This is a genomic window from Spirosoma agri (genome assembly GCF_010747415.1).
Classification (GTDB): domain Bacteria; phylum Bacteroidota; class Bacteroidia; order Cytophagales; family Spirosomataceae; genus Spirosoma; species Spirosoma agri.
Genome location: NZ_JAAGNZ010000001.1, coordinates 288,357 through 346,027 on the forward strand (window position 1 = coordinate 288,357; position 57,671 = coordinate 346,027).

Annotated in this window: 42 protein-coding genes, 1 tRNA gene and 2 pseudogenes (2 of these 45 cut by a window edge); 27 read left to right on the top strand and 18 right to left on the bottom strand. The window is 50.4% G+C overall.

Annotated elements, in window-relative coordinates; genetic code table 11:
- Positions 1-551, top strand: partial view of a hypothetical protein gene (locus GK091_RS01260; RefSeq protein ID WP_164034823.1) — the 3' portion only. The gene continues 94 nt to the left of window position 1, outside the view; the window shows 551 of its 645 coding nt (coding positions 95-645); the start codon falls outside the window, past its left edge; the stop codon is at positions 549-551.
- A 416-nt stretch (positions 552-967) separates the two neighbouring features.
- On the opposite strand, the gene GK091_RS01265 is transcribed toward GK091_RS01260, so the two are convergent.
- Entirely contained in the window at positions 968-2,545 is a 1,578-nt protein-coding gene (locus GK091_RS01265) for a DHA2 family efflux MFS transporter permease subunit (RefSeq protein WP_164034824.1), read from the bottom strand.
- Positions 2,546-2,798: 253 nt separating this feature from the next.
- On the opposite strand from GK091_RS01265, the gene GK091_RS01270 reads away from it, so the two are divergent.
- The 3 genes and pseudogenes from GK091_RS01270 (at position 2,799) to malQ (ending at position 9,811) form a co-directional block, all read left to right on the top strand.
- Complete coding sequence (locus GK091_RS01270; RefSeq protein WP_164040473.1) at positions 2,799-3,278, top strand: ferritin-like domain-containing protein; 480 nt, start codon at positions 2,799-2,801, stop codon at positions 3,276-3,278.
- Positions 3,279-3,682: 404 nt separating this feature from the next.
- A pseudogene (treY, locus tag GK091_RS01280) lies at positions 3,683-8,287 on the top strand (malto-oligosyltrehalose synthase); the annotation flags it as partial.
- A gap of 60 nt (positions 8,288-8,347) precedes the next feature.
- Positions 8,348-9,811, top strand: a pseudogene (malQ, locus tag GK091_RS30005) (4-alpha-glucanotransferase).
- A gap of 399 nt (positions 9,812-10,210) precedes the next feature.
- Here malQ and GK091_RS01285 read toward each other — a convergent pair.
- The 3 genes from GK091_RS01285 to GK091_RS01295 all read right to left on the bottom strand — a co-directional run bounded on the left by GK091_RS01285 (position 10,211) and on the right by GK091_RS01295 (position 13,754).
- Positions 10,211-12,409 (bottom strand): bifunctional alpha,alpha-trehalose-phosphate synthase (UDP-forming)/trehalose-phosphatase, encoded by a 2,199-nt coding sequence (locus tag GK091_RS01285; protein ID WP_164034825.1) that lies wholly within the window; start codon positions 12,407-12,409, stop codon positions 10,211-10,213.
- A 525-nt stretch (positions 12,410-12,934) separates the two neighbouring features.
- Positions 12,935-13,174, bottom strand: coding sequence for a hypothetical protein (locus tag GK091_RS01290; RefSeq protein ID WP_164034826.1), 240 nt, complete (start codon positions 13,172-13,174; stop codon positions 12,935-12,937).
- A gap of 40 nt (positions 13,175-13,214) precedes the next feature.
- Entirely contained in the window at positions 13,215-13,754 is a 540-nt protein-coding gene (locus GK091_RS01295; RefSeq protein WP_164034827.1) for a carboxypeptidase-like regulatory domain-containing protein, read from the bottom strand.
- A 676-nt stretch (positions 13,755-14,430) separates the two neighbouring features.
- Between GK091_RS01295 and GK091_RS01300 the strand changes: the two genes are divergently transcribed.
- The 3 genes from GK091_RS01300 (at position 14,431) to GK091_RS01310 (ending at position 16,300) form a co-directional block, all read left to right on the top strand.
- Positions 14,431-14,829 carry a hypothetical protein gene (locus GK091_RS01300; protein ID WP_164034828.1) on the top strand — a complete coding sequence of 133 codons (399 nt, stop codon included), beginning with the start codon at positions 14,431-14,433 and terminating at the stop codon, positions 14,827-14,829.
- Between the two features lie 312 nt (positions 14,830-15,141).
- The gene (locus tag GK091_RS01305; protein ID WP_164034829.1) at positions 15,142-15,363 is read left to right on the top strand and encodes a hypothetical protein; all 222 of its coding nucleotides are present in this window, start codon (positions 15,142-15,144) and stop codon (positions 15,361-15,363) included.
- Between the two features lie 268 nt (positions 15,364-15,631).
- Positions 15,632-16,300 (top strand): TetR/AcrR family transcriptional regulator, encoded by a 669-nt coding sequence (locus tag GK091_RS01310; RefSeq protein WP_164034830.1) that lies wholly within the window; start codon positions 15,632-15,634, stop codon positions 16,298-16,300.
- Positions 16,301-16,383: 83 nt separating this feature from the next.
- Here GK091_RS01310 and GK091_RS01315 read toward each other — a convergent pair whose 3' ends face one another.
- Entirely contained in the window at positions 16,384-18,810 is a 2,427-nt protein-coding gene (locus GK091_RS01315; protein ID WP_164034831.1) for a PAS domain-containing sensor histidine kinase, read from the bottom strand.
- Between the two features lie 845 nt (positions 18,811-19,655).
- Between GK091_RS01315 and GK091_RS01320 the strand changes: the two genes are divergently transcribed.
- Positions 19,656-20,021, top strand: a complete 366-nt coding sequence (locus tag GK091_RS01320; protein WP_164034832.1) for a DUF4359 domain-containing protein — start codon at positions 19,656-19,658, stop codon at positions 20,019-20,021.
- Between the two features lie 69 nt (positions 20,022-20,090).
- Here GK091_RS01320 and GK091_RS01325 read toward each other — a convergent pair whose 3' ends face one another.
- Positions 20,091-20,378: a hypothetical protein gene (locus GK091_RS01325; protein ID WP_164034833.1), complete on the bottom strand. Its 288-nt coding sequence runs from the start codon at positions 20,376-20,378 to the stop codon at positions 20,091-20,093.
- Positions 20,379-20,587: 209 nt separating this feature from the next.
- Here GK091_RS01325 and GK091_RS01330 point away from each other — a divergent pair, with 209 nt between their 5' ends.
- A complete protein-coding gene (locus tag GK091_RS01330; protein ID WP_164034834.1) occupies positions 20,588-22,441 on the top strand; it encodes a glycoside hydrolase family 2 protein in 1,854 nt (617 codons plus the stop codon).
- 269 nt (positions 22,442-22,710) lie between these two features.
- Complete coding sequence (locus GK091_RS01335; protein WP_246202111.1) at positions 22,711-24,174, top strand: hypothetical protein; 1,464 nt, start codon at positions 22,711-22,713, stop codon at positions 24,172-24,174.
- A gap of 111 nt (positions 24,175-24,285) precedes the next feature.
- Here the strand turns inward: GK091_RS01335 and GK091_RS01340 are convergent, their stop codons facing one another.
- A complete protein-coding gene (locus GK091_RS01340; protein WP_164034835.1) occupies positions 24,286-24,543 on the bottom strand; it encodes a hypothetical protein in 258 nt (85 codons plus the stop codon).
- A 740-nt stretch (positions 24,544-25,283) separates the two neighbouring features.
- Between GK091_RS01340 and GK091_RS01345 the strand changes: the two genes are divergently transcribed.
- Both GK091_RS01345 and GK091_RS01350 read left to right on the top strand, forming a co-directional pair.
- Positions 25,284-25,832, top strand: a complete 549-nt coding sequence (locus GK091_RS01345) for a hypothetical protein (RefSeq protein WP_164034836.1) — start codon at positions 25,284-25,286, stop codon at positions 25,830-25,832.
- Positions 25,833-26,062: 230 nt separating this feature from the next.
- Positions 26,063-27,484 carry a hypothetical protein gene (locus GK091_RS01350; RefSeq protein WP_164034837.1) on the top strand — a complete coding sequence of 474 codons (1,422 nt, stop codon included), beginning with the start codon at positions 26,063-26,065 and terminating at the stop codon, positions 27,482-27,484.
- Positions 27,485-27,964: 480 nt separating this feature from the next.
- Here the strand turns inward: GK091_RS01350 and GK091_RS01355 are convergent.
- Positions 27,965-28,040: transfer RNA gene (locus GK091_RS01355), tRNA-Gly, on the bottom strand.
- 100 nt (positions 28,041-28,140) lie between these two features.
- On the opposite strand from GK091_RS01355, the gene GK091_RS01360 reads away from it, so the two are divergent.
- Positions 28,141-30,204, top strand: coding sequence for an OPT family oligopeptide transporter (locus tag GK091_RS01360; protein WP_164034838.1), 2,064 nt, complete (start codon positions 28,141-28,143; stop codon positions 30,202-30,204).
- A gap of 12 nt (positions 30,205-30,216) precedes the next feature.
- Here the strand turns inward: GK091_RS01360 and GK091_RS01365 are convergent, their stop codons facing one another.
- The 5 genes from GK091_RS01365 to GK091_RS01385 all read right to left on the bottom strand — a co-directional run bounded on the left by GK091_RS01365 (position 30,217) and on the right by GK091_RS01385 (position 34,061).
- Entirely contained in the window at positions 30,217-31,344 is a 1,128-nt protein-coding gene (locus GK091_RS01365; RefSeq protein WP_164034839.1) for a DmpA family aminopeptidase, read from the bottom strand.
- A 29-nt stretch (positions 31,345-31,373) separates the two neighbouring features.
- The gene (locus GK091_RS01370) at positions 31,374-32,111 is read right to left on the bottom strand and encodes a ferredoxin reductase (RefSeq protein ID WP_164034840.1); all 738 of its coding nucleotides are present in this window, start codon (positions 32,109-32,111) and stop codon (positions 31,374-31,376) included.
- A gap of 125 nt (positions 32,112-32,236) precedes the next feature.
- Positions 32,237-32,740 carry a molybdopterin-dependent oxidoreductase gene (locus GK091_RS01375; protein WP_246202112.1) on the bottom strand — a complete coding sequence of 168 codons (504 nt, stop codon included), beginning with the start codon at positions 32,738-32,740 and terminating at the stop codon, positions 32,237-32,239.
- A gap of 99 nt (positions 32,741-32,839) precedes the next feature.
- Entirely contained in the window at positions 32,840-33,142 is a 303-nt protein-coding gene (locus GK091_RS01380) for a chaperone modulator CbpM (protein ID WP_164034841.1), read from the bottom strand.
- A gap of 13 nt (positions 33,143-33,155) precedes the next feature.
- Positions 33,156-34,061 carry a DnaJ C-terminal domain-containing protein gene (locus GK091_RS01385; protein ID WP_164034842.1) on the bottom strand — a complete coding sequence of 302 codons (906 nt, stop codon included), beginning with the start codon at positions 34,059-34,061 and terminating at the stop codon, positions 33,156-33,158.
- Positions 34,062-34,231: 170 nt separating this feature from the next.
- On the opposite strand from GK091_RS01385, the gene GK091_RS01390 reads away from it, so the two are divergent.
- From GK091_RS01390 to GK091_RS01415, 6 genes are all read left to right on the top strand, one after another.
- Positions 34,232-34,666, top strand: a complete 435-nt coding sequence (locus tag GK091_RS01390; RefSeq protein ID WP_164034843.1) for a nucleoside deaminase — start codon at positions 34,232-34,234, stop codon at positions 34,664-34,666.
- A 125-nt stretch (positions 34,667-34,791) separates the two neighbouring features.
- Positions 34,792-35,619: a hypothetical protein gene (locus tag GK091_RS01395; RefSeq protein WP_246202113.1), complete on the top strand. Its 828-nt coding sequence runs from the start codon at positions 34,792-34,794 to the stop codon at positions 35,617-35,619.
- A 60-nt stretch (positions 35,620-35,679) separates the two neighbouring features.
- Positions 35,680-36,651 carry a polyprenyl synthetase family protein gene (locus GK091_RS01400; protein WP_164034844.1) on the top strand — a complete coding sequence of 324 codons (972 nt, stop codon included), beginning with the start codon at positions 35,680-35,682 and terminating at the stop codon, positions 36,649-36,651.
- 80 nt (positions 36,652-36,731) lie between these two features.
- Entirely contained in the window at positions 36,732-37,355 is a 624-nt protein-coding gene (locus tag GK091_RS01405) for a rhomboid family intramembrane serine protease (protein WP_164034845.1), read from the top strand.
- Positions 37,356-37,380: 25 nt separating this feature from the next.
- Positions 37,381-38,289 carry a LytTR family DNA-binding domain-containing protein gene (locus tag GK091_RS01410; RefSeq protein WP_164034846.1) on the top strand — a complete coding sequence of 303 codons (909 nt, stop codon included), beginning with the start codon at positions 37,381-37,383 and terminating at the stop codon, positions 38,287-38,289.
- Between the two features lie 135 nt (positions 38,290-38,424).
- Complete coding sequence (locus GK091_RS01415) at positions 38,425-39,120, top strand: DUF2306 domain-containing protein (protein WP_164034847.1); 696 nt, start codon at positions 38,425-38,427, stop codon at positions 39,118-39,120.
- A gap of 4 nt (positions 39,121-39,124) precedes the next feature.
- Here GK091_RS01415 and GK091_RS01420 read toward each other — a convergent pair whose 3' ends face one another.
- The gene (locus tag GK091_RS01420) at positions 39,125-39,757 is read right to left on the bottom strand and encodes an SGNH/GDSL hydrolase family protein (RefSeq protein ID WP_164034848.1); all 633 of its coding nucleotides are present in this window, start codon (positions 39,755-39,757) and stop codon (positions 39,125-39,127) included.
- A 218-nt stretch (positions 39,758-39,975) separates the two neighbouring features.
- Positions 39,976-41,053, bottom strand: a protein-coding gene (gene prfB / locus GK091_RS01425; protein WP_164034849.1) for a peptide chain release factor 2 whose coding sequence is annotated in 2 segments (ribosomal slippage) — positions 39,976-40,992 and positions 40,994-41,053 — 1,077 coding nt in all. Because the reading frame shifts where the segments join, the coding sequence is not laid out codon by codon here.
- Positions 41,054-41,466: 413 nt separating this feature from the next.
- Between prfB and lpdA the strand changes: the two genes are divergently transcribed.
- The 6 genes from lpdA (at position 41,467) to GK091_RS01455 (ending at position 50,234) form a co-directional block, all read left to right on the top strand.
- Positions 41,467-42,867 carry a dihydrolipoyl dehydrogenase gene (lpdA, locus tag GK091_RS01430; RefSeq protein ID WP_164034850.1) on the top strand — a complete coding sequence of 467 codons (1,401 nt, stop codon included), beginning with the start codon at positions 41,467-41,469 and terminating at the stop codon, positions 42,865-42,867.
- A 153-nt stretch (positions 42,868-43,020) separates the two neighbouring features.
- On the top strand, positions 43,021-45,003 hold the full coding sequence (gene mutL, locus GK091_RS01435; protein ID WP_164034851.1) for a DNA mismatch repair endonuclease MutL: 1,983 nt from the start codon (positions 43,021-43,023) through the stop codon (positions 45,001-45,003).
- A gap of 35 nt (positions 45,004-45,038) precedes the next feature.
- The gene (locus GK091_RS01440) at positions 45,039-45,818 is read left to right on the top strand and encodes a rhomboid family intramembrane serine protease (RefSeq protein WP_164034852.1); all 780 of its coding nucleotides are present in this window, start codon (positions 45,039-45,041) and stop codon (positions 45,816-45,818) included.
- Positions 45,819-45,820: 2 nt separating this feature from the next.
- Positions 45,821-46,744 (top strand): rhomboid family intramembrane serine protease, encoded by a 924-nt coding sequence (locus GK091_RS01445; RefSeq protein WP_164034853.1) that lies wholly within the window; start codon positions 45,821-45,823, stop codon positions 46,742-46,744.
- A 237-nt stretch (positions 46,745-46,981) separates the two neighbouring features.
- Positions 46,982-48,916: a 1-deoxy-D-xylulose-5-phosphate synthase gene (gene dxs, locus GK091_RS01450; protein WP_164034854.1), complete on the top strand. Its 1,935-nt coding sequence runs from the start codon at positions 46,982-46,984 to the stop codon at positions 48,914-48,916.
- Between the two features lie 76 nt (positions 48,917-48,992).
- Positions 48,993-50,234 carry an aspartate kinase gene (locus tag GK091_RS01455; protein ID WP_164034855.1) on the top strand — a complete coding sequence of 414 codons (1,242 nt, stop codon included), beginning with the start codon at positions 48,993-48,995 and terminating at the stop codon, positions 50,232-50,234.
- A gap of 59 nt (positions 50,235-50,293) precedes the next feature.
- On the opposite strand, the gene GK091_RS01460 is transcribed toward GK091_RS01455, so the two are convergent.
- Positions 50,294-51,325: a PorP/SprF family type IX secretion system membrane protein gene (locus GK091_RS01460; protein ID WP_164034856.1), complete on the bottom strand. Its 1,032-nt coding sequence runs from the start codon at positions 51,323-51,325 to the stop codon at positions 50,294-50,296.
- Between the two features lie 235 nt (positions 51,326-51,560).
- On the opposite strand from GK091_RS01460, the gene GK091_RS01465 reads away from it, so the two are divergent.
- On the top strand, positions 51,561-55,253 hold the full coding sequence (locus tag GK091_RS01465) for a T9SS type B sorting domain-containing protein (RefSeq protein WP_164034857.1): 3,693 nt from the start codon (positions 51,561-51,563) through the stop codon (positions 55,251-55,253).
- A 98-nt stretch (positions 55,254-55,351) separates the two neighbouring features.
- Entirely contained in the window at positions 55,352-56,380 is a 1,029-nt protein-coding gene (gene ruvB / locus GK091_RS01470) for a Holliday junction branch migration DNA helicase RuvB (RefSeq protein ID WP_164034858.1), read from the top strand.
- Between the two features lie 80 nt (positions 56,381-56,460).
- On the opposite strand, the gene GK091_RS01475 is transcribed toward ruvB, so the two are convergent.
- Together GK091_RS01475 and GK091_RS01480 are read right to left on the bottom strand one after the other, a co-directional pair.
- Positions 56,461-56,769 carry an ArsR/SmtB family transcription factor gene (locus GK091_RS01475; protein ID WP_164034859.1) on the bottom strand — a complete coding sequence of 103 codons (309 nt, stop codon included), beginning with the start codon at positions 56,767-56,769 and terminating at the stop codon, positions 56,461-56,463.
- Positions 56,770-56,979: 210 nt separating this feature from the next.
- Positions 56,980-57,671 carry the 3' portion of a DMT family transporter gene (locus GK091_RS01480; RefSeq protein WP_164034860.1) on the bottom strand. 244 nt of this gene lie beyond the right edge of the window, so the window shows 692 of its 936 coding nt (coding positions 245-936); its start codon lies off the right edge, out of view — the gene reads right to left on this strand; it ends in the stop codon at positions 56,980-56,982.

A 57,671-nucleotide genomic window follows, 5' to 3' on the forward strand; every position in this document is an offset into this window, starting at 1 on the left:
AACAGGGATCAACTTCAGGATTCGAGGCCAATTCCGAAGCTGATAATCTGCATAAATCCGTTATAAACCTGTTTCTCCAGGCCGAGTATGCGCCGACTTCTCCGCAATTTTGCCGGGTATCTGCGTTCAATAGTGTCCATAAACTCCAGAATAGATTGGTGGCGTTGGGAACGGGTACGATTCGCAAATGGCGGACCAGCCACAACGAGTGGATATACACCGCTGATTATCGTGAAATTGGGCCGCCTGGTCCCGAAGGGCTACCAACTAACCTGGTCCTCTTTCTGGAATCGCCTTCGCCGGATTACATTCAGGCACTTACCATTAAAGTGAACCTGAACAACCGGGCTGAAAAATGGCAAGCCTTACAGATGTATAGCGATGTCGCCGAGAAAGTTTTTGCGGTAATAGGGTTGCCAGTACCCCAAGGTCTGAAAGAGGCCATGCAGACAGGTAAACCGTTTGATGATACGAACCAGCAGCGGCTCATTAAAAATAGCTTCGATTCCGGCAATGTCGACGCCTGGACGCTGCGAATTGCTTCGCATTGATCAAGGGAGGTCCACCTACCAGTTTCAGTACAGCTTTTTTTGTAGTACCAACGTCGTTGTAGCCGAAGTGGGGGCAATGCTAGTGACTCTTGACTGGCAACAGCCGTAATTTGTGATTCAGAAATAAATACCGTAAATCGTTGATATGTAGTGATTAAAGCATAAATTGAACAGGCTGTCATGACTATAATCAACCAAGTTGAACCGCTTCCAGGTGATTATTACGGTGTACTTTATAAAGGTAGTCTGATCCTTCCCCTCGTGGGTATCGTGCTGGTAATAGGCATTTGGTGGTACGTACGGAAGCGTAGATGAAAGGGTAAGGCGCACTTATAGGAATAAGTGCGCCCCTGAATTCTCCAATCAATGGACCTTGTTTACCGAAGGTTTAGCGGCCAACGTTACTGCATGTCGGATCAATGGGCTTCCGACATGGCCTTTGCTGCGAGCGCAATTTCCTGAGCTGATTTCTTCTTGGTTCGCAGGAAGTAGACCAGCGGCAGAATGATCAGGAAGAAAATACCCACCAGCCGGAATGTGTCCAGATAAGCGAGCAGGTAAGCCTGTCTGTCCACGGCCAGATCAAGTATCTTGTACGCACGGGCCCCGGCTCCGCCGAGTTGATTGAGCCGTTCTGTAAGTAATGGATTTGACGGATCGAGATTGGAGACCAGATCATAACGGTGCTGGGCGTAGTCGCGGCTTACGAACGTGTTGGCCAGCGCAATGCCAAAGGCGCCCCCTAACTGCCGGATCATGTTATTGAGCGCAATAGCCGACGGAAAATCCTGGGGAGGTAAACCCGCCACCGCCTGATTGATGAGCGGTAATTGCAGCATTGTCACGCCAAATACGCGCATCATTTGCGGCCAGAAAAAATCCCACTGATCGGCCTGCCCATTCATCGTTCCGCTGTAAAAGCCGAAGACCACGAACGTACACATACCGACAATGATAAAAGGCAGGGGGGAGGCTCCGACCGACAACCGTTTCCCGATAATGGGAAACAACGGAATGCCAACCAGCGTAGGCCAGAGCAACGAAAGGCCCGTCATGGTGGGTGTAAACCCGTTTATCCGCTGGACCAGCACGGGGTAAACGAACACGGATGTAAAGAGTCCCAAACCCGCCACGAAACTAAAAATAGTTGTCACGCCGAGGGTCCCTTTGCCCAGTACGCGCAAATTGACGACCGGGTGTGCCGTTGTCAGCTGTCGCCAGATGAAGCCACCCAGTCCACCGATGGCCGTTACGGTAAGGATCAGAATAGTTTCGGATTCGAACCAGTCATCGGACTGCCCTTTTTCGAGCACGTATTGCAGCGAACCTACGCCCACAGCCAGCAGCAAAATACCCGCGTAGTCGATCTTGATCTGACTCTTACGCGTGCCTTCGCCCGGCTTCTTGGCGATGTAAAGCATGGTCAGTACGGTGGCCAGGATACCAATAGGCACGTTGACGTAAAAGATGTAAGACCAGTGGTAGTTTTCGACGATGACTCCGCCTAAAAATGGCCCCAGCGTCGGTCCGAGAATGATACCCATGCCGAAAATACCGGAGGCAACACCTCGTTTGGCAGGTGGAAACGCATCGAAAATGATCCCCTGCGAGGTCGAAAGCAGGGCTCCGCCCCCCATACCCTGGATGAACCGCCAGAACACCAATTCCCATAAACTGGTCGAACTGGCGCAGAAATAAGAGGCAATCGTGAATAAAATGATGGAGGCAACGTAGTAACGTTTACGACCGAAATAATCGGCCAGAAAGCCTGTCATCGGTATAATAATGACGTTGGCAATGGCGTAGGAGGTGACAACCCAGGCTACGTCTTCGATGGTTGCTCCTAACGCACCGGCAATTTCATTGAGCGCTACGTTGACAATGGTAACGTCGATGAGTTCCATCACAGCCGCCGAAATAGCCGTGACAACAATAATAATTCGGACTAAACCCGTTGGAACTGCGGGTGAATTTGTAGCAAGAGTGGACTGCATAAGCGAATGAGCAGTGGATGAATTTGAGCTAAGCTAGTGACTAAACGCATAGATAGTCAATTTGGTTTACTATATAGCTGAAAATAAAAAATGGCTCCGAAGAAGTGAGATTCTGCCGGTATACACGGCTCGCTGGCAGATGCCTGGCCGCTTCCTCACTTGACCCCGCCTACCCACACGGATATGGGTTAGAGGGGTAACCGACAAGCAATCCAGCTTGTCGCGCAGCTAGACAAAACACGTTATGGAAACGATGGATGACCTCATGGAGCACACGATCCAAGATCTGTACTCGGCCGAAAAGCAAGCGTTGGAAGCAATGCCGCAACTGGCCCAACGGGTACAAAGCGAACAGCTTCGGGAGGCTTTTCAAGTGCACCAGCGGGAAACCGAAGGTCAGGTAGTCCGACTGGAGCAGATTGCCCGTCAGTTAGGTATTGATCCTGACGGGGAGACCTGTATGGCGATGCAGGGGCTGGTTGAAGAATCTCAGGACCTACTGGCTCAACTTGAAGATGGACCCGTGGCCGATGCCGCAATTATCGGTGCTGCTCAGAAGATGGAACATTACGAAATTGCCAGCTACGGTACGGCCCGCACGCTGGCTCAGCAGGCGGGTCATACACAGATCGCCAATTTGCTGGAGACAACATTGAGGGAAGAGAAAGCAGCCGACGAGAAGCTAACGTACATTGCGACCGATTCGGTAAATCAGAAAGCGGTTCAATCGTAAGGTGAACGCAGGCTGGTTCTGCCTGATAAGGTATTGGTGTAAAAAGAACCCGGTGTTTGTCCGGTACGAAGCCTGAGGTTTGTCGTTGATTGCCTACGTATAGTACTCGTGGCATCCGAAACAAACATCAGGCTTCGTCTATTCCAAGCCGTTGCTCATTGGTCTGAGCCAAGCTCAATGGCTGGTCTGGTCCAGGGGTTACCGTTTTTGTCGTTCCCTGTTCGCTCATCCGCCAGTCAATCAGGCTCCCGACTGCGTTCCGGTAGCCATTCGCTCACTTCTAATTCGCTGAACGGGCATCGGCCAGCCATGGTGAGTTAAAAAATAGGTCGTATCTGTCGATCTAGCCACGAATTGTCGATTGGCCGGACGGATGGCTGATGCCTCAATAATAACTTACGTATATGAGTAACCGAACCTCCCCGAATCCACGCACACTTGGGGTGACTTTCTCAACAAGAAACAACACAAACGTCGTACTATGGGCTCCATCGATTGAACACGCGGCTATCAAGATTTACGGAAAACCGGCAGTCCTACCGCTTAACCGGGAAGAGCTGGGTTACTGGCGGCTATCGACCGACCAGATCCAACCAGGCGACCTGTACCAGTTTGTCATAAATGGTCAGGACGAGCGGTCCGATCCTATTTCGCTATCACAGCCACAGGGCGTGCATGGGCCATCGGAGGCTGTCGACACGACCCTGTTTCAATGGGAGGATCAGCACTGGCAGAGCCCCCAACTGGCAGACTACCTGATCTACGAACTGCATATCAGCACGTTTACACCTGGTGGCACATTTTCGGCGCTGGAAGAAAAACTGGATTACCTGATCGAATTGGGGATCAACGCGATCGAACTCATGCCCATCAGCCAGTTTCCGGATGGACGAAACTGGGGGTATGATGGCGTATTTCCGTTTGCCGCCGAAAATGCCTACGGGGGGCCGACCGCTCTGCAACACATGGTAAATGCCTGTCATCAAAAAGGTATAGCCGTCGTGCTGGACGTTGTCTATAACCATTTGGGGCCAGAAGGAAATTACATGAACGAATTTGGCCCTTTTCTGACGGATAAATACAGTACCCCCTGGGGAAATGCCATCAACGTCGATGATGTCTGGAGCGATGGGGTGCGGCAGTTCATCCTGGAAAATGCTCTGATGTGGCTGCGTGACTTTCACATCGATGCGCTTCGACTGGATGCCGTTCACGCCATTAAGGATTTCAGTCCGGTTCATATTCTGGCCGAACTACGGGAGCAGGTTGACCAGCTGAAGGAAGCAACGGGTCGTCGGCATTATCTGATAGTGGAAAACGACCTGAATGATCCCCGCTTCATCAACCCGCTGGCTGAACACGGCTACGGTATGGACGCACAGTGGATGGATGAGTTTCACCATGCCCTGCGGGTGAGCGCCGGTGAAAAACAGGAGGGGTACTACGCCGATTTCGACGGTATCGGTCATCTGGCCAAAGCCTATCGGGATGCTTATGTCTACGATGGTCAATTCTCGGCCGTCCGCAAGAAGTTGTTTGGCCGCAAAGCCCCAACCAGTCCGGGTCATCAGTTTATTGTTTTTTCCCAGAATCACGATCAGGTGGGGAACCGTAAACTGGGTGAGCGGTCGAGTCAACTCTATAGTTTTGAGCTACAGAAACTGCTGGCGGGCGCGGTGCTGATCAGCCCGTATGTTCCCCTGCTGTTCATGGGCGAGGAGTGGGGAGAGACGGCTCCTTTTCTGTACTTTGTGAGCCATACGGAGCCCGAGCTTGCCGAAGCCGTGCGTCAGGGTCGGCAGGAAGAATTTGCCGACTTCCATGACGGTGCCGATGTGCCGGACCCGCTGAGCGACGATACGTTTCAGCGCTCCCAGTTGCAGTGGTCGTTACTGGAGCAGGAGCCTCACCAGACCCTGTTTCGGTATTATCAGGTCTTGATCGCCCTGCGCCGGCAGCATCCGGTTCTGCGCCATCTGAACCGCCAGAACCTGAATGTGGTCGAAAACGAAGAGAAACAGACGCTGGTGGTACATCGCTGGCATGAGGATCAGCAGTTGCTCTGCCTGCTGAATTTTGCCAATCAGCCCCAGTCGCTTTCGGTATCAGAGGGTAGTAAAGGCTGGCAGAAATTTTCGACTCGTCCGAGTCCAAGTGGCTGGGATCGGGTGCCGCTGCTGACGTCATTGCCGATCCTCGTGCGCTGGTTGTCCCCCCCGAATCGCTGCTTATTTATTCCCCTTCTCATGACTAACCCGATTGCTACCTACCGAATCCAGTTCCATAAAGAGTTTACATTCAGTCACTTCGAGCAGATCATCCCGTATCTGGATAAACTTGGAATCAAAACGGTATATGCGTCGCCCATCTTTGAAGCCGTTGCCGGTAGTCAGCATGGCTACGACGTGGTCAACCCACAACTGATAAACCCTGAAATTGGCACCCAGGCTCAATTGACCCGGATCCATCAGCAATTGGCCGAACGGGGAATTGGCTGGTTGCAGGATATTGTGCCCAATCACATGGCCTTTGACCCGGCCAATACGTGGCTGATGGATGTGCTGGAAAAAGGACAACGATCGATCTATAGCTGTTTCTTCGACATCGACTGGACCAGTCCGGTTCACCACGGGCGACTGATGGTGCCGTTTTTGGGTAACTCGCTGGAAGCGGTTCTCCAGAAAGGCGAACTGGCCGTAGCCTGGCAGGATAACCGTCTGGTGTTGGCTTATTATGACAGTGCCTATCCGTTGCGGCTGAATTCATACGTCCGTGTCCTGCAAGCGACGGATAATAAATCTGGTAAGGCCATTCAGTTGTTGCTAAGTCAGTTACCTGATCTGGACCAGCTGACCGACGCAACCACCTACAGCCTGCGTAGCCGGGAATGGCAGCTGAAGCTGGCGCAATGGCTCAATGATACCGATCACCAAGCGTATTTTCGCGACTGTCTGGAAGTGGTAAATACCGATACAAATCGGCTTCAGCAACTAGTCGATGAGCAAGTGTATCGCCTATGCGTTCATGGGGAAACCGATTACCGAATCAATTATCGTCGTTTCTTCACCGTCAACAGCCTGATTTGCCTGAATAGTCAGGATCTGGTTGTTTTTGACCATGTGCACGAACATACAAAGAATATGCTGAAGGCAGGTGTGTTGCAGGGTCTACGCGTCGATCACATCGATGGCTTGCACGATCCGAGCCGCTATCTCGAACAGCTTCGGGAAATGGCCGGTGATGAAGCCTATATCGTAGTCGAAAAGATTCTGGAATCGGGCGAAGAGCTGCCCGTCAGCTGGCCCATTCAGGGCGCAACGGGCTACCAGTTTCTGGCCCTGGTCAATAACCTGTTCACCCGGACGGGTAGCCAGCAAAAATTCACGCAGTTTTACACAAAGCTGCTGGGGGAAAAGCAGGTCGTTCATCAGGAAGTACAGGCTAAAAAAGCATACATCCTCGATGAACACATGCGGGGTGAGCTGGACAATCTGTTCGTGTTGTTCCAGAGCCTGAATCTGGTTGACGAGGACCGGTTAGCGGCTTTACCAGCCGATACGCTGAAAGCCGCCATCGGCGAGTTTTTGGTTCAATGCCCGGTCTATCGCTACTACGGTAATTACCTGCCCCTGAAAATCGAAGAAGCTATGGCGATCCAGGCTATTCTGGAACGGGTTCGTCGTTTCAAACCGAATCTGAAACCAGCCGCCGATCTGCTGGAAGACGTACTGCTGATAAAGCCGCAAGCAGGTGATGACGATTACAACGAGCGGGCCTTACGATTTTACCAGCGCTGTATGCAATTTACCGGGCCGCTGATGGCCAAAGGGGTGGAGGACACGCTGATGTACACGTATAACCGCTTCATCGGGCACGACGAAGTGGGCGACTCGCCCGATTTTTTTGGCCTTACGACCGATGACTTTCACCAGAAAATGCTCGATCGGCAGGCACAATGGCCGCTTGCCCTGAACGCCACATCGACCCACGACACCAAGCGGGGCGAAGATGTTCGCAGCCGACTCAATGTACTGACCGATCTGGCCGATGAGTGGTTTGCCGAAGTGGAAGCCTGGCAGGAACTTAATCGCGACCTGAAGCAAGCAGATTCGCCCGGCGTGGATTCGCCCAGCGTGGATTCGCCGGATGCCAATGATGAATATTTCATTTATCAGACGCTACTAGGCGTTTATCCAATGCCCACGATCGAGTCTGCCAATGAACCGAAGCGGAGTACATCCTCACCCGGTCAGGACGAAAAAGACGTTGCGGAGCGGCTGGATGAGTATTTACAAAAAGCCCTGCGGGAAGCCAAGCGAAATTCAACCTACACCGAACCGAATGAAGTCTACGAAGAAGCGACCAAAGCCTTTGCTCGCCAGCTATTGGACCCGACAAAGCCATTCTGGAAGCGGTTTGAGCCGTTTTGCCGACGAATAACGGACCTGGGCATTATCAATTCGCTGGCGCAAGTGGTGCTCAAATGTACCTGCCCCGGTCTGCCCGACATCTATCAGGGCTGCGAAGGCTGGGACCTGAGCCTGGTCGATCCCGACAACCGGCGGCCAGTCGATTTTGACCAGCGGCAGCGGTGGCTGGATGAACTGACGACCCGCGAAAACGATGATCAGTGGGCCGAGTTATGGCAGCATCGCTACGATGCCCGCATCAAGCTCTGGCTGATTCATACGCTCCTGAACGAACGAAATCAGCACGTCGACCTGTTTGCCAACGGGCAGTACATTCCACTTCAGGTGGAGGGGCGCTACAAAGAGCATGTGATGGCTTTTGCCCGGCATTACGAGCGAAGCTGGTATGTCGTGGCGATTCCGTTGGGGGTGGCTCAACTGTGCCGTGAGCAGGACACTGACGCCGTGTCGCTGGATTGGGGAAATACCCGGATCATCTTACCCGCCGAAGCACCCCGTCAGTGGACACACCGGCTCACAAACGCTACCGGAAAGGCTGCAAACGGGATTGCCATAGCCGATCTGTTTACGTTTCTGCCCCTGGCAGTTATCCAGCTCGAACAGCCCTCATCTGACCGTAGCGCAGGTATCCTGCTGTCGATCACGTCGCTTCCATCTCCGTTCGGCGTCGGCGATTTTGGGGCTGAAGCCAGAACCTTTGCCGACTTTCTGAGCCGCAGCCACCAAACGTATTGGCAGGTATTGCCCCTCAATCCGGTTGACGCAGTAGCGGGGTTTTCGCCGTATAGCACCTCCTCCAGCATGGCAGGGAGCCCGCTTTTGCTGAGCCCTTCCTTGTTGAAGCAGGCGGGACTGTTAACCGATGCTGACCTTCAGGCTGCTCAGTTGACCCTGACCAATCGAATTGATTACCAGGCAGCCAGATAAATAAAAGAAGCCTTGTTCGATAAGGCGTATAAGACCTTTGAACAGACCTGTCCAACGGCACTACGGCAGGAGTTTCAGCAATTTTGTGCCGAAGAGGCCTACTGGCTGGATGACTTCGCGCTGTATACGGTGCTGAAACAGCATCATGAAAATAAACCCTGGCATGACTGGCCGACGGCACTCAGACTTCGCGAAGCCAATGCGCTACAGACGTTCCGCGACCAACAAACCGATGCGCTGGCAAAGATCAACTGGCTTCAGTTTGTCTTTGACCGGCAGTGGAATGACCTGAAGATGTACTGCAACCGGTTAGGCGTTCGTCTGTTTGGCGATCTGCCCTTTTACGTCAGCTACGACTCCGTGGATGTATGGGCTCATCCCGAGTTATTCAGTGTTGATGATGGCAGGATGATTGGCGTAGCCGGTGTACCGCCCGATGAGTTTAGTGCCGATGGTCAACTGTGGGGAATGCCCGTTTACCGATGGGATGTTCATAAAAAGCAACACTACGCCTGGTGGATCGAGCGATTACGCAAGAATATGGAACGCTATGATCTGCTCCGGCTGGACCATTTCCGGGCCTTTGCCGACTACTGGGAAGTGCCCGCCGATGAAGTAACCGCTGTTCATGGAAGTTGGCAACCGGGGCCTGGTGCTGACCTGTTTACGGTGCTGCAAAACGAACTGGGTGACCTGCTTTTTGTGGCCGAAGATCTGGGTAAGATCGATCAGCCAGTCTACGAACTGCGGGATGCGTTTGGTTTACCGGGTATGGCGGTGCTTCAGTTTGCCTTTGGCGAAGACATGCCTAAGTCGGTCAATAATGTGCACAATCATAAGCCAAATATCATTGCCTACACGGGTACGCACGATAACAACACTACATTGGGCTGGTACCGGCAGGGTAGGCCGCAGATTCGTCAGTTGGAACGATACATTGGTGTGCCCGTAACGGAAGAGAATGTGCACCTGATTTTAATTCGGCTGGCGTATGCGTCAGTTGCTCAAACCGCCATCCTGCCCATTCAGGATGTATTGGGCTTAGACGAAACGGCCCGGCTGAACAACCCGGCGGCATCGGCTAACAACTGGACCTGGCGGCTACTGCCCGACCAGCTTACACCCGTTCTGGAAGAGCAACTTCGGGGGTGGGCGGAGGTGTACAACCGGTATTGAATCGGAATCCTATTGACTTTATCAGCCCGTTATCGGGTCAAAACAGGGCTATCACGTACCCCCCGAGCCGTTCAAGCTCAGTCTTCACCACTATACAACGGGCGGAAAAAGCGAGCGTTTCGGTGGCTTCTTCGTGCGACTTTTATTATTGGAATAACCATCAGTGTAAGAGCGGCCTTGCCTGGTCGGCTGGGAATCAACTGAGGTTGGTCAGTACGTACCGACCGCCATACAGATAGCTAAATCAATTCGAGTTGATGGTGTGATTGGGTGTTCGATAGGCCGTGTCTCCGAGATACGGCCTATCGAACACCCAATCACACCATTTCGTTAGCCATTACTCATCGTGGTACGGCATGCGAAAACCGCTTGGAGGTGCAACTTGAGCAGATTATACATCTATGCAGGGTCTGTATAAGTGGCGAGTTCATCTAAAACGGATAGCGCCTGTGCCACGTCGTTAAGTCGATAGTGCGCCTGGGTAGGCTTCGGACCTATCTTGACGGTGTAGGGCGTTATAGTCGCCAGAGCGGAGAACATATCTTCGTCAGTTTGATCGTCGCCCATGACCAGCACGAACGAGTAAGGTTGAGCAGTAGCCCATTGACGGGCAATTTTTCCCTTGTTTGTCTCCTGACTTTTGACTTCAATAACTTTTTGTCCATCCAGTAATCGTAGGTCACTGGGTAGTATATGTTCCAGCAGATCGACCAGTTCACGCGATCGCTTGAACCCCATCTGTTGGTTCGCTCCCCGGTAATGCCAGGCTAGCGATGCTTCTTTTTCTTCGATAAAGGACCCCTTGCAACGGCTGGCAAAATCGGTCAGCAGCGGGCGTATCGTTTCTTTCCAACGCTCGTCTGAGGCTTCATTCCGAATCCAGACGCCGTCCTGTTTGCTGGTGGCTCCGTGTTCGGCAACGAGGCTAATGGGTAGATGTCCAAGCCATTTTTCCAGAGTTTTCTCTGGTCGGCCACTGATTACCAAGACCTTGTTGTCAGGATTAGCGGCTAACTTGCTCAACCGATCGATCACGGCAGGTGTTGGGCTGGCCAGCTCCGGTTCGGTCGTGAACTCAACCAGCGTTCCGTCATAGTCCAGTACGATCAATCGAGACTTGGCCTGGGCATACTGGTCGAGCATTGTTTGTTTTGCATCGCCTTCCAGTAAAATCACCCGGCTCGCTTGCTCATCCTGCTGCGTCGTTAGCAACGCGTCGATGAAGTCAGTTGCCCACTGTTTAACATCATAACTGGCTACCCGTTCCTGCATCGTGATCATGCGTTGCCGTTGCTCGTCGGGTGACATTGCCAGGGCATACAGCAACTGATCGGCGACCTCATATTCATCGAGTGGATTGACCAGCAGGGCCTCCCCCAGTTCATTGGCTGCACCCGTCAGTTCACTCAGGATCAGAACGCCCTGCTGGTCCTGCCGGGAAGCGACGAACTCCTTGGCAACCAGATTCATCCCGTCGCGAACGGGCGTGATCAGGGCAATATCGCAGGCCGTGTAGAGAGCGACTAGCTGCGAAAACGTTACGTCTGAGTAACGATATACAATGGGCAGCCATGTCAATGTACCGAACAAACCATTTATCCGCCCCACGGCCTGTTCAATCATTTGCTTGCGCTCGCCGTAGGTTTGAATCTGGTCGCGGGAAGGAACCACAACCAGAATGAAGACCAGCTTCCCCAACCACTCCGAATGCTGCCGGAGAAGCGCTTCCAGTGCGTCCAGCCGCTGCATAACCCCTTTCGTATAATCCAGGCGGTCGACTGAGAAAATAAGTTTATCGGGATACGAACGCTTCAGATCAAGCCGCTCCTGCACCACCGCCTGATCCGCAGCGGCATCATGGAATAAATTGTAGTTGATGCCAATCGGAAAGGCTCCCGTCTGAACCTTCGTCTGCCCATTTTCTATGGTTCCCAGCCGATGGGCCAACCCCAGGCTCAATTGGGCCGATCGCAGGAAATGAACCCGGTAGTCGGTCGTATGAAAACCCACGAGATTAGCGCCTAACAATCCGTTCAACAGGTAATTGCGGCATTTTTCCGGCAACAAACGGAGAATTTCGTAGGAGGGAAAAGGTATGTGCAGGAAGAAACCGATGGTAGCCGATGGCTTGTTCTGCCGGATTAGCATTGGCAGAGGCAGGAAGTGATAATCATGCACCCAAATCAGATCGTCGGGTTGCAGAAGTTCAACGACTTTGTCGCAAACCGCCTGATTGGCTGCCTGGTAAGCGTTCAGGTCTTCGTCGTGATAATCGACGTACGAAGGGAAGTAATGAAAAAGCGGCCAGAGAACCGAATTCGAGAACCCATTATAGAATCCCTTATTCGTCGTTTTATCTAAAAAGACCGGCACGTACTCAAAATCGTCGTTGACCAGATGCTTGTACTTTTCCCAAACGCGCGGGGAGAAATCCGCGCATCCGACCCAGACGGGTTTCGGTGCCGAAGCCGGGAGGTCCAGCGATTTCACAGCCGTGACCAGTCCGCCCGCCGATTGTTTGACGGATGTGACCCGATTTTCGGTCTTGAACGAAAACGGCAGTCGATAGGAAATAATAAGTAAACGATTATCATTCATAAAATAGGAGTCAACAAAAAAGGTACATCAGCCGAGCCTGCCAGTTGTTGTACTGGTAAACGACCGCCTGATCATCCTGTAGAAAGGCCCCGGCCATCTATGATCGGGAAGCCACCAGCGTTAATCTAGTGGCAAAGGCCTCACTGCTCAAGAAACTAGCGATTGGTCGATCCATAAGGTTGGGCTATAAAACGTGCGGGTTGATAGCCCTTCGACGGCTGCCACAGTATAACCGCCGTTTTAGGGAAAGGATAGAAGAGACGGTTTAAAAATGAGGATTTGCATTCTTACGGGCAGATAAGCCTGCATACGACGATAATCGGGTGCCCAGCCTGTGAATCGACCAAGAGCCGGTCGATTGCCTCCGTTGGTCTATTGCCAGCTGTGAGTGGATGAACTAAGGCCGAATTAACCGAATCAAGATCGTTACGGATGAAAGCCGAATTGAGATGCGAGGGCGAACGGAATCAGTGACAACAAAAATGGCGCCTTCCCGGGAAGGCGCCATTTTTGTTGTCAGCTCGTTTAGCTGTAAGATGGCTTGTCAATATCGACTTTCCCATCAGCATTCCGGTTCGGATGCGTTGTCGGTGTGTCATCATCCTCATCGGCGTCCGATGGTGTTGGGTCAATACCACTCAAGGGTGTATCGTCGGGTGAATCATTGCCGGGCAGGGTCGTTGCCTTGTCGGAGCGGTCACCCAGCCCTGCGGGCGAAATAGCCTGTTTAGCCCGTAGGATATCGTCTTTGTCTTCGTTTTCCATGTTAACTTGGGTTTAAAGATACGCGTTGAGTTGCCTTTACTTAACAACCGTCCAGAATGAAAGTTTGGTCATCGGTCGGGTAAGTGTACGCATTGATCATTTTTCGGGGCGCGACAAAATTCAACTGCTGCGTAATATCGATCTGGCCAGTAGCCACCAGATCGCGCGACTGAATCACATCAATAGGGGCCACAGTCTGCGTGCTGGATCGGGCCTGCGTGGAACGGGAACCAATGACGACTACTTCGTTGAGACTGGCCAAACTTTCAACCAGTCGTATATCCAGCGTAATCGGGCTTCCAGTGGTCACCTGCACTGGCTGATTCTGTGTCGTGTAGCCAACAAAGCTGATGCGAAGGGTGTAGCTTCCCGGCTCGATCGATAGACTATACTGACCATTGGCATCCGTGACGGTGCCCGTGTTAGGACCCTGCACCAGAATCGATACGCCCGGCAGATCGGACCCGGTGGTAGCATCGGTGACGTGGCCCCGTATGCTTTGGGCTACTGTTGCGGATGACGTAAGAAAACCGATAAAACTATATAGTATCAGTAAACATAACCTGTAGTGGTTGTTCATAGGGAATTGATAGTCAGATATGTATAAGGTTATGCTGAGTCGCAGGTAACCGTTAATTACCTGGAAGAGTCTCCAGGGTCTCCTGAAAACTTATGGGGTAGCAACTGGGCGGAACGTGATGTGGATTAATGAGGAAATGGTTCTGAGTCAATCAGAGAGGAACGTGTGGAATGACGATTTTTTGCAATTACTCCAGCAAACCAGTCTGAACAGGCTACGACAGATGGCTGAAGTTAGCTGCTTAATGGTGATAGGATAGTGGCTCGAAAGGCGTTGCTCAATAAACAGAAAGCGTTTGGGAGTTGCTACGGGCACCGCTGGTGATAAGCCTACCATTGGGTCGGTTTTGGCCTATAGGTGCGCTTGGCCAAGAGCGTATTCATCCATGTGGCGCTAATGTTGGCAGGGAAATGGTGCGGCTTCAGTAGAGCTACGTTTGCTCGATTAGAGGCTGTATCGCTCGCAATTACCTTATCAATGCGGACCATCGTGCTGGTCGTTGCGAGTCATATCGTGGACTATTGCTCGACCGGCCTTGCTTTCAGCCGCTCATCAAGCCGCCGAACCGCTCCGGTAGTTTGTAATGCATAGTACCAGCTATAGCCTATACCTTTGATTCATCAATCGGGAACAACCCGACTCGACTTTACATCAGAAATCAAAATAGATAAAGACCATGAAAACGCTTATCAACTCCCTGCTCGTTGCGTTCACCGTTAGTCTGGTTACTGTGTCCGCTTCATTGGCCGAAGTTAATCCAGGTAGTCGCTCTACGGCTGTTGCTACGTACAAAACTGGTATTTACGTCACAGCAGAGGGTAAACTGAATGTTGCTCTTGATAAAGAAACGAATGGTATTGTTGACATCAAGCTGAAGAATGATGCTGGCAAGGTCTTGTTTGTCCAGCACATGGGCAAGAAAGAAAAAGTAGCACGAATCAGTTTGAACATAAGTGAATTGCCCGACGGCGCCTACCAATTAGAAATGTCAAACGGGGTGGAAACCACAACGCAAACGATAACACTGGCTACGCAACAGCATACTGTTCCCAACCGTCTTGTTGCTATAAACTAACTCAAGCACTGACGGTCACTCACTCGAAAATGAGCTGAGTTCAGCGCCACTCAAAGTAGCGGAGTCTCCAAGTGGGCTCCGCTACTTTTTTTATAAGCGATCCTCACGTCAAGGTGAACAATGGGACGTAAAAAGATGCCTCTTCGTAGATGGTCTAGCTTTGATTAGTTGGTTACGATTCTATTCATTTTAGAATGAAGGAAATGGTCGTAAATCATTGATTTTAGGCTGATAAAGGTAGTTTTTGGGGCACAAATAGTCTCCTTTTTATGTTCTCTTGGTAAGAACGTAAACAACTACTTTTAAGCCTGTATGGAGTCAATTAAGGTGCATCAATTAGCCCCCGTTTTGTTAGATACCAAGACTTCCCGCGCTGCTCGTCGCAAAGTAAACGGACCAGCCACGGCGGCCTTGCTGATCAAAATGGCGACCGAGATTTTGACCGTATCGCCAACGCTTCGTCATCAGGCCAACATCACGCTCTCAGATTTGGCAGCCGCCGAAAAAGTGCGGAAAGAGCTGAGTAAGAAATAAGTGCAGAAACAATAAGCCCGGATGCGAGTCCGGGCTTATTGTTTCTGTATGTTTCGCCCTTGGTCCATAGGCAAGGTCGTCCGTTCCCTCATTTATCAGATCGATGTTAGCGGCCTTCGGTCTATTTCTGTTAAGACTTCAAAATGCGATAGCATATACTTAGACTTTAAAAAGAAGTCACTTTTTTAAAAAAATCAATTATTAATGTGACCTATGGTACTTTTAACTGTCTAAAATTATATTTAACTATCGCTATAAAGACCTTTTTGTGGAAACAGGTAAACGTAATAGAGCAGCCACTACCCAACGAATTGTAGAGGCATTGGAAGATGTGTTGAGCGAATGGGGCCTTGACGGCGTAGGCGTCAATGCCGTGGCTGAACGGGCGGGTGTTAGTAAGGTACTTATCTATCGCTATTTTGGCGGTATTGAAGGACTGCTGGAATACTACGTCAAAATGGGACGGTTATTTCCTGCCTATACACCAGCTGTGCTGGCTCAAATTCAGCCCGTTAATCAGGCCGATTTAGCTCCCGTCTGGTCTAGTCAGGTCATTCAGCTTTTTCGTCAGCTTCGGGCATCGCGGGCAAGCCGCGAGATTCTGAAGGCTACTGTCAAGGAAAATGATTCTCTGGCGCACGGGGTTAGTCTGGCGCAGGACACGGAGCTAACGCGACTGGTCGAGCAGCTTAGCTTTGTTAAAGGGGGCGATTATCAGGCAATGTCGGCAGTGCTGATCGGAGCTTTATCGTATCTGACCATACTTGCCCAGAATGACCGGTCGATGATTGGCCTCGATCTTCGTAAAGAAGAAAATTGGTTGCGTATCGAAGATGCTATTAAAGTGATTTACAAAGCGTTGGGTCGTTCAGCCATTGATTCGCCTACCGTTCAGGTAGCTACCAAACCGGTTAGCCTGGCCGTAAATACCTGGTAGTTTGATTCACCTACTATTGACCCTTTAGGAACGTACGATACACAACAGCCACTCTCTGGTAGGGTGGCTGTTTATCATGGTGGTCAGACGGGTAAGTAAACGCTGAAGGTCGCACCCCGGCCGGGACTACTACTCGCCGTTATAGCACCACCATGATTGGCGGCTACCTTCTCGCAGATCGCCAGGCCGATGCCTGTGCCCTCGAACTCCCGTTTGCTATGCAACCGCTGAAAAACCTCGAAAATGCGGTCGAGGTACTTCTCATCGAAACCAACTCCGTTGTCAATAATGTCGATCTTATAATAAGTCATCACGGCTCTGGCTGGAGTCACGAAGGCGGGGAGATTTTTGTGGAGTACTTTGTCGGCTCTCAACTCAATCAGGGGTAGAACCTCCGGACGGCGAAACTTGAGCGAATTGCTAAGCAGGTTCTGGAAGAGCTGCTCCAGTTGCGAAGAATCCCCCTGCACCGTTGGTAACGGATCAATGTTGACCGTGGCGCCCGTTTCCTGAATCCGTAGCTCCAGACTTGTTAACACCCGATCCATCACCTCGACCAAGGATGTAGGATTTACCCGATCCCGCCGGGTCGAAATGCGCGAGTAGGTCAGTAAATCCCGAATCAACGTCGACATGCGGCTAGCCGCTGACTGCATTCGATCTAGGTAAACAACACCGTCGCCCAACTGATCTCCATACCGCTCTTTCAGGAGATCCCCGAAGGACTGTACTTTGCGTAGGGGCTCCTGTAGGTCATGCGACGCTACGTAGGCAAATTTCTCCAGGTTATCGTTCGAGCGCGACAGAAAGTAGTTGGTTTCGTTCAGTTCCTCGTTGGTTGCTAACGACTCCTTATTGCTGGCTGCCAGTTCTTCGTTACTGGTCGTTAACTTCTCGTTGATTGTCGCCAGCTCTTCGGTGCGCTGCTGTACCTCCTGCTCCAACGCCAGCTGAATTTGTTTCTGTTCTGTGATGTCTCGCATCGTGCCGACCATTTTAAGGGGCTGGCCACTGGTATCAAAATACATCTGGGCCTGAACCCGAACGATACGCGAACGACCTGTCTGCTCTGTAACGATCGTGTATTCTTCGTCCAGCAAACCTCCCCATTCAGGATTGGCTGCTCTGGCTAACGCCCGCTCAATTCGTGTTCGGTCCCGCTCATGAATGGGGTTATAAACACGCTTCATATCGATCGAATCCTGGGTGAACTCAAACAAGCCCTGGAGCCGCTTCGAATACGTAATCAGACCGGTAGGCATATCCAGTTCCCAGGTACCTATATCGGCGAGTTCCATAGCACCCCGCAGGTATTCTTCGGCCTCCTGTAGCTTCTGGCGGGCCAGTACCGCTTCTGTTACATCAACTGCCATGCTCAAAACACCATACGTTTCCCCCTGCTCGTTGCGCATCGGTTTGTAGGTGAAATCGAAATAATGAGTTGTTGTAACACCATCTTTGACCAACTGGCCGGGCAGACTAGTAGCCTGATAGCTGTCGCCCGATGCAAGCACATTGTCCAGCAGGCCCAGGTATGCTTGATTAGCTATCTCAGGGACCACTTCCGCGGCTGGGTGGCCCAGTATGGCCGGTCCTTTTCCCAACATGTTAATCATGCTCTGATTCGCTAACGTAATTACGTGGTTAGGACCAGTCAGCAGCATCGTTGCGACGGGGGCTTGTTCAATCAGGGATCGGAACTGGGCTTCGTTTGCCAGCCGTTCCTGCTTGTCCGCTAGCTCCAGCCGTTGGTCCCGCATGATCCCCGCAATGCCGTAGGGCGTTCCGCTGATGGTGTCCAGTAGTAAATATACCTCACAGAAAACCGGAATGCGCTGCTTGGTTTTAGGCTGCATCAACACCACTGCGCCCGACCACTTCCCCTTTCTAATACTGGGCAGGATCTCGGTAGTGGCCCGATCCATTTCTTCAGAGGGAATAAAATCGGTCAGAAGACAGGTCGTGACCTGATCCGGTGTTAACCCGAACAAGCTCAGACCATGCCCATTAATAAATTGCAGGCGACCTTCCAGATCCGTGATTGCTATAAGTTGAGGGGCCTGTTCCACCAGCGAAGCAAATGGCTCCTGACGCTGGTGGCCTGCCAGTTCCTGACTAGCAGCCTGAACTACCCCCGAGAATCGGGTAACCTGCCCCGCTTCGCTGACATAACGTCGACCCATTGACCGGACCCAGCGTAGTTGACCATCATCACCGATCGTACGGTAAGTAGCCGCGTAACGACCGTCAGATATCGGATTCAGTGCCCATTGAACAGCCTGATTCACCCGGTTTACATCGTCGGGATGGACGTAGCTCAATGTCTGCTCATAGAAAAACGGATTGCCCTTGTCGATGCCGATTAGTTTTCGGCACTGATCGTCCCACTTAACTCGTTTCGTCATTGGGTCGAGTTCCCAAACGCCCAGTCCGGCTGCCAGTAACGCAAAGCTGAGATCAGGTTGCTCGGTAAGCTCTTTCTGATCTGATGGCCGTTGATCGCCCTCCATCTATACTTTTTCAATTAGTTGGGAAAGATAAGATTTGGGACCTGATTCATAAAATCAAATAGGGGCAGGGATTCTATCAGAACTGTATACGGAGCCGTAGGGAAGCTCTGGAGAATGTAAGTTGTTCAGCGTGAGGCTATCGCGATTCTGTGTTAACAATAGAATATAAAAGTCACTATTAATTAATAGGTGTGTCGGCGGAGTGAGGGCTCGGGGAGCGTATGTAATGTGACTTTTTGGCCGGATGAAGTCTTAAAAATAGCGTTCCTTATCGTATACGGGGATACCGACAATACCTTGGGTAGCGCGACTAGTATTGATGTAGAATAAGACAAGGAAGCCGCTTGGCGATTCGGTTGTCTCCAAAAAAGAATAAATGCTTTTACTCGTGAATCCGTCTTTATGGCAACTTGGTAGTTGTCTTGTTTCAGTGGCCGTTGCTCAGTACGTCTTTAGCCATTGGGTAATTAACCTTGGGCTAATCTATACCCAGTTGAAACGAATAGTTGCTCTGCCTACACTTACGCATCGAGAGAGTACTTGGCCAGGTGAAGCCGATTGGCTGTCTGATGATGAGGATGCCCCCAAACCAACCGCTGTAATTGAATCAACAACAAAGCGAGTGTCCCGTTCTGTACCTGCTACGGTAGAGTGCTTGAGTCCCGTTGCCCCGGTGCTGACGAATTGACGCCAGCTGACCTCAGCTTCTGTTAAGCCGCTTTGATCAATCAGGATTTATAAACGGTGAACAAGGCTGTTGGCCGGCGTAGACCATTGCCCGGAATAGCTTACCTTTGGTTTACTCTGTCGCTATCAAAAACAGCCGCAGAATGCACCATTTGATCATGAACAAGAACACGACCAGGCTTATACTCGCGTTGTTTGCGACCCTGCTACTTGTTTTTTCGAACCCCAGCGAGAGCGATCACAAATCAGCGGTGAAGGCTAAGGCCAATTCTCTGATGCAGAACCAGGTAAAGAAAGCCACGGGTGATCAGGAAGGCGAAAGTGCTGGGCTAGGCGGCAGTTTGAGCAAGCTGATCGGAGGCTTTTTCGTCGATAAACTGATCGATGCGAGCGTAACCCGTACCAACTTTCTGCTCTTTTCGTTGACTGATTTCTCGTACGAAGGTAAATCGAACGTAATTGGGTTCGGCGTTCTGGGTAACGTATTCATCACCTCGAAACTGGACGATCAGCTGGTTCGGTAATCGCTCATCTCCTGGTTAGTGAAATCCCTTCAGGTTGGTGAGTGCCCCCGGGACTTCTCCAGGATGAGCCTAAGAAAATCGAGTAAGCGTTTCGTTATCAATGAGATAACGCTCGTTGTTGGTTGTCGCAATCTCCCCCTCTAGTATGTCGGCACTGGGCCGGAGCTTGGCGAAACTGTCCTCTCCCAAAACCGCCCCCGTAATGGTAACGATCGTGTTTGGGTTGACGGAAGGAATCTTGTATTCATACGCATCCAGATCGGGAGCCATCTGAAAATCATAGCTTACGGCTAACCCTGTGATTGGGCAGGTATCAAATTGATCAATACGGTCATTCCCTCCGTTGTAGATTCCCATGGTCGTTGTTGGTTTGGCTTACTACAAACCGTTGAGTGAACTATATAGTTTTTGGGATTCTGGTTTTGCCCGACCATTCACCGTCATTGAATCGGATTATTCGGCGTGCTGTGTGATCTCGCCCGAAGGCCATATGCCTATCGGGCGCGGCAGTCTTAAAACAGATTGGGGTAGCCTACTGTTGTCTATGTTTTACCTCTACGTCGTCTATGGAATCAAAACAGCCTAATGCCAGCTTTTCGGCCAGCCGCCCAGAAGATGCTCACGTTGCCGAGCCCGTCAATGAACTACCAAGGTCCGTTCTTCGCCCAAACACGTATTTGTTGCTCGATGGCGAGTGGCGGTTTGCCATTGACACGGAGGATGTAGGATTGCAGCAACGCTGGTATGTAGGATACCCCTTCGATGGAAAAGCGCACTGGCCAGGTTCCATTGAAGCGCACATGGCCGAGGCAAAGGGTCAGGCCACACCAGCGCGTTGGCAGGATAAAGTTGTTGCCTGGTATGAACGGGAATTTGAGTTGCCGCAACGCATCGAACCCCTTTCCCACTCCATCATCCAGCTTACGTTTGGAGCCTGTGGCTACGAAACCCGAGTCTGGCTAAACGGTCATCCATTACGGACCATTGAGGATGAGGAAGTTCACTACGGCGAATACACCTCTTTTTCCTACGAATTGCCCGAGGAGTGTTTACGGTCTCATAACCGGCTTACGGTTCGCATTGCCGACACGATGGACGCGGAGATTCCACGGGGTAAGCAGGAATCACACGTCTACAAACGGGGCGGCATCTGGTATCAGACGTATTCGGGCGCTGTCCGCAGCGTTTGGCTGGAAACCGTGGAACGCAACCGGCTACGTTCCCGCCTTGAGGTGGTCAGTGTCGTTGAAGATCGGCTTGTTCGGTTTAGTGTGACGACTCGAATCCATGATCCCGGCGATTATATACTACGGCTGAAGGCTTATGAATTGCAGGGGAGCGAGCCCATTGCCACCTCCGATTACCCATTGCGGTTAGAGGCTGGGCAAAAACAACAGCGGGTCGTACTCGACATGGAGGGAGCCGCACTGTGGTCGCCCGAATCGCCGACGCGCTACAAACTTATTGCTCAACTCATCGACTCGACGGGATATCCCGCTCAGATCGAAACGCGGTTTGGGATACGGAAGATCGAAGCGCGTGGCCGCTACATTTATCTCAACAATTCGCCGGTTTATCTGGATGGTATTCTGTATCAGCCCGGTACTGCCACGTACGAAGAGATGCAGCGGCACATGCTGGCGATGAAAGAACTGGGGTGTAATCTGGTGCGGGTACACATTGCCGGCGTCGATCCCCGAATCTACAACCTGGCCGACAAGTTGGGTCTTCTGGTTTGGGTGGAGGTGCCCAGTCCGCACAGTTCAACGGCCCGGAGTCGTCAAAATCACAAAGCCGAGTTGCTGCGTATGGTGGCGCTGATCAGCACGCACCCATCGGTGGTTATCTGGAGTCTCTATAATGAAGATTGGGGTGCTCAGGATATCGCGACGAATCCTGAAACACGGCAGTACATCATGGATATGTACCACTATATGCAGCTGACTTATCCGCAGTATTTGGTCGTCGACAACGACGGATGGCAGCATATTTCCTGGGAGGGACGTCTCAAATCGGACTTGCTGACGGCTCATCTATACACGCCGGATCTAGCGCGGTGGCAGGAACTGCTTGACCAATTGGTGGCGGGGGAGCTAATGCATGTGGCGGCTTTTCCACTCGTGGTGGGCGATCCGTTTTTTTATCGTCGTCAGGTGCCGCTGGTGATTAGTGAATGGGGAGGTTTTGGTTTTGCCAACTACGGCGGTCCCAATGATTCGGGAGATCGGGCCGAACGCATTCGACTTTTCAAACAGGCGCTCAGAAAGCATGATATCGCGGGTGATTTATACACACAGGCGACCAACATTGAAGATGAGCAGAATGGCCTGATCGATCCGCAAACGGGCGAACTGAGCGTACCGGCAGGGCTCCTCAATTCACGTTCAGAACATCCACTTCCAACGCCACTAACGTCGTAGTGAACGGCTTTTGCCTATATTGTCGGTTAAAAACCGCAGTTGACTACTTTGTTGATCCGGTCCGGCTGTTTGTCCGGTATCGTCAGGCTTTTAGTATTTCGATTCGAGTACTGTACATAGCGAATAGGTAAGTCAAGGCAGGTCCGATTGGATCTGCCTTTTTTATTGGAATCGCTTCAGGTTTTATTGTTAATGAGTACTACCAAATAGTAAATAAGTAAGCCTTCTGTACATTCCATGCGTCCATCTTTTTCGATAAACCTACCTTTATGTTGACTTACCTGACTTCTGATTTTATACACATGATGCATTTCTCTACGTCTTTCACGAGTTGTACTGTTCGGCTTTTACTCTTTTTAATCAGCGTGCCAATCCTTTCTGTAGCTCAGAATAGTTATGTGGCTAATTCCCCAAACTCCTCTTCCTACGGCTCCTTCAATGCGATCGTTGGCCCTTTTTCGGGTAACCCCGATATGACAGGTGTAGCCAATGTGTTTGTCGGTACGTCTATCGGCAACTCCAATACAACTGGTGCTTATAATGTATTTGTCGGTGGAGCAGGTGCAGCCTTGTCAAATACGACTGGTAGCTATAATGTGTTTACTGGAGCCAGCGCAGGTTACAAAAATACGTCAGGAGAAAACAATGCTTTTGTCGGTTATCAGGCAGGCTACAACAATTCGACAGGTTATAGTAATACATTTATAGGCAGTCAGGCGGGGCATGAAAACTCAGGTGGCTACAGTAACGTTTTTGTGGGCCTAACGGCTGGATATCGTAACACGGGCGGTTTTAGCAATGTGTTTGTCGGCTTTAATTCGGGCTTTGCGAATACAAATGGGACAAGAAATACGTTTTTAGGTACTCAGACTGGTGCTAGCAATGTATCTGGTAGTGGGAACGTCTTCCTCGGGGGCTTTACGGGGTATTCCAATTCTACTGGGTCTTTTAATACACATACTGGCTATCAGGCTGGTTACAACAATAGCACGGGTAGTCAGAACACTTTTTTTGGTGCTCTGGCAGGTTATAATACCACCCTCGGCACCAGCAATATCTTTCTAGGTTATCAAGCTGGTTTAGGTAACAGTACCAGTAGTAATAATGTTATTATTGGCCCCAACTCAGGGACGGCCACCACGGGTAGTAATAATGTACTGTTGGGATCCAATACACAATCCACCAGTGACAATATACAAAATGCAGCCGCTATTGGCGTAAATGCAAGTGTTGGAATAAGCAATGCTATTGTGCTAGGCGACTATACCAATGCAAGCATCGCTGTCGGCATTGGCACCAATGCTCCGCAATTTCCTCTTGATGTACGGGGTATTATCAACCTGCGGAACAACGGTACTATCAAGTTCAGTCATCTCAGCAATTCCCTGCGTAATGGCACAACCGACCAGTTTTTAACAGTGAATGAGCAAGGTGAAACTGTACTGGCCAAGCATCGTTTGCGTATTGATAACGCCAGTGAATGGAGTGATAAGGTCTTCGAGACGGGCTATCAGTTGAAACCACTTACTGAAGTGGGTGAGTATATCCAACTGCATCAACACCTGCCCGGAGTGCCCTCGGCAGTGGAAGTTGTAGAGAAGGGTATCGATGCGGCCAAGATGGATGCTAAACTGCTGGAGAAGATCGAAGAACTGACGCTGTATACCATTCAGCAGCAAAAAGAGATTGACGAGCTTAAAACGCTTGTGAAGCAGCTTATAGAAAAGAAGTAATGGGCGCCGTGTTGCGCACCTACACTATGTAGACGGTTTTCTGGAAAACACAGAAGCCCAGGCTAATAACCCAGGCTTAACTGCGTATTGATAAAGGCCCGCAGCTGACCACTAGCGACCGGATGACGTGGTCGACCGGGTTTTGGTTGTCTTGCTGTTCGTTTTCATTTTCCGACCATTGCTATTTAACTGGCCCTGGGCCATTGAACTGGATTTGGGCGCTACCGTGCCACCCGTTGATCCGTTCTGGGCCGGTGTCGCGTTTGCGGTAGGAGTACCTGTGTTGCTACTGCCTGAAGCTGTAGATTGTGCACGGCCTTGTAGGCTCGCTATGCAAAGAAAAGCACCTAGAATGATTCCCTTTTTCATGATCGTTCGTTCGATTGATAGTACTACACTGCCAAACTAGCCAGCTCAAAAATGGATTAACTAACCGAGCGAATGGGATTACACAACAGGTAGTTGGTCGATGGGCCATACAAAATCCTCTTCAGGAAAATTAGACGAAATTAACGTAGTTTGGTGCCTGACGCTAACACAACTTGTTTTACCCAGCGCTTCAACCATAACGCCACATAAAAAAAAGCACTTACGGAGTAATCGTAAGTGCCTGACGGTGCCTTCGGAATCTTGGAGTGAAAAATGGGGTTCGAACCCACGGCCTGCAGCTTGGGATGCATATGGCATTTATTTTTTTAAATAAATTGAAATTATTTATATTATATATCTAAAGTATTTGGTTGCATTTGCTAGTGTATTACGATTCGAAAAATCAGAATGCAAATACACATTGGCAATGAATGATGTGATTAGCCATTTGATCGTAACAAAGGCATTTTATAGGTGCAAATCACAACGATACTTTTTGTCGCTCTCCTATCGTTAACTAAATTCACTTACTGAGAATATCCTTGCTCCTTTAAGCAGGATCAGTAATTAGTGGTCTATCTGTCTTCACTATTGGCTCCTAAGTATAAAATCATTCATTGGTTTTTGGAGTACGTCTAAGTTTATTCTTCGTTCTGAAGAGTTGATCCCGTCGCTCGTTAATCACAAGTGGGGGTCAATTGCATATTCGCTTTATTCTAACTTAGCTAAATGCTTAACTTATGAGACATTTTATTCCACTTCCTCAACTTCTTTTTGTCTGTTTTGCCTCTAATCAATTTTCTTGTCAGTCAAAAAGCCAGGAAAACATAGAGCAAACAACTCAAGAAAGTCATCTGTCAAGTAAAAATTCGGTTTTGATGCAAGGCGATTATGATGCTCGCATCAATACAAGATGGATGATGAAGGAAACAAAGCTGGCTGACCATTATGGAAATGATCGACAACACTCATCCGTAGACATATTAAACCGAAAATTTGCCCATGCCGATTTCGATCTGAGTAACCATTCGTTTTCGTCAGTTCGTGTTCGGGGGACCCGCGAGACTGTCAATGACGTTATAAGCGTAACTGCGTCGCAACCCGACTCATTTGCGATAATTAGGCTCAACCAGCGATTCAAAATAATTGAAGTTACTGATAGTATATTAATTCTTCAGACGCTCGAAGGAGTGGGGGTACCTTATGATATCAAAGAGCTAGCCGATATGTCGATGGCCAGCGGAGGTCCTTACGGTTTCAAAAACTTACGATTTACGTTCGAGAAGTAAGGCGTAAGTTACAGCTGGAAACAAGCTCTGTTATTTAACTTGGTGTGGATAGAAGCGAAGAGCCCGGCTCAGATGAGATTGGGCTTTTTTTACCTGTTGATTTATACCGACGAACTTAATCTTGAATAGAAAACAGTTGTAAGCCTATAGTAAACTCCTTACCGGGTAGATGATACATAGCTTACTTTAAGTCAAGTTTTCACTCGATAACAAGCACTCGCCATTCTTGTATGAAATTACTCTACCGTACTGTACTCTTTATTGCTACTACATTAGGCGTTCACTCAATTGTGCTGGCACAAAGCAATTTGATCATTCGTACGCCTGCCTCCTTCTCACCTGGAAGCTTAAATACCTTTGTTGGTACGAGTGCTGGGAATGATAATGTTACTGGTATCAGCAACACATTTATTGGTGGGTTTGCTGGCAACAAAAACAACTCGGGATTCTACAATACCTTTGTTGGTAGCCAAAACGGCCAAAATACTAATACTGTTTCTAATAACACCTTTATGGGTTACCAGTCGGGGTATACGAACACTACTGGCTACAGTAATACGTTTCTGGGTTCGACGGCAGGCTTTTCGAATACAATGGGCAGATTTAATTCGTTTGTTGGCGTACAGGCGGGGTATATCAATACTGAGGGTAGTGATAATTCCTTTGTGGGCTATCAATCGGGGCGTAACAACACGACAGGCTCGGGTAACGCTTTTATGGGCACCTATGCAGGGTACAACAACATAACGGGTAACGAGAATGTCTTCTTGGGATACTACGCAGGGTATACTAATACTGATGGTAATCAGAATACCTTCCTTGGCCATAATAGCGGCATTCAAAATACTTCTGGCACAAACAACTCGTTTATAGGCTCTGCAAATAAAACAGGAAGTGCGAACGCTTTCTTGGGAAATTTAGCTGGTGCTTTTAATACGACGGGTTCTAACAACGTGCTTATTGGTAACAATGCGGGTCGCAATAACACCGCCGGCAGCAATAACGTCATTGTTGGACTAAACTCAGGTACGGCCACAACTGGCAACGATAACGTACTGCTAGGAGCCAATATACAGCTTACTAGCGCTAGTATCCAGAATGCGGTCAATGCCAGCGTCGCTCTAAGCAATGCCATCGTTCTAGGCGACCCCTCAAATACCAGCATCGCTGTGGGTATTGGCACCGACTCGCCCCAGTTCCCTCTTGACGTACGGGGTACGATTAATCTACGCAACAACGGTCGCATCAAGTTTGCTAACCTGAGCAACCCGGTGCGCGAGGGCACCACAGATCAGTTCTTAACGGTCAACGAACAAGGCGAAACGGTGCTAGCCAAATATCGTTTGCGGATCGATAAGGTCAGCGAGTGGAGTGATAAGGTGTTCGAGACGGGCTACAAGCTCAAGTCACTCCCTGAGGTGGGTCAGTATATCCAGATTAATAAACATTTGCCGGGTGTGCCCTCAGCGGCAGAGGTCGTAGAGAACGGCATTGATCCGGCCAAAATGAATGCAAAGCTACTCGAGAAGATTGAAGAGCTGACCCTATATAGCATTCAGTTGGAGAAAGAGCTACAGGCAACGAAGAAACAGCAACAGGAAGAGATCGATGAGCTAAAGCGCATGGTCAGGCAACTGCTCGACAAAAAATGACGAGAGTAGTAAAAGTGACGCGCCAAAAACATATTTTTTTTTCTGCCTAACTCCAACCAGCATTTCCAGGAAATACCCTTTTATGTAGCGTACGAAGAGGGAAAAGTCAGTTAATTACTCTCGTTTTGACATACAACTAGCACCATTTTGTAAGTGCAAAACTGCCCTATTTGTAATTTTTAACCGTAGGGTATCGGCAGTGGCCGAGAGCAGTTATACATGCGTACTCTTCCAGCGATCGCCATGCTTGCCGATTGTGCGTTGTACAATATTGGTTAAGATGAATGTAGTTCTATGGCGATTTATATTCGTAAAGCGCCATAGACAGGATCAACCAGTTACAAAGCCGATGTACTTTATCACTGGTAGCAGAATTAATTTTATTGAGAGCAATTATAGACGTATGTAAACCGTCACACGCTGTTAGCAAAAAAGCACTTACGAAATAATCGTAAGTGCCTGACGGTGAGTTCGGAATCTTGGAGCGGGAAATGGGGTTCGAACCCACGGCCTGCAGCTTGGGAAGCTGCCGCTCTACCAACTGAGCTACTCCCGCTTTTTTATGATAAGACAAACATACAGCAAAAAGGCAGACATTGTCAAGCCTTTTCGGTATCTGGTTATTTTTCATTTCTTTTGGGCAAAATCACTCGTTTATGACGCCAAACCCGACACCAGTCCATAAGCCCTTCGTTCCCGCCACTGAGTCACCTGCTGAATTTACGCTGAAAGCGATCATTACTGGGTCCGTTTTTGGCGTTTTGTTTGGCGCTGCTACTGTCTATCTATCACTAAAGGCAGGCTTGTCGGTATCGGCGTCCATTCCCATCGCGGTACTGGCAATCTCGCTTGGCCGCCGGTTTCTGAACACAACGATTCTCGAAAATAACATCATTCAAACGACCGGCTCAGCGGGCGAGAGTATAGCATCGGGGGTAGTATTCACCATGCCGGGATTTCTTTTTTTGACGGGTGGAAGCGGTGCCGATTTTTTTAATTACTGGACCATTCTGACCCTGGCTATTCTGGGTGGTTTGATCGGTACGTTGATGATGATCCCCCTGCGCCGGTCGCTGATCGTACAGGAACATGGTACGCTTCCCTACCCAGAAGGGACGGCTTGTGCCTCTGTCCTGATTGCGGGCGAAAAAGGAGGAGATTTTGCCAAAACGGCTTATCAGGGACTGGGTGTTGCCTTGTTCTACGCGCTGCTCCAGAAAGTGCTACACGTGATTGCTGAAGTGCCGGTTTGGGCTACGAAGCAAACGAACCGGTATTTCCCATCGGCACAGGTGGCGGGTGAAATAACGCCTGAGTATCTGGGCGTTGGGTATATCATTGGTTTTCGAATCTCGGCCGTATTGGTCGGTGGCGGTATTCTGGCGTGGCTGGCGCTTATCCCGTTGCTGGCATCGGTTGTGCCGGGTGATACGATTGCGCTGCAACTTCAAAAACTGGGCTATCTGAATAATCTGCAAACCGCTGGCGGGCCAGGTGGCTGGAATCCCGCAACGCATACGTTCGCTGACGCAACAGCGGCCATTTACCGGGCTTATATCCGGCAGATTGGCGCTGGCGCGGTTACCGCGGGTGGGTTTATGACGCTCATCAAAACGATTCCCACTATCGTCTCGTCTTTCCGGCAAAGCTTTACGAAATCGTCGGTCAGTGCCATTGAGACGGAAGGTGCGTTGAGCGAAAGTAATCGTACACCCCGAACCGAGCAGGATTTGAGCGTTCGTATTGTTGTCATTGGCAGCGTAATTTTAGCGGCTCTCATGGTTGTTCTCCCGCAAATTCCGGGCGATTCGTTGCTGACCAAGTTGCTGATTGCAGTGCTGGTCATTGTTTTTGGCTTCTTTTTTGTAACGGTCGCCAGTCGTATTGTGGGGCTGATCGGCTCTAGTTCATCGCCGGTTTCGGGGATGACCATTGCAACCATCATGGGCACGGCTTTGGTATTTATTGCCGTTGGCCTGACCGGAAAAGTCTACGAACCGGCGGTGCTTGTGGTGGGCAGTATGATTTGTGTCGCGGCTGCCAATGCGGGCGGTACCTCGCAGGATTTGAAAACGGGCTATCTGGTGGGGGCAACGCCCAAATACCAGCAAATGGCGTTATTTATCGGTGTGATTGTGTCGTCGCTGGTTGTTGGGGCTACCGTAAAAATTCTTGATACGCCGACGCCTGATCTGCTGGCTCAGGGTATTACGCACGCTATCGGCTCCGACAAATTTCCGGCTCCGCAGGGAACGCTCATGGCTACACTCATCAAGGGACTGCTCTCGTTTAATCTGGACTGGCAGTTTGTGCTGGTCGGTGCGTTCACGGCCTTTGTTTTCGAGCTATGTGGCGTTAGTGCGTTAGCGTTTGCCGTAGGTCTTTATCTGCCCTTATCTACCACCCTACCTATCTTTATTGGCGGGCTCGTTAAGGCCATTGTCGAATGGAACGCGAAACGGAAAGGCACGGAAGAAGAAGATCCGGATCTGGGCAAAGGGAGCCTGTTTGCAACGGGTTTGGTTGCCGGGGGAGCGTTGGCCGGAGTCGCCGTAGCTTTGTTATCGGTGAATGAATCGATTTACAACGGACTTACATCGTTGACGCTGGAACCCGCTCTAACCGGCCTGCTGGGTGAAGGGGGCTTTATGCTGCTGGGTGCGCTGGCCTTCGCGGGATTAGCCGGTATTTTGTGGCGAATCGCTGAAAGCAGACGCTAAAAGGGAAGGGATTCAATGGAGTTGCCCCGCTTTTTTCAATAGGTCGACGACTTTTTCCACGGGTAACTGCTCTACCCGATGCCCCTGATCGCCGGAGAGCGTTTTCGCGGCAAATAATGAGTTGATAATCGCTTCTTCGGTGGCTTCAATGGCCGCCAGGAATAACGGAGACGTGTTGTCGTTGCGCAACAGCTTTTGCTCATCGAAGGCGCTGGTCGTTTCGTGCGGGATGCGGTAGGCTGTCGATACGGCAATCACGTAATCGCCACTCCCGTTGGATGCGATACCACCCGTTTGTGCCAGGCCCATGAACGCCCGTTTGGCCAGTCGTTTCAGGTTTCGGGCGTCCAACGGGGCATCCGTCAATACAACCACCATGCATGAGCCATCCAGATTTTCCCTGAACGAATACTTGCCTAATGCGACCCCTACCGGCACGCCAGCGATTTGTAACACGCCACCAAAGTTTGTCTGCACGAGTGCGCCGATGGTGTAGCCACCGAGTGATGCGGGTAGCTTGCGGGATGAGGTGCCAATTCCACCTTTGAACCCAAAACAAACGGTTCCGGTCCCGGCCCCGACGTTGCCCTCCTCGACCGGTCCGGATTTAGCTTGCCGGATAGCGTCCAGAACGTGTTGTTTCGAAACGTGCCGCCCGCGAATGTCGTTGAGAAAGCCATCGTTCGTTTCGCCGACAACTGCGTTTACCGAACGAACCTGTTCGTTGCCTGTTTGAGCCAAGGTGTAGTCGATCAGTGCATCGGCTGCGGTCGGAACGCTCAGGGTATTGGTCAAAACAATGGGTGTTTCGAGCGTCCCTAATTCTTCGATCTGACTGATGCCCATCAGTTTACCGAAACCATTGCCGATGTAAATAGCCGCCGGGCTTTTCTGCTGAAACTGATTGCCCTCATGTGGCAAAATGGCCGTAACGCCCGTGCGTATGTTCTGGCCCTGCTGAAGCGTAACCTGCCCAACCCGAACGCCGGGTACGTCGGTGATGGCGTTGAGCGTCCCGGTTGGCAAGACACCAATTCGAATACCGTAGTCGCGGGGGCGTTTGGACGGCTGGGCCATTCCAGACTGAGCTATCGTAAGTAAGAGTGTTGTCAGTAGGAACAAGTTGTAAACGTATGGCATGCGGTCGGGTAGATAGTGGACGGTTGACATCATGATCCGGTGGGGCCAAACCGCTCAGTGCGAATCGTCGTAGGGGGCAAACCCCTATCGGCCAGCGTATTGGCGACGTGTTCGACCAGTGATGTTGGCCCGCAAACGAAACAGTTCGGCTGGGTGTTGAATCGGCTTAGTGCATCGGTGAGCATGGCCTGATCGATCCGACGACGATATCCTGTCCAATCGGCTGGAGCCTGTCGGGTGAAGGTGAGACATAGCGTAAACTGGGTATCCTGCGCCAGCTGCGCCAACTCATGTCGATAAATAACATCATCGTCGGTACGAATGCTGAACAACAGCAGGGTAGGATTTGTAGCCTTGATTTGAGCCCGATGACGAAGCATGGCCATCAGCGGTACAATGCCGGAGCCACCAGCAATTAACAAGAGTGGCTCATTCGCCATGCTGTCTTTCCAGACAAAATAGCCACCAATGGGACCGCGAACTTCCAGTGGATCACCTATGGCAATGCCGTCATACAGGTACGACGATACTTCACCATCATCGATCAACTCAATCGTCAGGTCGATTTCGCCGGTTTGTTCGGGTGGTGAGGCAATCGAATAGCTCCGTTCCGCCTGATACCCGTCCTCAGCCGTTAAGCGAAGGTCGTAGTGCTGACCGGGTAGATGCGGTGTCCATTGGGGGAGCTGTAAGGTAAAGGTCTTCACGCGGGGCGTCTCCTGCATAATGGCCTTCACCCGAGCGATCTGCCACTGAATTTTTTCCATACTGTTCGGCTGGCTTACTCGTCGCTTCGATACCGTTGTTCTTTCCAGGGATCGCCGTACATGCTGTAGCCACCCCGTTCCCAGAATCCGGGTTTGTCGGTTTCCATGAATCGCAAGCCTTTGATTCACTTAGCGCTTTTCCAGAAATACAGATGGGGAACAACCAGCCGGGCAGGTCCACCATGCTCGGGTGCCAGTGGCTTTCCCTCAAACTGAAGGCCGATGAACGCTTTTCCGTGGCGAAGATCGGCCAGCGGCATGTTGGTCGTGTAGTCGCCGTACGAATAGGCCATCACATAGCTCGCTTCCGGTTTCAAGTCAACGTGTTCGAGCAGCGTTTCGATACTAATGCCCCGCCAATGCGTATCCAGCTTGGACCATTTCGTTACGCAGTGGATGTCGTTCGTAAACGACTGCTGGGGTAATGCGGTAAACTGATCCCAAGACCATTGGATGGGCCTTTCGACCAGCCCTTCCAGCGTAAATGTCCAGGTTGTGAGCGGAATACGGGGCGTTGGTCCGGCGGTTAATACCGGAAAATCGCGGGTTTCGTACTGTCCCGGCGGAATTCGCTCGCTGGATACCGATTCGCGCTTACGTCCAAACCCTTTGTTGAAGAAACCCGCCATGACTGCGTTCGTTTTATCGTTTCGACAAGATAATCAGTTTGCTATAGACGACCAACGGTATCAAGAGCGAAACCCTGAAAATAAGGCGTCCGTGGCTGATCAGTTCGCTATCCGTTCGTAGAACACCAACCGGTTCTGCAACTGCGTCAATTGGGCTTGTAGATTTTCGACGCGCTCGAGCAGATCGCTGACAATGTCCAGATCGTCGGGATGAATGGACAGGTCCTGATGCAGTCGGACTAACTTTTCCAGTCGGCCAAGCTGTTCGGGCTGTACATAGAGCGTCTGTTCGATCGTAATTATTTCAACGAGCCCTTGCTGCTCCAGTGCGTTAACAAACGAAATTTCGAGGTGATGGTGCACACAAAACTCGCTGATGGCGATTAGGTTATTGGGTTGCATAAGCGGCTGATGATTAGAGGCTGGCTAATTGGCGAACTAGGTCTTTTTGCGCATCGGTCAGGTTCGTAGGCAGTTTTACCTGCCACTGTACGTAGAGATCACCGAACGAACCATCCTGTTTGTATACCGGAAATCCTTTGCCCTTCAACCGGACTTTTGCGTCGTTCTGGGTTTCGGGCGGTACGGTCAACTTCACTTTCCCGCTCAGCGTTTCGATGATTTTTTCGCCACCAAGCAGCGCGGTATAGAGGTCGATTTCTTCGTTTATGTACAGATCGTTGCCTTTGCGTTTGTAACGGCTGTCATCCGCAATGACGAATGTGATGAACAGATCGCCGTTGGGACCGCCGTTGACACCAGGGGCTCCGTAGCCAGCGAGCTTGATTTTCTGACCATTTTCGATGCCCGCCGGAACGGTGATGCGGATATTTTTGCCGTTGACGGTCAATGTCTGTTTGTGGGTTGTGTAGGCATCGACCAGGCTGAGGTTCAACTCCGCCTGATAATCCTGCCCCCGGAAGTTTGCCTGACGCTGGCCACTTCGGGGACCGCCTTCCTGCCCGAATAAGGACGAGAGAAAGTCGGAGAAATCCTCCCCACCGAAGCCACTCGAAAAGTCGTAGTCACCCGTATCGCCCTGCTCACGTTGCGGACGGGATCGCTGTTGCTGCCTCTGTTGCTCGAACTGTTCGGCGTGTTGCCAGTCTTTGCCGTACTGGTCGTATTTTTTACGCTTTTCGGGATCACTCAGCACCTCATTGGCTTCGTTGATCTGCTGAAATTTTTTGTTCGCGTCCTCGTCGTTCGGATTCAGATCCGGATGGTGTTTGCGAGCCAGCTTGCGATACGCTTTCTTAATGTCTTCGTCCGAGGCCGTTTTGGGTATACCCAGAACGCTGTAGTAGTCGATGAAATCCATACGGGGTGGGAATGTATTGATTAACGATCAACCCTATAAACCGGAAAGTGGTGAGTAAGGTTGTAAGGGTAGCGCGTTGGTTTGGTTGTCATTCCAGGAAGCGTGTCTGGTAACCGGGCTATTTCCTGTAGATTATCGTTACTTTGCCTCACTATAAAAACACAGTACGTATGGACGAATTTATGCAGGAGGCCATCAATCAGGCCCGTAAGAGTTTAGGTGAAGGTGGTATCCCTATTGGATCGGCGCTGATCAAGAATGGTGAGCTGGTCGCTTCGGGACACAATAAACGGGTGCAGGAAAATAATCCGATCCTTCACGGCGAAATGGATTGCCTGAACAATGCCGGGCGCGTCGGCTCGTTCAGAAATACAGTCATTTATTCTACACTCATGCCGTGCTACATGTGCGCCGGAACGATCGTGCAGTTTAAAATTCCTAAAGTTATCGTTGGGGAGTCGCGGACATTTCCCGGCGCGAGGGAGTTTATGGAACAGCATGGTGTGGAGGTTGTTGATCTTGATTTGCCCGAATGCGTCGATATGATGAACCAGTTTATTGCGGAGAAACCAACGCTCTGGAACGAGGATATTGGCGAATTGTAAACTGATTTCCTTTTGCTAGGGGAAGGCTCCTGTCAGGAAAGCCAGGCTTTTTAAGTCAGGCTTTTTTTATTGCCAGATAAAGTCACTACTTTGGTTTGTAAAGTGACTTTAGTTCTGTTTGTTTCATGAAAATTAGCGGAATCTGCGTTTTTCTGACGCTGGCTAGTATGCTGGGTCTGTCAACGGTCTCTGCGCAACGAGCTGCCTACTGGCAGGAAAGACCGGGCTCCTGGCTGCTCAATGTGGGTTTAGGACCGACCCGCTATCTGGGCGATATGAACGAACGGTGCGGGTTGGCTCATTTGCGGTTGGGCATTGCTATGGGTATTGCCGCTGCCTACCGTTTCTCCGACCGGGTGACGTTTCGGGCCGAAGCGCAGCTTTATTACATTCGGGGAAGTCAGCAGGATACGCATCTGGCGTACAATAATCTGTCATTTCATAGCCTCAACCCTGAGGTCTGGGCGGGTTTACAGCTGGATTTCTGGCCTTCCGATGACCGCAATCACATTATCATTCCGTACGCTATAGCGGGCGTTGGCGTAACCTACATAACACCCAAAACGAACTATAAAGGCCACACATACAGTCTGGCTCCGTTGCAAACCGAAGGAGTTGCGTATAACCGGTTGCCGCTTATTTTGCGCTATGGCATTGGCGTGCCTGTTCTTACGGGAGAACGGTTCAAATGGCATCTGGAAGGGGTTTATACACACGTGACAAGCGACTATCTCGATGATGTGAGTACGGTTTATCCGGATCGGACTACGATGACCCCGTTAGCGGCTGCGTTGTCGGATCGTCGGCTTGAACTCGGGCAGACGCCTAATGGGGTCGGCGCCAAACGCGGGAACGACACAAAACGGGATGGCTACTTTATCCTATCGGCCCGGCTGATCTGGGTTATCAGTACCACGAAACAGCAACACTATCGCCGGAGCCGACGCGGTTAGGGTTTTGGGGGTATTTGCCTTATTTTTGGGGCAAAACTCAGCGGAATGCTGCCTTATCGAATGAGTCCAGCTCTTTTTATTGATGCCCTTCAAGCCGAACTTCAACGTACCAAATACGGACAATCCCCGCCCGAACTCTACGATCCGATCGAGTACATTATGAGCCTTGGTGGTAAGCGGATGCGTCCCTTGCTCACGCTCATGGCGGCTTATCTCTTCACCGACGATTGGAAAAAGGCAGTTCGACCCGCGCTGGCCGTGGAGGTTTTTCACAACTTCACCCTCATGCACGACGACATTATGGATCAGGCTCCCTTACGCCGGGGCCAGCCAACGGTGCACGAAAAGTGGAACCACAACATTGCGATTCTGTCGGGTGATGTGATGCTGGTCAAGGCGCATGAACTGCTGCTGGATGTTGACGCTGATAAATTAAAGCCGGTCATGGCGCGTTTTAGCCGTACAGCTGCTGAGGTTTGCGAAGGCCAGCAGATGGATATGAACTTTGAAACCCGCTGGGATGTGACCGAAGCGGAATACATCGGCATGATTCGGCTCAAAACGTCGGTGCTGCTCGGTTATGCGCTGGAACTCGGTGGCTTGATTGGTGGTGGCGACGAAGCGACCAACGCACATCTTTACGAAGGTGGGGTAAATATTGGTATCGGCTTCCAGCTGAAAGACGATCTGCTGGACGTGTATGGTGACCCGGCTAAGTTTGGAAAACAGGTCGGGGGCGATATTATTGCCAATAAAAAAACGTTTCTCCTGATCGAAGCGTTGGAACAGGCCACCGGCTCACTCAAAGACGAACTGACGGACTGGCTCACCCGAACGGAGTTTGACAAAGCCGAAAAAGTGCAGGCGGTTACAACCATTTATGACCAGCTGGGTATCCGACAAATTACGGAGGGTCGTATCAACGGTTACTTTGCGCAGGGATTCGCTAATTTCGACCAAATCAACGCTGATTCCGCCCGCAAAGATTTTTTATTGCAATTCACCCGACAATTAATCGAACGGGAAAGCTAACTGTATGTTGACTGTATAAAGTAAGGTATAAGCATATCTAGAAAGCAGCCAGCACACAGCGCATACCCACTATAACTTTTATGAGCGTAACCCTTATCATTATTCTTGTTACCGTAGGCATTAGCCTGTGGGCCTGGAACGACTACAGCATTATGAATCGCTGGATCATGAATCCGTATCAGGTGGCGAAAAACGGGCAATATTACCGTTTGTTGACATCGGGCTTCCTGCATGCCGACTGGGGCCATCTTATTTTCAATATGATCAGCCTTTACGCATTTGGGGCGCTTATGGAGCAGGTATTCGGTAGTCTGTTCGGGGCTAGTGGTCCACTCTATTACGTCGGTTTCTATCTGATCGCCATCGTCGTCTCCGATATTCCGACCTTTCTGAAACACCGCACCGACTCCGGTTATAACTCGCTGGGGGCATCGGGCGGAGTGTCGGCTATCATTTTTGCGGCTATTCTGATCAGTCCGCTGACCAAATTGTACCTGTTTTTTATTCCTATTGGGATTCCGGGCTTCATATTCGGTCCGTTGTATCTGCTCTATTCCTATTACGAATCACGTCGGGGAATGGGCGCCATTAACCACGATGCGCACATCTATGGCGCGCTCTTCGGCATTGCGTTCATCATTCTGGTGTATCCGGCGGTTCTGCCCAATTTTATTGAGCAGATTGCCGGATGGCGGCTGTTCTAAGAACTTCTAAGAACCGTAAACGGGTATGGTCAAATTACTCAGCCAGCCTTTCCCTATCGAAGATGCGCTAGGGCGTCAGTTCCTTCGAGCTGCACTTATGGGGTTATTTGTTGGGTTGTTCCTGCTTATTTTTCAGCCATTCGGGCTTGCTACGTGGGAAACGGCCAATAAACTGGTGAAGATACTGGGGTTTGGGCTGATCACGTTTCTGATCACCGCGTTCAACCTTACCATCTGGCCCCGGTTATTTCCCCGGCAATATACCGATGAGCGTTGGACCATCGGGCGCGAAATTGTGTCGATCATGGTCCACGTTCTACTGATTGCTATCGCCAATCGGGTTTATCTGGAATGGCTGGTCGATGAGGGGAAAAGCGGTATCGGCTGGGTTAGTATGCTTGTCATCACTTTTCTGATTGCTTTGTTTCCGGTAACGGGTGCCGTGCTGTTCAGCTACATCCGGCAGTTGAAAAAATACAGCCGCGCGGCCGCCGAATTGCCCATTCACCCGCCCGAAACAGGTAGTCCGGAAAGCATACGTCAAGCAGAATTGTCTCCGAATGCTTTATCGGATACAACCCTAACGCTCGTTGCCGACAACGACAAAGACACCATTACCCTGTCGTCAACTGAATTGCTTTTCATCGAATCCAGCGATAATTACTGTACCGTTGTTTATTTGAAGAACAGTTTGTCAGGCCAGTCTCAGCCAGTAAAGCCGCTACTACGAAGTAGTCTGAGTCGTCTGGAGAGTCAGATTACTTCACCCCATATTGTTCGGTGTCATCGTTCCTACGTCGTCAATCTCGATCGGGTCGAGCGTGTCACGGGGAATGCGCAGGGCTATAAACTGCATTTATCCGGTGGACAGTTTCAGGTCCCCGTCGCCCGTAAATATAATGAGACGCTGGTCGCCGAACTAAAGGCTTTGTGAAACGCCCCACCAGTCGTCCCTGTCGGGGCTTTTGTTTGTCAAACATCCCAAAACCTGCCCGTAGTCCCATTCATTGGCTCCGATCGGATTCATCGCCGTAGGTTTGTTCCAGTCAAACACAACCGCCCTTCGGCCATGAAAACGCTTATCATCACCCTGCTTACTACCCATATTGCCACCGGTATAATCGCTCTACTGGTCGGCCTGATCCCGATGTTTTCCAAAAAGGGTAGCCGCCTTCACAATCGCGCCGGCCTTGTCTATGTCTACTGCATGATCACCGTAGCGATAACGGCCCTGCTATTGTGCGCACTGCAACCTTTTAAAATGATGCGGTTGTTCCTGACGGGTATTGCTGTATTCAGTTTTTACCTGAGCGTGACCGGATGGCGCGCTACGAAGCAAAAAAGATCGGGACCAACCAACTTTGACAGAATCCTTACCTATGTCACGCTAGCTGTAAGTATATCGATGATCGGTTTTGGGCTCTATCTGATTACCCAATCCAGCAATTCGTTTTTCCCCACCCTGTTCACATTCTTCGGCGCGTTGACGGGGCTATTTGCCCGGCAGGATATTCGGCAATTTAGCCACCCCACCGAAGACATGCATTGGTTCTTCCAGCACTTTACGCGGATGGGCGGGTCATACATTGCCACGTTCACGGCAGCTCTGGTAACAAACGCAGGTCGTATCATACCCGGAAACGCACCCATCTGGACCCACACTGTGGCCTGGATTGCGCCCGCCGTTCTGGGTGGTCTGATGATCAGAAAGACCGTGCGGTATTACAAACAGAAATTTGCCGCGACCAAATCAGCTTCAGCCTAAATGATCAGTTAAGCAGTAGTCCTTTTGCGGTTGGTAGGGATGCCTGGGCCCACTGAAGCATCTGTTTGCCCGAATAATGCAGACCGTCCGAGGCAAATTGCGTGTCGTCGCCAGCGGCCTTGCGAGAGAAAGGAGTAATGTCAACATACGCAACGCCAGCCGCTTTGCATTCCTGTTGAGCGATAGCGTTGAAGGCGTCGATGGCCTCGGCAATCTGCTTTTGATTGCGGCCCTGGGCGTAAGGCGACTGGCCCCAATCGGGAATGGACAGTACGAACACGCGGTTCGATTTGCCACCCGCGAAGTTGATGGCTGTCTGTAACAATGCCCGAAATTCCGTTTGGTACCGATCCTGCGATTGACCCCGGTATTGATTGTTAACCCCGATGAGTAACGAAACCAGCCCGTAGGTTTTCTGATTGCCGCTGGCTTTAATTGCGTCCTGCAACTCGGCGGTAGTCCAGCCCGTGCGGGCAATGATGTCCGGATCGGCAACGTCCACACCATCTTTACGCAACAAACCCGCCAGCTGAACGCTCCACCGCTCGGACGCTGAAACGCTTTCGCCGATGGTGTACGAATCGCCAAGCGATAGAAAACTGTATTTAGCTTTCGACGCGTCAGGGTTTGTGATCATAACGGAGTCGTTAGGGGGCTGCGTACAAGCCAGCAACGAGACAAGAATCGCATGGGTACCCCACAGGATTTGTGTGATTTTGGTGATTATCATGATTTCATCAATGCGTTACTAATCATCGATAATAAACGCATCTGGTCAAGAACTGGATTTAGTTCAGAAATCATAACAATCGCGTAAATCACACAAACCCTGTGGGGCCGCCCATACGGTTCTGATTATTCCTGCTCCAGCAAAAACGCTTTAATGAACGGATCGATGTCACCATCCAGAACGGCTTCCGTGTTCGAAGTCTGGTAGCCCGTGCGGTGATCCTTTACCCGCCGGTCGTCGAGTACGTAGGAACGAATCTGCGATCCCCACTCGATCTTCTGCTTTCCGGCCTCAACTTCGGCGCGGGCGGCATTGCGTTTCTGAACCTCGATCTCGTATAGTTTCGATTTCAGCAGCCGCATGGCTACTTCTTTGTTCTGTAACTGGCTCCGTTCCTGCTGACATTCGATGATCAGGCCCGACGGTTTATGTTTCAGCCGTACTGCCGTCTCTACTTTGTTGACATTCTGGCCGCCAGCGCCACCCGACCGGAAAGTATCCCAATCGATATCAGCCGGATTTACCTCGATCTCAATCGTGTCGTCCACGAGCGGGTACGCATACACGGAAGCAAACGAGGTATGTCGGCGCGCATTGGAGTCGAAGGGCGAAATCCGAACAAGCCGGTGTACGCCATTCTCTGACTTCAGGAAGCCATACGCCAGCGCACCATCCACTTCAATGGTTGCCGATTTTATTCCAGCCGTGTCGCCTTCTTGATAATCAACCTGTTTCAAGCCGTAGCCGTGCTTCTCGGCCCAACGCATATACATCCGGTACAGCATGTCGGCCCAGTCCTGGCTTTCGGTGCCACCCGCTCCTGCATTGATTTCGATAACGGCGCTCAGCTGATCTTCTTCGTTGCCGAGCATTTTTTTGAGTTCGAGGTCTTCGAGCGTAGTCGTCACGTTGCGACCTTCCTCATCGACTTCTTCCTCCAATACATCGCCGGCCTCGTAGAATTCGAACAGGGTTTCGAGATCGCCGAACTGGCTGTTTAATTTATCGTAGCCGGAAATCCAGCCTTTCAGGGAGCGAACTTGCTTCATTACGCCTTCGGCGCGGGCGGCATCGCTCCAGAATTCAGGCTGAAAGGTCTGTTGTTCGAGTTCGGCTAATTGGTCGCTTTTGGTGTCGTAGTCAAAGATACCCCCTCAGGGCCTCTACTCTGACCCTCAAGCCGTTCAACTGATCAGTTGTCATGAACTTGTCGTATTAGTAATGGATGTTGGACAGTAAACGCTGAACGCTGGCTACTTGTCAGATTCAGCGCTTAACACGTTGTCTTTCCGCAAAGATAGAACAAAAGGAAGTGGGTATGTGGTTTCGCCGGTCCGTCGGCGAATTTGCTGGTTCACGGTCCATCGTTACTAGCAAACGCGCCGGGACCTTACGTTCTTCGGGAAGCGCGATCGGGTTACGAAAGAATGTGTCCAGCTAACGGGAAACTAACGGGCAGTATCGGCTTGGACGTTCGTTCTGTATCAACTTTTCAACCTACATTTGCGTTCTAAACTTAGTGGTAAGTTTGTCATCCCGACGAAGGAGAGAACTTACTGCTTTGCTTCTAGTACGTATTCTCCTGTCGTCGGAATGACAAAAATCAACTAAAAATAATGGCTTCACAGTACGATGTAATCGTTGTGGGTAGCGGGCCGGGCGGTTATGTAGCCGCCATCCGGGCGTCGCAGTTGGGTATGAAAACAGCCGTCATTGAGCGCGAAAGCCTCGGCGGTATCTGTCTGAACTGGGGCTGTATCCCTACCAAAGCGCTGCTGAAATCAGCACAGGTTTTTGAATACATTAAACACTCTGCCGATTACGGAATTACGATTTCGGGCGAGTCGCAGGCCGATTTCGGGGCTGTTATCAAACGGAGCCGGGGCGTTGCCGATAGCATGAGCAAGGGCGTCCAGTTTCTGATGAAAAAAAATAAAATCGACGTGATCAATGGCGTCGGTAAGGTGAAGGCTGGCAAAAAAGTTGACGTGACAGCTGCCGATGGCAAAGTGACCGAATACGAAGCCAAGCACATCATCATCGCTACCGGTGGTCGGGCCCGTCAATTGCCCGCCGTTCCGTTCGATGGCGTTAAAGTGATCGAGTACCGGAAGGCGATGAGCCTCGAGAAACGCCCTGATTCCATGCTGGTCATCGGTTCCGGCGCTATCGGGGTTGAATTTGCCTACGTTTACGCCAGCATGGGCACGAAGGTGACGATCATCGAATTCCTGCCGAATGTGGTGCCGGTTGAAGACGAAGACATCTCGAAAGAGCTGGCCAAGCAGTACAAAAAGCTGGGTATCGACATCTATACGAAGTCGGAAGTGACGAAAGTAGACACGAGCGGCAAAGGCTGTAAAGTGTTCGTGAAAACGCCCGATGGCGAGAAAACCTTTGAAGCTGACGTAGTGCTGTCGGCGGCTGGTGTGGTTGCCAATATCGAAAACATCGGTCTCGAAGAAGTCGGTATCACCGTCGATCGGGGCAAGATCGTAACCGACGATTACTACCGGACGAACGTTGAAGGCTATTACGCCATTGGTGACGTTACCAAAGGGCAGGCCCTGGCACACGTAGCCTCGGCGGAAGCCATTATCTGCATCGAGAAAATTGCTGGTCAGCCACACGTTGAACCGCTGAACTACAATAACATTCCGGGCTGTACGTACTGCTCACCCGAAATCGCATCGGTTGGTTATACCGAAAAAGCGGCTCGTGAAGCAGGTTATGAACTGAAAATTGGCAAATTCCCCTTCACGGCATCGGGCAAAGCCAAAGCGGCTGGTACGCCGGAAGGATTCGTGAAAGTGATTTTCGACGCGAAATACGGTGAATTCCTGGGCGCGCACTTTATCGGCAACAACGTAACCGAAATGATTGCGGAAGTTGTTGCGGCCCGTAAACTGGAAACGACGGCCGAAGAAATTCTGAAATCGGTTCACCCGCACCCAACCATGTCGGAATCCATCAAAGACGCGACCGAAGCGGCTTACGGCGAAGCGATTCACCTGTAGCGAACGGATCCAGTTTCTGGGATCTGAACGGTTTAATAAGTTCCCCTGTCTTTCGCAAAAAAGCGTTGGGCAGGGGCTTTTTTTTGGGCTAATTTTGTTGTATATTGTATAAGGCGGCAAACGACCGCACCGGAGAGTCTTTTTCAGTCAGTCATGTTAAATGTTATTCAGCTACTGCCCGATTCGATTGCGAACCAAATTGCGGCTGGTGAGGTCGTTCAGCGTCCGGCATCGGTTGTAAAGGAGCTGCTCGAAAATTCGGTCGATGCTAAAGCGAAGTCGGTTCAAGTAATCATTCGCGAGGCTGGTAGAAACCTGATTCAGATCGTGGACGACGGAGCAGGCATGACTGAAACGGATGCCCGGATGAGTTTTGAACGACACGCAACGTCGAAGATCCGCACATCCGATGATCTGTTTCGCATCCGGACGATGGGTTTTCGGGGTGAAGCGCTGGCGTCGATTGCGGCCGTAGCGCAGGTAGAAATGCGTACCCGCCGGGCTGACGATGAACTGGGTACGCTTATCCGGATCGAAGGCTCGGACATAAAAGCGCAGGAAGCCATTTCGTGTCTGCCGGGCACGAATCTGCTTATTAAGAATCTGTTCTTCAACGTACCCGCTCGCCGGAATTTCCTGAAATCGAACTCGGTCGAGATGCGGCATGTCATCGACGAATTCCAGCGGGTGGCCCTTGCCAATCCGGAAGTGGGCTTCTCGTTGTTCCATAACGATCAGGAAATCTATAACCTGCCCGCTGGTAAACTCAGCCGCCGGATCATTGATATGTTTGGCAAAAGTTACCGCGAACAACTGAACTACTGCGAAGAACAAACGCCTTACGTGACCGTACGCGGCTACATCGGTAAACCCGAATCGGCCAAAAAAGCACGAAATGAACAGTTCTTCTTCGTCAACAATCGATACATCAAGCACAATTACCTGCACCATGCAGTGATAGGGGCTTACGAGGGAACTTTGCCCGAAGGTAGCCATCCCTTCTATGTGCTATTCGTTGACATTGACCCGTCGCACATCGATATCAATATTCACCCGACGAAGACAGAAATAAAATTCGACGACGAGCGCTCTGTGTATGCCATTATGATGGCTGCCGTTCGGAAAGCGGTTGGCGTTTATAACCTGGCTCCGTCGCTCGATTTCGAATCAGACGTTAACTTTTTGTCGGGTGGGCGTTCGGGGGGGAGCCGGCCTGCTGATACTGAATCGAAAGCCGATCTGCCTCGACCTATCACCCCTTCCTGGGAGTCGGCAGCGAAACCAGTAGCTGAAAAACCGAAAAGCGAACGGGTAACTTTTCGTGCTGATTCGCTCGACAAGGCAGCGGGTAGCAGTTTCGATATGCCACAGAAGCCAAGCAGTAATAACTGGCAGGCTTTGTTTAAAGGGTTGGAAGAATCGGAAAAAGTGCCATCCAGCGAACCGCCGGGTGACTGGCTGGGTCCCGTTAAATCGTCCGGTTCTGCACCGGCCAGTGAATCGACCGAGAGCGAAGCGGTAACGCTGGGTAGTCGGGCCAATCAACTTCAGGATGAACCGATCGTTGTTGAGGATGAGAACATCGTCCAGATTCAGAACCGTTACCTTTTAGCCACCATCAAGTCTGGAGTAATGGTGATTGATCAGCGCAGGGCCTACGAGCGGGTTTTATACGACCAGTTTCATGCCGCGTTGACGAAACATAACGGGGTGTCGCAGCAGTTGCTGTTTCCTAAAACCGTTACGCTGACGCCGGTTGATTTTCAGCTGGCGCTCGATCTGCGGGAGGATTTGATAAACCTGGGCTTTCAGTTTGACGAATTAGGGCAGAATACGTTTGTGATCAGGGGCGTACCGACACTGACAACTGGCGAAAACGAAGAAGAGCTTTTTGCGAATCTGCTGGCTCAGCTACGGGCCGAGACGGGACGGCTTAAGCTAGATCGTGCTGAGTCGCTGGCGCGGTCACTGGCTCGCCGGTCGTCGCAACGGCACGTCATCCGATTGAGTCTCGCGGAGCGGAAGGCTTTGGTCGGTCAGTTGTTTGCGTCATCGAATCCCAGTTACACACCAACGGGTGAACCAGTTACGACGGTATTGTCGTTAGATAAAATTGCGGGACTATTTCGGCAATAAATCAGTTAAAGAAGTAAATTGTAAAATCAGAAGCGATGTTTTCTTTGAGTCCGGTTGTTCGAACGTTACTGATCCTTAATGTATTGGTTTTTTTTGTTACAAACGACAGTATAATTGAGCAATTTGGGTTGCATTCCTTCTTGTCGGATCAATTCAATCCGATTCAGTTGTTAACACACATGTTTCTGCATAGTGGTTTCAGCCACATTTTCAGCAACATGATTGGTTTGATCGTTTTTGGGCCAATGCTTGAGCAGTTTTGGGGACCGCGTCGGTTTACGTTCTTTTACTTCTTTTGTGGTATTGGAGCTGCCCTGTTGTTCTCAGGCGTGAGTTATTACGAAATGCATAGTGTTTACGAGACTGTACAGGATTACCGGCTCGACCCTAATTTTGATACGTTCTCGGCCTTTATGGACCAGCATGCCAGTTCGTACTATGACCGGTTAGTGCCATTTATCGAGAACTTTAAAAATAACCCAACGGATTCTAAAAACATCCAAGACAGTCTGGCTATCGTGAATCGAATTTATACGAATCAAGTCAACGAGCCGATGGTAGGTGCGTCGGGTGCGATTTTTGGCGTGATTATGGCATTTGGTTTGATGTTTCCGAACACTCAGTTATTTTTATTGTTTCCACCTATACCGATTAAGGCGAAATACCTCGTTATGTTTTATGGGGCTTACGAAATCTACTCCGGCGTCTATCGGTCGCAAAGTGACAATGTAGCCCACTTTGCTCACATAGGCGGCATGTTGTTTGCATTCATTTTGGTCAAATACTGGAATTCACAGCGGAAAACATTTTATTAGGGATGAGCGGTTTGTTTGATGACTTTCGGAGCGAGTTCAACAAGCCCAACAACACGTTGGTGCAGTTGATATTGGTCAATACCGTTGTGTACCTGGCCGTGGTCACACTATTTGTAGCGTCGCACTTAGCCAATGCGACAACAATTTACGGGCTAGTCATTGACAATCTGGCTATTCCGGCTTCTATTGATTCGTTTCTGCACCGGCCTTGGACGCTATTGACCCATATCTTCGCCCACGAGGAGATATTTCATATCCTGTTCAATATGCTGTTCCTGTATTGGTTTGGTCGCCTGATCGATGAGTATCTGGGTAGCCGTCGTTTGGTAGGACTATACATAATGGGCGGCATTGCCGGTGGTTTGTTCTATCTGGCTATGTACAATCTGGTTCCTTATTTTCATGGTCAGATCGCTGAGTCGCAAATGCTGGGTGCATCGGCTGCGGCTTTATCCGTCGCGGTTGGCGCAGCCACCCTCTTACCGAACTACACATTTCATCTTCTTTTCTTCGGCCCCGTCCGAATCAAATACATTGTTTTTTTCTTTGTCGTCCTTTCGTTTGCACAGTCGGTAGGCCCGAATGCTGGAGGGAATATCGCTCATTTAGGCGGTGCGCTGATGGGCTTTTTCTACGTCAAACTACTTCAGAACGGTACCGACATGGGCCGTCCGATCTACTGGCTGGTTGATGGCTGGAGCAATTTGTTCCGGCCAAAACCAGCGGTTAAAGTTTCCTATCGGCAACGAAGCAGTGCCAGCGCGCAAGGCAGCGTTTACGCGTCGGCTGCTAGTTCAGCTACAACTATTTCAACCCCCGATCAGGATGAAGTAGACATGATCCTGGATAAAATTTCGCGCTCTGGTTACGAAAGTCTGACGCGTGAAGAAAAGCAAAAACTTTTTAGAGCCAGTCAACGTAACTAGTGGCTGTGACCTCTCTGTTTTCCGGCATATGACTCATATTCTCCAGATATAAATCTGTTCAAAATCTAAGCCCTCAGCCTCTGCGTATATCTCCAGACGGCTGGGGGCTTGGATTATTTATAAATCTGGCAAAAATAAATTACCTTCGCTCCCGGAATAGACGGGACAACCGCCGAAGGAAACATTGCATTCTATCCGTTTGTTATTGATTAACAGACGTTTTTCTGCTCTTCTACCATGCTGATTACCCCTGGCAGTCTTCTGGCCACCATCAACACGCCTGACGATCTTCGTAAACTCGATAAGTCCCGTCTGCCCCAACTTGCCGATGAACTTCGTCAGTTTATAATCGATGATGTATCGGTCTACGGCGGCCACTTTGGCGCTAGTCTGGGTGTCGTAGAATTATCCGTTGCGCTCCATTACGTGTTCAATACACCTGACGATCAGTTGGTGTGGGATGTGGGACATCAGGCATACGGGCATAAAATTCTTACGGGTCGGCGCGAAAAATTTCACACCAATCGGTTTTATAAAGGTATTTCTGGCTTCCCGAAGCGGAAAGAGAGTGTTTATGACTCGTTCGGGGTCGGTCACTCGTCAACGTCCATTTCGGCTGCATTGGGAATGGCTGTTGCGTCGCAGCTTCAGGGGAAACCACAGCGCAATCATATTGCGGTGATCGGCGATGGCGCTCTAACGGCTGGTGAAGCATTTGAGGGCATGAATCACGCCGGAGCAACGGATAGCAATCTGCTGATCGTTCTGAACGATAATTGCATGAGCATCGACCCCAACGTGGGTGCTTTACGCGAGTATCTGACCGATATCACAACGTCTCAAACCTACAATAAGGTTAAAGACGAAATCTGGAATCTGCTCGGCAAGATGAGCAAGTTCGGAAAGAGTGCTCAGGACATTGTCTCTAAAGTTGAGTCGGGCATTAAAACGTCGCTGCTCGATCAGAGCAATCTGTTCGAGTCGCTGAACCTGCGCTATTTCGGGCCAATTGACGGGCACGATATCGATCATCTGGTGAGCGTCTTAGACGACCTCAAAAATATTCCCGGGCCTAAATTACTGCACGTTCTGACCGTGAAGGGAAAAGGCTATGCACCTGCCGAAAAAGATCAAACCAAGTGGCACGCGCCGGGCTTGTTCGACAAGGTTACGGGTGTTATTCAGAAGAAAATCTACGATATGCCACAACCTCCAAAATATCAGGAGGTTTTTGGAAATACACTGGTTGAACTGGCTGAGCAGAATCCGCGCATTGTGGGTGTAACGCCCGCCATGCCATCGGGCTCGTCGATGAACATCATGATGAAGGCGATGCCCGATCGTGCTTTCGATGTTGGTATTGCTGAACAGCACGCTGTCACGTTCTCGGCGGGTATGGCTACACAAGGTGAAGTTGTATTCTGCAACATTTACTCAACGTTCATGCAACGGGCCTACGATCAGGTTATTCACGACGTTTGTATCCAGGAATTGCCCGTCGTTTTTTGTCTTGACCGCGCTGGTTTTGCCGGAGCCGATGGACCCACTCACCATGGCGCCTACGATCTGGCATTTATGCGCTGCATTCCAAATATGATTGTGGCAGCCCCCATGAATGAGCAAGAACTGCGCAACATGATGTATACCGCACAGTCGGACGAAATTCAGCAGGGTAAGCAGGCTTTTACGATTCGGTATCCAAGGGGTGAAGGTGTTATGCCCAACTGGCGTTTACCATTTGAGAAACAGACAGTTGGCAAAGGACGGCTGGTCTCTGATGGCGAGAATGTTGCTATTTTAACGATAGGCCATATTGGTAATTACGCTGTTGAGGCTACCACAATGCTGGCTAAAGAAGGCATTCGGCCCGCCCATTTCGACATGCGTTATGTAAAGCCGCTGGATGAAGCGCTTCTTCACCAGATTTTCAGTCGTTTCGATCGGGTTCTTACGGTTGAAGATGGTTGCATTATGGGTGGTTTTGGTAGCGCGGTGTTGGAGTTTATGGCTAACCACGGCTACATGGCCCGCGTTAAACGACTTGGTATTCCAGATGCTGTCATTGAACACGGCGAACAGATTGAACTTCATCACGAGTGCGGCTTCGATCCACAGGGTATTGCTGACGCTGTACGCGAGCTGCTTTTTACGGGACGGGCGGTAGCTGTTTAGAACTCATATGTTGACGGGATTACCGGGTCAACAGGATAGCTATCCTGTTGACCCGGTAATCCCGTTTTTTTTTGCTATGAATGTATTCAAATTTGGTGGCGCATCGGTAAAAGATGCAGCCGGTGTACAAAATCTGGCCGGCATCGTTCAGGATCAGGGTAAGGGGACCGTCATTGTCGTATCGGCGATGGGCAAAATGACCAATGCCCTTGAAGAACTCGTTCGTGCCTATGTTAGCCAGAAACCAGCTGAAACTGAAGAGCACTTACTGGCGATTCGCGCTTACCACGAACAGATCATCCACGAACTGACGGGTAATTTTGATCGGGTCTACCAAACGCTGGATAATCTGTCAAACTATCTGAAGAAAGCGCCTGCCAGTACTTACGATGAGGTGTATGACCAAATCGTTTCGCTGGGTGAGATCATGTCTACACAGATCGTAGCGGCTTACTTGGCGGAATTAGGCGTACCGACCCATTGGGCAGACGCACGGCAGCTTATTGCTACGGATACAACCTTCCGGGAAGGTCAGGTAGACTGGGAAGAAACTAATCGGCGAATTAGCCACGCGGTTCCGAAAAACGCCGTAACCGTGACACAGGGATTTATCGGTCAGACGCCGGATGGCCGGACAACGACGCTTGGTCGGGAAGGGTCAGACTATACAGCCGCTATTTTCGCGTACTGTCTGAATGCCAAAAGCGTTACGATCTGGAAAGACGTACCCGGCGTTTTGAATGCCGATCCGAAGTGGTTCGATGAGACGGTACTATTAGAGAAAATCACCTACCAGGACGCGATCGAACTGGCCTATTACGGAGCGACGGTTATTCATCCTAAAACGATAAAACCACTGCAAAATAAGGGTATACCGCTCTACGTGCGTTCATTCATAAAGCCGGAAGCGCCAGGAACGGTTATTGGGAATTACGAGCAGCATCTGCTCATCCCGTCGTTCATCTTTAAGATCAATCAGGTTTTGATTTCGCTTCACCCGACTGATTTTTCGTTCATTGCCGAAGACAATCTGAGCCGGATTTTTGGTCGGTTCGCGCAGGCCGGGGTTAAAATCAACCTGATGCAGAATACGGCCATCAGCTTTTCAGTCGTGGTCGATAACAATCCCGACCGGGTGCCTGACTTGCTGGAGCTACTGAAACAGGACTTCCGGGTGAGTTATAACCAGGGGCTGGAGTTAATAACGATCCGTTATTACGATCAAAGCACCATTGACCGCGTGTTGGTCAACAAGCGGTTGTTGCTTGAGCAGAAGAGCCGGTATACGGTTCAACTGGTCGTGAAAGATTTGGGATGATGCACGAACAGTAACGCGGGTGAAAACCCAAGCACCCAGCACCCTCTGTAGCACCTACACTAAAACTTCGGACAAGGTAATTTCTTGTCCCGACGCCGAACATTCGACCGGCGGCCTTCTGGTTTCTCGAAGATATACGACAAGGATAACTCGTGCGATCCACCGCTATTGCCAAGCGTCGAAACGGTGAAGTCGTAGCTATAGCCAATCGAAAATTTATCCATGCGCCAACCCGCCAGCAGGGCAACGGCGTCGTGATTGTTAATCGTCTGCTCGTATTTCTTGAACGGAATCCCCCGGTAATACGCTCCAACCGTCAGGGGCGCGTAGGTCAGGTAAGCGCCAATATCCAGCTGATCGTATTTCCCCTGAAATTTGTAAAGAATGACGGGCGAAAAACTGATTTCCCGATCCTGTTCATCGGCTAAACCCGTAAACCCACCGAGCGGAATTCGCAGGCCAGCCTGAAAGCTTCCTTTTATGGGGAGACGATTCTGACCCGCGACAAAAAAGCTCTGATCGGGTCGGTTAATGTGGTGAGCCGCTGCCCCAACCCAGAACCAGTCAGAATAAAATAAAGCGCCGGTCGAAAAATCGAGGTACTTATTTCTGGGTGATCCGGCCAACAACGTCGGGTCCTGTGAAACACTACCTGATATAAACCCCTGATCGGTAAACTGATCGCCCGTCGTTAAGCCAAAATAATTGACATTTCGATTAACGTATGAACCCTGCAAGCCAAGCCGAACGAAGGACGACTCGCTCACCTGAAACTGGTAAGAGTATTGCAACCCTATTTCCGTAGATTGAATCCTACCCTGACCCTGGTTGTCATTCTGGATCAACAGGCCCACACCACTATTAACTTTATCGAAATAATGATCAAGACCAATCATTGTCGTCACGTAATTGGTGATTGCAGGCCATTGATTCCGATAGTTCGCTGTGATACGGGGGGCAAGTGCCGATCCGGCAAAAGCGGGGTTCAGGTAAAGCGGGGCGGCATAAAATTGGGTGAACTGCGGATCCTGCGCGAAGGCCAGTTGGCTAAAGGCAAACGCCAAAACCGCCAATACGTATTTCTTACTCATAGCTGGAATATAAGGGCAAAGACTGAGCCAACTTAGCAGTTGCAACACTCTTAACGAAAAAAGAGTAATTAAGAGCATGAACAGCCCATAAAATTAACTTGCTTTTTATCGATTTTTACGATTGTAGAACGATAAAATTTTAACGAAGCCACTTCGTTTATACTAACGTAATGCCCCCGTTGTCTGTTATGCCAGGGGATGAATTTGTGCCGGTGGGCTTATTCCGAAATTTTTCATGGTAACTTATATTGGCCGTCTCTGTTTTATCGGGCTTTGGGCCACGCTGCTGCTGCTGGCAGGGCTGACTACATCCTGGGCGCAAACAACTAAAAGTTTTGGTATTAGTGGGAAAACGTGCGTTCCCGATGTTGAATGTAAAGCGGATTCGGTCGTGTTCACCGATAGCGTGCTGACAGGTGTGACCACACGCGTCTGGAATTTTGGCGATACGGGAGCGGGTAGTACATTAACGACACAACGAGATTCGATAGCCCGGCACGTTTATCAAACATCAGGCACCTATACGATTACGTTGACAAGAACGGTCAATGGGGTTGTACAGACAACAGAACGAAGAGTTCAAATATACAATCGTCCCCAACCTTTTTCTAAATGGCGTACTGATACGACAATTTGTAAAGGCGAAAAGATTACACTTGATCCCTACGCTGGCAGTGATCAGTCGAGATACAATTACTTGTGGTATCCGAAAGGAGATACTACACAGTCCATACAGGTTGACAGTTCAGGCTGTTATTCTGTAGAATCGATTGATCCGGCTACTGGCTGTTCGTATCAGGATCGGATCAATGTCGATGTGTGCGGGGAAAAGAAAGAGTCACAAGGGGTTAAATGGTATTTTGGAGCCAATGCCGGTCTGGATTTTAGCGGTGGTGGGGCGCCGAAACCCATCACGGATGGTAAACTAAACACCATCGAGGGTTCTTCGTCCATCGCTAATACCAAAGGTATTCTGCTGTTTTATACGGATGGTATCACAATCTACGACAAGGACGGCAAACCACTGAAATCACTCGACCCGCGTGATTCGGCCGCAACCGCGACGCCTATTCCGCTTGGTGGTAATAAAAATTCGACGCAATCAGCCCTGATCGTTCCGAAACCAACATGCCGCGGCTGCGAATATCTCTACTATGTGTACACCACCTCGGAAATTCGTGGTCAGAAAACGCTGACGTATAGCATCGTCGATATGCGTCAGAATGGGGGTAAAGGGGCTGTCGTTGAGAAAAACATACCCTTATCGAACAAGGGCACCGAGCAGTCTGCGTCGGTCCGCAATGATCGTGACTCTACCTACTGGGTCATTACCCGGCAGTATGGAACGAACACCTTCGAAATCCGGCACCTAACGCCCAGTGAAACGCCCGTTCTGACAACTTATACCGGTGGCCAAGCAATTGACTCTCTCGCGAATGCTGAGGGGTACATTAAAATTGGTCCGGCTGATACGACGGGTGGTAATAAGGGCAACCGGCCAATGGCCGTCGTTATTCCGGGGCCACCCAAAAACTCGGTCGATCTGTATACATTCAACGATTCGACAGGCGTAATGAAATTTGAGCGAACGCTCGATTTAGGCCCCGCTCCACCGAAAGCGTATGGCGTTGAGTTCTCTCCCGACGGTCAAAGTCTATACGTCACGATGTTGGCCGATACCAATGCCGATGGGAGCCTGAAAGGATCATCGTACGTGCTCAAGTATGATCTGACGCAGAAAGACTCGCTGTTGACCGGGTCCAGAACTGTGGTCGACAGCAGTACGACCCGGCAATACGGCTCCATTCAGATTGGCCCCGACGGACGAATCTACGTGGCCATAAAAGGCAGTAGTTCACTGGGAACCATCGATAACCCGAACGGCGGTTTGCTTGATAGTCTGGTTTTCAACCCATCCGGGCAATCGCTGGGCGGGCAAACCAGTCAGCTAGGCTTACCGAACCTTGTGGCTAATTTCAACGATCCATCGAGTGGGCCGGGGGTAACTTATTCTGATACGTGTACGAATGCCCCTACGGTGTTTCAAATTAGTCCTAACTGTCCAAAACTAAAGGAAACATACACATTAGATTTTGGCGATGGTAGTCAACCTAAATCAACGACGGCGACGCAACCGATTACTCATGCTTATACAAATCCCGGTCAATATGCTATCAGCTTACACATAGTGACCAGGACTAGTTCTGGAGGTATTTGTAAAGACACACTTATTCGGGATACATTAACGATTCTGGCAACCCCACCCGATATAAAGCTTGGTGCCGACACGGCCATTTGCAACAAGAAAGGACTCACGCTCGACATAAAGGTGCAGGCTAAACTATACGTCTGGGTTGTGAACGGTGCCGTAGTCAGCAGGCAAAAGACGCTGAAGCTGGAACTTCCCGGCTTCTATCACGTGATTGGTCTGGCGGCTAACGGCGAGTGCTTTAAAAGTGACACAATTGACGTTCAGATAAAGCCCGTACCGTCACTCGACCTCGGACCTGACACACTATTCTGCTATCGATCGGCGGTAGAGCTGACCGTGCCACAACGAACCTGGACGCAGTTCCAATGGAGTAATGGCGGAACAACCCGCACAATTTCGGTCAATGCAGCGGGGACATACTCTGTGACGGCACAAGCTACAGTAAACGGTACTACCTGCGAAAATTCGGATACCATTCGCGTACGTGAATTGCCAAAACTACGGGTAGCCGCTGCTTTGAAACAGCCTGTATCCTGTACATCGGCGGATGGAGCCATCGTGCTGACGCCCAATCCCGCTGGTGACTATCAATATGCCTGGGCGGGGACCGGTACATCAGGAACGGCACTGGCCGGAACGACCAATCAACAGACAGGACTTACCGAGGGCGGCTACAAAGTCACTATGACTGACACGCTGCACGAGTGCAAACTGGACACGGCGTTCACGCTAAAATCAACGGCGAATCAGCTAGCCCTTACGCCTTCCATCAGGGATGCACTGTGTAGCACGCCCAATAGCGGTACCATCAGCCTGACGATAACGGGTGGTACGGCGGTGAGCTACAACTGGTACGGCCAGAATAACACGCAACTGGCAACGACGCCCGTATTCAATACAGCCGCGCCCGGCCTGTACTCTGTTCAGGTAGTAGACGCGAACGGTTGCAAGGCCATCAGGGATAGTATCAAAGTAGGATTGGACAGTGCTGGTTTCGCCCGGCTAGGGCCAGAGCAGTTGAAGTGCATTGGTCAGTCAGTTACGCTCGCACCGGAAAACGCGCAGCAACCCGGTAATACGTATCAGTGGAGTACTGGTTCATCTGCGCCATCCATAACGGTAAATACGCCCGGCTCTTATAGCATCATCGTGCGTAACTCGCAGACGGGTTGTGTGGGTCGAAGCAATGTCCAGGTAACAGACCGGCCAGCACCCGCTTTCTCGCTTTCCAAAGAAGTGATCCTCTGTGAAGGCGATCAGGGACGGGCACAGATCGTCGCGAATGGAGCTACTGGTCTGCGCTATTTCTGGCTGAACCGTAACGATACGACCAATACGATCACCGTCAATCGGGCGGGGCAATATCAGGTTGTCGTGACTGATCCGGTGGGCTGTACAGCCATCGGTACGGCGCTGGCGTTGAACAAATGTGAACCCCGGGTAAATGTGCCCGAAGCCTTTACGCCTAACAACGATGGCGTGAACGATGTGCTTCAGGTGTTCTCGGCCTACGTAACGGACTACGAGTTACGCGTCTATAACCGATGGGGTGAGGTGATCTTTGTGGCCAACAATCCGGAGCAGAAATGGGACGGCACGTACAAGGGTTATTTATACCCACCCATGCTTTATCCGTACGTTATTACGTTCAAAAGTGAGTCATTTCCGGAGCGCGGAAACGTGGTAAAACGAGGGTCTGTACTGCTCATACGATAGCGGTTTTCTGCACTTTTTTTCGTATATTTGAGGTAAACGCCCCGGCCAAAAAGTCTGTTTTTCAGCCTGATTTGGCCGGGTTTGCACTAATCAAAATCATGCGAAACGACTTTCTGAAAGGAACAGGCGAGGGAATGACCGCTACCGATAAGGAGATCGAAAAAGCGCTTCGGCCGCTTTCCTTCGAGGACTTTACAGGACAGGCCAAGGTACTGGATAATCTCGAAGTATTTGTCAAGGCAGCCATGCAGCGGGGTGATGCGCTTGACCATGTACTGCTCCATGGTCCGCCGGGTTTGGGCAAAACAACGCTGTCGCACATTATAGCCAACGAACTCAACGCGAGTATTAAAATGACCTCCGGGCCAGTGCTGGATAAGCCCAGTGATCTGGCGGGTTTGCTGACCAATCTGCAACCAAACGATGTGTTGTTCATTGACGAGATTCACCGGCTTAACCCGATCGTGGAGGAGTATTTGTATTCGGCCATGGAAGATTACAAGATCGACATTATGCTCGATTCCGGTCCCAATGCCCGGACCGTGCAGATCAAGTTGAATCCGTTTACGCTCATCGGTGCTACGACAAGGGCTGGTATGCTGACATCACCCCTTCGGGCGCGGTTCGGTATCAGCTGTCGATTGGAGTATTACGATGCTAAACTGCTGACATCTATCGTGCAGCGATCGTCGGCTATTCTGGGCACACCGATCGATGAGACGGGTGCGTTTGAGATTGCCCGCCGGAGCCGGGGTACACCACGGATTGCCAACAACCTGCTGCGCCGAACCCGCGATTTTGCGCAGGTCAAGGGGAATGGCTATATCAATGTGGACATTGCCGAAATTGCCCTGAGTGCACTCGAAGTGGATCAGAACGGACTTGACGATATGGACAATCGGATTCTGACCACGATCATCGAGAAGTTCAAGGGTGGGCCGGTTGGTCTGACAACGATTGCTACCGCCTGTGGCGAAGAAGCAGAAACGATTGAGGAAGTCTACGAACCGTTTTTAATTCAGGAGGGATTTCTGATGCGTACATCCCGTGGTCGTGAAGCCACCGAGAAGGCTTACCTGCACCTGGGTATTGTACCGCCTTACAAGCCAGGTGAGCTGTTCAATTAAACGAGGCAGTGTAAGCGAGTAAACAGGGCATTGGCAGTCAATTTATGGCAAACTATCCTGTTTGCTCGCTCACTAACTGATCAATTAAGAATCTTGCTTTTGTAGATGCACTGAATGACATCGGCCACGGCAGTATCTACCAAGAAATAATAAATATTTTTTCCACTACGCCGAATATCAAGTATACCCTTGTCGCGCATATTGATCAGGTGATGCGAGATAAGCGATTGCTCAGCGTTCAGATTTTTGTAGATCGTTGACACATTCAGCTCTTTATTGTCATTCAGCATCTGAATTATTTTGATGCGCAGCGGATGGGCGACTGCTTTGAGCACATAAGCAGCTTTGTCAATGCGCTTATCCTCATCCAAATTTGTTTCAGTATCCATATAGGTAAGTATTATCAGGTGTGCGTTTGGTGAAAGTTATGCTAATTCCAGAAGGTAGAATTAGTAAGGTCTTCAATGTATGAACGAATTTATCTAAAGGTAGAATTAAGTATATGTTTCTACAATAAAAATATATTTATAGGTTATGGGATGTCTAAAACGCGCTTATTCTATCTATTATATGGTACTTACCTACTAGTAGTTTTTTAACTATACTTTTTTGTCTGTAGCCATTTTGCGGTCTCCCTTCCAGCTGATCAAAAAGACACCAGCAAGGACCAGAAGCGTGCCAATTACTTGTTGTACGCTGATCGTTTCGTGCAGAATTAGCGTAGCAAGAATGATCGTAAAGATTGGACCAATGCTGGCAATGATGGATGCATTACCCGATCCGACCCGTTTAATGCCTTCGGCAATCATGAACGTGGGAATCACCGTTACGAAAATCCCCATGCTCAATCCCAATGCATACACGGGAACTGGATAGCCACCCAGGTGTAACCCATTCGTTAATGCACAATGGATAACCGTGGGAACCGTCGCAGCGATCATGGCATAACAGGTGAATCGTTGTGATCCTACCCGCGCGATCATGCCATCGCTACCAACCAGATAAATGGCGTAGACTACTCCACTGAGTATAACCCAGAAGGCACCAAGCAGCGCATTCTTTTGCTGAGTAGTTTCGATGTTTCCTATGAACGCCAGCAGAATTCCGGCATATGTTAAGGCAAGTGCAACCACCTGCAAGCGGGTGATCCGGCGACCGAACCCCCAGGCATTCATGAGCAAAACGAATGTCGGGTACACGAAAAGCAGAATTCGCTCCAGACCCGCCGAGATATAGACTAGACCCAGAAAGTTAAAAAAGCTGGCCAGGTAATAGCCCGTAACACCCAGCA

Excerpts from the sequence above, each read along its gene's own strand:
- GK091_RS01265 (WP_164034824.1), bottom strand. The coding sequence starts at position 2,545 with ATGCAGTCCACTCTTGCTACAAATTCACCCGCAGTTCCAACGGGTTTA.
- GK091_RS01270 (WP_164040473.1), top strand. The coding sequence starts at position 2,799 with ATGGATGACCTCATGGAGCACACGATCCAAGATCTGTACTCGGCCGAA.
- GK091_RS01285 (WP_164034825.1), bottom strand. The coding sequence starts at position 12,409 with ATGAATGATAATCGTTTACTTATTATTTCCTATCGACTGCCGTTTTCG.
- GK091_RS01290 (WP_164034826.1), bottom strand. The coding sequence starts at position 13,174 with ATGGAAAACGAAGACAAAGACGATATCCTACGGGCTAAACAGGCTATT.
- GK091_RS01295 (WP_164034827.1), bottom strand. The coding sequence starts at position 13,754 with ATGAACAACCACTACAGGTTATGTTTACTGATACTATATAGTTTTATC.
- GK091_RS01300 (WP_164034828.1), top strand. The coding sequence starts at position 14,431 with ATGAAAACGCTTATCAACTCCCTGCTCGTTGCGTTCACCGTTAGTCTG.
- GK091_RS01305 (WP_164034829.1), top strand. The coding sequence starts at position 15,142 with ATGGAGTCAATTAAGGTGCATCAATTAGCCCCCGTTTTGTTAGATACC.
- GK091_RS01315 (WP_164034831.1), bottom strand. The coding sequence starts at position 18,810 with ATGGAGGGCGATCAACGGCCATCAGATCAGAAAGAGCTTACCGAGCAA.
- GK091_RS01320 (WP_164034832.1), top strand. The coding sequence starts at position 19,656 with ATGAACAAGAACACGACCAGGCTTATACTCGCGTTGTTTGCGACCCTG.
- GK091_RS01325 (WP_164034833.1), bottom strand. The coding sequence starts at position 20,378 with ATGGGAATCTACAACGGAGGGAATGACCGTATTGATCAATTTGATACC.
- GK091_RS01330 (WP_164034834.1), top strand. The coding sequence starts at position 20,588 with ATGGAATCAAAACAGCCTAATGCCAGCTTTTCGGCCAGCCGCCCAGAA.
- GK091_RS01335 (WP_246202111.1), top strand. The coding sequence starts at position 22,711 with ATGTTGACTTACCTGACTTCTGATTTTATACACATGATGCATTTCTCT.
- GK091_RS01340 (WP_164034835.1), bottom strand. The coding sequence starts at position 24,543 with ATGAAAAAGGGAATCATTCTAGGTGCTTTTCTTTGCATAGCGAGCCTA.
- GK091_RS01345 (WP_164034836.1), top strand. The coding sequence starts at position 25,284 with ATGAGACATTTTATTCCACTTCCTCAACTTCTTTTTGTCTGTTTTGCC.
- GK091_RS01350 (WP_164034837.1), top strand. The coding sequence starts at position 26,063 with ATGAAATTACTCTACCGTACTGTACTCTTTATTGCTACTACATTAGGC.
- GK091_RS01360 (WP_164034838.1), top strand. The coding sequence starts at position 28,141 with ATGACGCCAAACCCGACACCAGTCCATAAGCCCTTCGTTCCCGCCACT.
- GK091_RS01365 (WP_164034839.1), bottom strand. The coding sequence starts at position 31,344 with ATGCCATACGTTTACAACTTGTTCCTACTGACAACACTCTTACTTACG.
- GK091_RS01370 (WP_164034840.1), bottom strand. The coding sequence starts at position 32,111 with ATGGAAAAAATTCAGTGGCAGATCGCTCGGGTGAAGGCCATTATGCAG.
- GK091_RS01375 (WP_246202112.1), bottom strand. The coding sequence starts at position 32,740 with ATGGCGGGTTTCTTCAACAAAGGGTTTGGACGTAAGCGCGAATCGGTA.
- GK091_RS01380 (WP_164034841.1), bottom strand. The coding sequence starts at position 33,142 with ATGCAACCCAATAACCTAATCGCCATCAGCGAGTTTTGTGTGCACCAT.
- GK091_RS01385 (WP_164034842.1), bottom strand. The coding sequence starts at position 34,061 with ATGGATTTCATCGACTACTACAGCGTTCTGGGTATACCCAAAACGGCC.
- GK091_RS01390 (WP_164034843.1), top strand. The coding sequence starts at position 34,232 with ATGGACGAATTTATGCAGGAGGCCATCAATCAGGCCCGTAAGAGTTTA.
- GK091_RS01395 (WP_246202113.1), top strand. The coding sequence starts at position 34,792 with ATGAAAATTAGCGGAATCTGCGTTTTTCTGACGCTGGCTAGTATGCTG.
- GK091_RS01400 (WP_164034844.1), top strand. The coding sequence starts at position 35,680 with ATGAGTCCAGCTCTTTTTATTGATGCCCTTCAAGCCGAACTTCAACGT.
- GK091_RS01405 (WP_164034845.1), top strand. The coding sequence starts at position 36,732 with ATGAGCGTAACCCTTATCATTATTCTTGTTACCGTAGGCATTAGCCTG.
- GK091_RS01410 (WP_164034846.1), top strand. The coding sequence starts at position 37,381 with ATGGTCAAATTACTCAGCCAGCCTTTCCCTATCGAAGATGCGCTAGGG.
- GK091_RS01415 (WP_164034847.1), top strand. The coding sequence starts at position 38,425 with ATGAAAACGCTTATCATCACCCTGCTTACTACCCATATTGCCACCGGT.
- GK091_RS01420 (WP_164034848.1), bottom strand. The coding sequence starts at position 39,757 with ATGATCACAAACCCTGACGCGTCGAAAGCTAAATACAGTTTTCTATCG.
- lpdA (WP_164034850.1), top strand. The coding sequence starts at position 41,467 with ATGGCTTCACAGTACGATGTAATCGTTGTGGGTAGCGGGCCGGGCGGT.
- mutL (WP_164034851.1), top strand. The coding sequence starts at position 43,021 with ATGTTAAATGTTATTCAGCTACTGCCCGATTCGATTGCGAACCAAATT.
- GK091_RS01440 (WP_164034852.1), top strand. The coding sequence starts at position 45,039 with ATGTTTTCTTTGAGTCCGGTTGTTCGAACGTTACTGATCCTTAATGTA.
- GK091_RS01445 (WP_164034853.1), top strand. The coding sequence starts at position 45,821 with ATGAGCGGTTTGTTTGATGACTTTCGGAGCGAGTTCAACAAGCCCAAC.
- dxs (WP_164034854.1), top strand. The coding sequence starts at position 46,982 with ATGCTGATTACCCCTGGCAGTCTTCTGGCCACCATCAACACGCCTGAC.
- GK091_RS01455 (WP_164034855.1), top strand. The coding sequence starts at position 48,993 with ATGAATGTATTCAAATTTGGTGGCGCATCGGTAAAAGATGCAGCCGGT.
- GK091_RS01460 (WP_164034856.1), bottom strand. The coding sequence starts at position 51,325 with ATGAGTAAGAAATACGTATTGGCGGTTTTGGCGTTTGCCTTTAGCCAA.
- GK091_RS01465 (WP_164034857.1), top strand. The coding sequence starts at position 51,561 with ATGGTAACTTATATTGGCCGTCTCTGTTTTATCGGGCTTTGGGCCACG.
- ruvB (WP_164034858.1), top strand. The coding sequence starts at position 55,352 with ATGCGAAACGACTTTCTGAAAGGAACAGGCGAGGGAATGACCGCTACC.
- GK091_RS01475 (WP_164034859.1), bottom strand. The coding sequence starts at position 56,769 with ATGGATACTGAAACAAATTTGGATGAGGATAAGCGCATTGACAAAGCT.